Source organism: Deinococcus frigens DSM 12807, assembly GCF_000701425.1.
GTDB classification, from domain to species: Bacteria; Deinococcota; Deinococci; order Deinococcales; family Deinococcaceae; genus Deinococcus; species Deinococcus frigens.
In genome coordinates, this window is the sequence record NZ_KL370781.1 from 1 (window position 1) to 48096 (window position 48096).

A 48096-nucleotide genomic window follows, 5' to 3' on the forward strand; every position below is an offset into this window, starting at 1 on the left:
TGTTCGTCGGCGGTCAAGACAGGGGGCGCACCAGTATTGGTCTGTCGTCCGTCCGCGAGGCTCTCCAGACCCAGGGTGTGATACCGATTGACCAGTGAGTAGGCCGTGACCCGGCTATAGCGGGTCAGCGCCAGAATCTCGGCAAGGGGACGACGTTCTGCCAGGAGCGCAAAGAATTGCGCTCTGCGCCGCTGGACGGCACAGGTACTGGTCTCGAAGAGCTGCCAGAAGTCAGCCGCTTGATGTGCGAGGGGACGAGTGAAGAGTGCAGGTTTCATCCCTCTATTATAAACTGTTTAATCGGAATCCGTATGATACGGATTCCGATTGAATCGTTTGCAAAAACGATGGAAATCCGAGCAAAGCGAGTAGGAAGAAATACGGGTTTTGCGTATGGATCAACATCCCGGCGCTTTTCTGGGGTGTTAAAGAATTAATCGGAATCCGTATGAGGGGTTTGCCTTCCGGCTCAGCCCTCACCCCCGCGCCAGCTCCTCCTTCTCGTGATGCACTTCCTCCGACACCAGGGGCGAGGTGATTAAAGGCTTGAAGTCCCCGTCGGCCACCACTTCCCAGCGGCGTTTGCCGAGCAGGCCCGCGCCCACGCTCAGGACGGCAATGCCCAGCAGCACCAGCATGAAGGTGGGGTAGCTGCCCTGAAACGCGCCGCTGAGGGCGTGGCGAAAGGCGTTGACGCTCTGCGTGACCGGCATGAAGTTGTGGATGGCCCCGAAAAAGGACGGCGAGAGTTCCACCGGATAGCTGCCCCCCGACGCCGCGAGCTGAAGCACCAGCAGCACCAGCGCAATCAGCCGCCCCGCCGCGCCGAACAGGAAGATCAGCGCCAGCACCAGCGTCAGAAAGGTCAGGCTGGAGGCCAGCGCCGTGGCGATCACCTGCGCCGGGTGCAGGAACTCCATGCCCAGCGCATGCACACCCCACACCACCAGCAGCGCCTGAACGCAGACCAGCGCGGCGGGAACGGCGGCCTTGCGCAGCATCCGGGCAAATTGCGAGGTGCCGCGCCCGCGGCGGGGCAACTGGCTGTACGGGAAGATAAACGTGGTCAGCGTGACGCCCACCCACAGCGCCAGCGCCATGAAATACGGCGCGAACCCGGCCCCGTTGTTCTTGACGGGCGCAAAGGTCTGGGTGATGGGCAGCACGCTGGCGCTGAGGCCCGCCGGATCACCGCCGAGTTGCTCGGTATCGGCAGGAATCTCGCTGTAAAGGGTGTCCAGCCCGTCGCGCAACTTGACGGCCCCGGCATCCAGATCAGCCGCGCCGGTCTGGAGTTTGGTGGCCCCACCACTCAGGGTTTTCAAGCCGCCACTCAGTTCGCTGGACTTCTGGGCTAGAGTGGAGGCTCCAGTTTTAAGGCCCTCCAGATCGCCCTGCGCGGGCAGTTGGGTGGTGATCTGGCCCAAAGCATCCTTGATCTTGAGATTGCCGTCCACCAGCGTATTCACGCCACTTTGCAGGGAGGTTGCCCCCGCACTCAGATCAGCCGAGCCCCTCGCCGCCTCGCTGGATTTCTGGGCCAGCGTCGCGGCCCCGCTCTGAAGTTGCGCCGTGCCAGTCGTCAGTTGTGTGGCCCCGGCGCTGAGCTGCTGCGCGCCTTCCACAGCAGTAGCGGAGGCGGTGGAAGCGTCCTTCAAACCGGTGGCGAGGCTGGCCGCGCCCGTTTGCACTTTGGCCGCCGTTGCCGCCAGATCAGTTGCTCCGGTGGCGAGTTGTCCGGCGCTAGCCGCCGCTTTTGCCGCCCCATCCGCCAGTTTGGGCAGCGCATTGCTCAGGCTGTTGCTGCCCGGCTGAACCTGCGCGGCCCCGCTGTTGATCTGCGCCACGCCACCCTGGAGTTCGCCGGGCAAGAGTGCCTGATCCTTCACCGATTCATTCAGCGTTCTGGTTCCGGTGGCGAGTTCGGCAGCCCCCTGATTCAGTTGGTTGGCCCCGTCCGTGGCCTGCTGCAAGCCGCCCGACAGATCCCCCAGTCCGCCCGCGAGCTGCTTGTTCCCGGCGGCCAGTTTTCCGGCTCCAGCACTAGCTGATTTTGTACCCGCCGAAAGCTGATTCGCCCCGTCTGAAAGCTGGCTCAATCCGCTCTGAAGCTGGGGAAGTTTGGTGGCTAATTCCTTGCTGCCGCCCGCCAGTTGTGCCGCGCCTGCATTCGCCTTCTTTGCACCGTCTGAGAGCGTGGATGCCCCATCCGAAAGCTGATTCAGGCCGCCCGACAACTTGGACGCACCGCCCTGAAGCTGTGCCACGCCGCTTTTTAAGGGCGCGAGTTGGGCCTGACCAGGCGCTGCCGACTCCAACTGACGCAACCCAGTGGAGAGTTTGGCGCTGCCGTCCGTGAGCTTGCCGACACCGCTTGAAAGCGACTTCACGCCGCTCGTCAGTTGTGTGCCGCCATTCGCCGCCGTCTTCGCGCCGCTCGCCAGATCGCCCGCGCCTCCCTTCAATGCCTTCGTGCCGACTTCCAGCGTGACTGCGCCGTCCCGCAGTTTTCCGGTGGCCGTGCGAATGTCGTTGAAGCCCTTCTGCACGTCCTTGAGCGAATCGCCCACCACTTCCCACCGGTTCTCGCCCAGCGTGCGGTTCAGTTCCTCGCTGAGGGTGGTAGCAAAGGTGGACGCCACGCGGCTGGCGAAGTAGCTGCCACCCTCCGAGACATAGAACTTCAGCAGGCCGTGGCTGGAGCTGCTTCCCGCAACCGCTCTGGCACTGAAATTGGTGGGCAGCGTCAGCGAAAAATAGGCGTCACCGCGTCGCACGGCGTCCTGCGCCGCTGCCTCCGTGGGGTAGCTCAAATAGTTGAATTTGGGATTGTCGCGTAGGTCTTTGACGACTTGCGCGCCCAGCTCCACTACCTCGCCCCGGCTCTGCGTTCCCGTATCCAGATTGACCAGCGCCACCGGCAGGTTGCTCAGGTTACCGTAGGGGTCAATCACGCTACCCAGGTAAATGCCCACGTATATCATCGGCACCACGGTAATCGCAGCGGCAGACAGCCACATCATGGGATGCCGCCACAGGCTGCGCTCGGCGGGGGTCAGGATTTTGAAGTCTTGGGCCAGTCTGGTTGTGGGGGACATGGATACTCCTTGGAGAGGGAAGACACAGCTCTCCCCAAATGCCCCCAGTATCCGCTTTTACTGACACTTCGTCAAGTGACAGAACGTCAGAAAAGTGGTAGACTCGCCGCATGCCTGCCACCGTCCCGCCCACCCGCCGACTGAGTGCAGAGAACCGCCGCGAGCAGATTCTGGAAGCTGCGTCGGCGTTGTTTATTGATAAGGGTTTTGAGGCCGTGGGCATGAACGACATTGCCCGTGAACTCCAGACCTCGCGGCCCACGGTGTATGGCTATTTCACATCCACCGAGGCCATGCTGTGCGCCCTGCTGGCCGAGCGGCTGCCCGCCATGTGGGCGCGGTTGCGGCCACTGCTGCCCACGTCCGGCGAGTTCCGCGCCGACACCTTCAGCGCCCTGTTCCTGGCGCTCCTCCATGAGCGGGAATTATTGCTCCTGCTGCACAGCGGCGGCGGTCCCATCTTCCGCGAACAGCGCGGCCAACTTCTTCGGCAACTGGAAGAATGGTTAGAACCCTACCGCCGGACAGAGGCGCGGCAGCCGCAGATCCTGCAACTGATCACGCTGCTGCTAGAGGCGGCAGCCGTGGAGGCAGTGCAGGGGACGCAGAGCGGGGCAGACGCACAGGCCCAGGCGCAGGCCATTGGGCAATTTATTGCGGGCGGTGTTGCAGGTATCTCGCTGGAGATCAGGCAAACCTGACTGCAACACGACGCCTATTTCGCCCAGAACCTTCGCCTGCCGGCTCCAAAAGACCCCCCACCATTTTCGGCAGGGGGGCGTTTCGGCGAGCGGTCTTTGCTGTGTGCCTCCGGGTTCAGCCGTGAACGTCTCCGGCCTCCGGCGCGTGGCTCGCGGATGCGGCCAGCGAGGACGGGTGCGGCGTGTTGTTGCCGATGATGTTGAACAGGATGTTCAGCAGGATGGCGGCGACGGCGGCGGAGGTGATCCCGCTGTCCAGGAAGAGCCGGGCCTGTTCGGGCAGTTGCTGGTACACGGTGGGCACCGTGGAGGGAATAACGCCTAGGGCTACGCTGACCGCCACGATGATCAGGTTGCGGGTGTCGTTCATATTGACTTTCGACAGGGTCTGGACCCCGGCGGCAGCCACCGTACCAAACAGCACCAGACCCGCGCCGCCCAGTACGGGCAGGGGGATGGACGACACCAGCGCGCTCAGCTTGGGAATGAAGCCCAGCAGCATCAGGATGACGCCCGCCACCGCCACCACGAAGCGGCTCTTGATGCCGGTGAAGCGCACCAGACCGACGTTCTGAGCGAAGGCGGTGAAGGGGAAGGCGTTAAAGATGCCGCCCAGCGCGGTGGACAGGCCGTCGGCGCGCAGGCCCTTGGCGACGGTGTTGGCGTCCACGTCTTTTTCCGTGACTTCGCCGATTGCCAGGATGTCGGCGGTGGTTTCCACCATCACCACCAGCATCACCAGCAGCATGGACAGCACCGGGACCCAGTTAAAGGTGGGTGTACCGAAATAAAAGGGCGCGCTGAAGCCGAACCAGGCCGCCGTGGCCACGCCGGAGAAGTTGGCCAGACCGAAGATGGCGGCCACGATGGTCCCCAGGACCAGGCCCAGCAGCACCGCCACCCGGCTCAGAAAGCCCTTGCCGAAGCGGGTCAGCAGCAGCACGATCACCATGGTCAGCAGCGCCAGGCCCAGGTTGGCAGGAGCGCCGAAGGTGGGCAGGCTGGGAACGCCGCCGCCCGCCCAGCGAATGGCAACGGGCATCAGCGACACGCCGATCATTAAAATCACCGTTCCGGCCACCACTGGCGGGAAGAAGCGCAGCAACTTGGAGAAGTACGGTGCGAGCAGCACAGTCAGCACGCCGCCCGCGATCACCGCCCCATAAATGCCCGGCAGCCCGTAGGCCTTGCCGATGGCGATCATGGTGGCCACCGCCGCGAAGGTGGTGCCCTGCACGATGGGCAGCTTGGCCCCAAAACCTGCGAAGCCGATGGTCTGGATCAAGGTGGCCACACCGCACATGAAAAAGCTCGCGCCGATGATGCGGACCAGGGCGTCGCCTTCCAGGCCCAGCGCCGTCGACAGGATCAGCGGCACGGCCACGATGCCTGCGTACATGCTCAGGACGTGCTGCAATCCAAAGGCGATCATGTTCTGAACGGGCAAAACCTCATCGACGGGGTGAACTGTGTTGCGGGTTGGTGTGGTCGTCATGTGTCCTCCGGGCTGACCGTCTGGGCCAGTGCAGATTGCGTTTATGCGTCTAGAAGTGGCTTGCCGCGCATCGTTGCTGAAACCTGCCCCGTGCTTCCTACCGTTGCTCTACCGCTCCCCCCGGTCACCCTGCTTGGAGGCACTTCCTTAGCTGTCTAATTACCACCTAGTGTAAATCTTTTTTAAAATAGTGTCAAGGTTTGATCAGCACCACCTCATCTGCGTGCAAAGGCCCACTCAGACGGTGAAAAGAACGCAGTCTGCGGGACCTGACCCACCTTCAACCCGGTTCAAAAAGATGGTCACTGGACCAGTTACAGTAGTGAGGGACAAATGCGGGTTTCCGTGAAAGGAGGGGCGAGGGGGTCGCCAGCACGTTGAAGCGGCCAACCGTCGCGGCATATGCGTTGGCGCTTCCGTCCTTCCAGACTCGCGGGGTACGTCTGTCAAGGAGGATCGGCGCGTGGGCCTGAGTTGTCACTTGGGCGGTCCGTCCCCCTCCTTTACCGCCTCCTGCCCCTGCTACCCTCGGCGCATGCGTCTGCAAGAGTTGGCCGCCGCCCTGAACCTTCCCAGCACTGAGACATCCAGCGCCGATCTGCCTGACCCACAGGTGCGCGGCGTCACCCACAACGCTGACTGGGCCGGGCCAGGCGACATGTTCGTGGCCATTCGCGGGGCGCGGTTCGACGGCCACAGCTTTATTCAAAAGGTGCGGCTGGCCGGGGCAGTGGCTGTGCTGGGCGAGGGCTTGCCAGATGGAATGACCTCTCCCCTGCCCTACCTGCATGTGCCGGACGCGCGGGCGGCGCTGGCGGACGCGGCGGCGGCGCTGGAGCGCCACCCCAGCCGGGAACTGAGCGTGGTAGGCGTCACCGGCACCGACGGCAAGACCACCACCGCGTGGCTGACCCGCCATCTGCTGCGGGCGGCGGACTTGCAGACCGGCCTGCTCAGCACGGTGGGCTACGAATTGCCGGACGGCGAGCTGCGGCATTTTCCGGCCCACTTCACCACCCCCGAAGCGCCACAGGTCCAGCGCACCCTGCGCGAGATGGTCACGGCGGGCGCGGCGGCGGCGGTGCTGGAGGCCAGCAGCCACGCCCTGGCCCTGGAGCGGGTGCGCGGCGTGGAGTGGGCGGTGGCGGTCTGGACCCACCTGAGCCGCGAACACCTGGATTTTCACGGGACGGTGGAGAACTACTTCGCCGAGAAGCGCAAGCTGATCGAACGCGCCCGCCACGCCGTCCTGAACGCGGACGATCCGTGGACCGCGCGGCTGACCGGTCTGGCACCGCAACAAACCACGTACAGCGCCGAGGGCCATCAGGCCGACTGGACCGCGCATGACATCGAGGAGGGCGCGAACGGGCTGAGCTGGCGCGTGGCCTCGCCGCTGGGGGAATTCCAGGCGCTCCTCCCCATGATCGGGCGCTTCAACGTGGCCAATGCGCTGGCCGGGATGGCGGCGGCGGCGCAGTTGGGCGCAACGGCGGAACAACTGACGGCGGGCCTGGCCTCCTTCCGGGGCGTGCCGGGGCGCATGGAACTGCTGCCGGGCGACGGCCCTGCATCTAAAAGCCCTGCCCCGCGCGTGATCGTGGATTTCGCGCACACGCCGCCCAGTCTGGAAAAAGCCCTGAGGACCCTGCGGACCACCACGCCGGGCCGCCTGTGGGTGTTGATCGGCTCGGCGGGCGGGCCGCGCGATCCTGGTAAACGCGCGCCGCTGGGCGAGGTGGCCTCGCAGCTGGCCGATCACGCCGTCTTCACCGAGGAAGATTGCCGCGACACGCCGCTGGACGAGATCCTGCGCGAGATGGAACGCGGGGCGCGGGAGGCGGGGCGCAGAAACTTCACCACCGTTCCTGACCGTGCGGAGGCCATCGCGGACGTGATCCGGCGGGCGCAGCCGGGCGACACCGTGCTGCTGGCTGGCAAGGGGCCGGAAGACACCCTGGAACGCGCCGACGGCACCATTCCCTGGGACGAGGGAGCAGTGGCGAGGGCGGCACTGGCCGCCTGGCAGAGGGCGGCCCGCCGATGAGCGCTGGAACCGGCGGGCTGCTGGCCCACGCCAGCGAGAAGGTACGCGAACGGGCGCTGTCTCTCCAGGGCAGCGTTCAGGCCTGCACCCGCGACGGCCAGACGCTGCGCGCCCGCGTGCAGGGCAGCGAACGCGCGCCGTACCGGGTAACGGTGGACCTGGGCCGGGGCGCATGGGGGTGCAGTTGCCCCGATGACCACAACGCCATGTGCAAACACGTCTGCGCCGCCTTGCTGGTCTGGCAAGCCTCGCCCGAATCCTTTGTCGCCGCGCCGGCTGCCCGCCGCCTGCCCGGCGTCCAGGGCTGGGCCGACGCAGATGTGGAAGCCTTGCTGGAGCGGCTGCTACAACACCATCCTGCGGCGGTACGCGACTGGACGCGCGAAGTGGGCGAGAACCGCTGGGAAGAAGAGGACGACTGGTAAAGCGGCAGGCCGGTTGACGATCAGACTGGCCCTACAGCTTGTCCCCGACATGAATTGCCGCGATCCCAAAGGTGAGCAGCCGGTGGCGTGTGCGAAAGCCGGAGGCGCGCATCAGGTCCGCCAGGCGGTCAGGCGGGGGAAAGGCCAGCACACTTTCGGGCAGGTAGGTGTACGCACCCGCGTTGCCGCTGACAGCAGCGCCGATACGCGGCAGCACATGCTGGAAATAAAAGCGGAACACGCTGCCGAACAATCCGGCGCGCGGCGGCGGAAATTCCAGGATCACCGCCCGTCCGCCGGGGGCCAGCACCCGCCAGAACTCGGACAGGCCGCGCGCGTAGTCGGCGAAATTGCGGAAGCCAAAGGCGCAGGTCACGCTGTCGAAACTGCCGTCCGGGTAGGGCAGGTTCAGGGCGTCGCCCTCCTCCAGTGCGATGTCCAGATGCCGCGCTGCCGCCTTGCTCCGCCCGATCTCCAGCATCTGCGGCACGAAGTCGCTGCCCACCACCTCCGCACCCGGCGCGCGGCGTTTGAGTTCCAGCGCAAAATCTGCCGTCCCCGTCGCCACGTCCAGCACCCGCGCGGGGGCAAAGGCCAGCGCCTCGCGCGCCGCCTCGCGCCGCCAGCCCCGGTCCACGCCCAGACTCAGGACGCGGTTGAGCAGATCATAACGCGGGGCAATCGAGGCGAACATGGCCTGCACATCGCCGCCCTTGTCCTGTCTGTCGCCCACGGAGGGCTTTTTCGGTGCGGCGGTCATGGGCAAGATGATAGCCGGGCGGGGACGGGACAGGCGGGAAGGGCAACCAGAAGAATCGGTCCAGCCGCAGCAATCCCGCTGGCGTGGGCGTAAAGCCGCATAGCTCGTAAAAGCCGCTCAGATGCGGTTCGTAGTCCACATGCAGCCACTCCAGACCACCGTGTTCGCGCGCTGCCGCCGCCGCCCGCCGCACCAGCTCGGTGCCAATGCCGCGCCGCGCCCAGCCCGGGTGAACCGTGGTGTCCAGCAAAAAGGCATGAACACCGCCGTCCCACGCGACATTGACAAAGCCCACCAGCTCTGTGCCGTCAAAGGCGGTGATCCAGGTCAGCGAGTGTTCGAGGATGCGGCTCCAAGCGCTGCCGTCATCGTGGCCGCCCCACGCAGCCTGCCGGAGTTGACCTAGTGCGGACAGATCGGGCAGGTCGCGGACGCGGTAATCGATCAGACGCCCGCCACCTTCAGTTTGCGGCCCACCTTCTCATAGGCCGAGAGCGCTTGATCCAGATCGGCGCGCGTGTGCTCGGCAGTCACGATGTTGCGGATGCGGGCGCTGCCGCGCGGCACGGTGGGAAAGCCCAGGCCCACGGCGAAAACCCCTTCCTCAAACAGCAGGCGGCTGGCCTCGAAGGCGGCCTCCGGCTCCCCGAAGAGGACCGGGGTGATGGGCGTGACGCTGCCCATGGTGTCGAAGCCCAGCCTTTCAAGTTCAGCCTTGAAGTAATGCGTGTTGTCCCACAGCCGCCGCATCAGGGATGGGTCGCGCTGCACTTCCTCGATGGCGGCCACCAGACCGCCCACCACGGCCGGGGGCTGCGCGGTGGAGAACAGGTAGGGGCGGGCGCGGTTGATCAGCAGCTCGCGCAGGTCCGCGTGTCCAGCGGCGTAGCCTCCCACGCCTCCCCAGGCTTTGGACAGCGTGCCCACCTGGATCACGTCGTCAGCGTTCTCAAAGCCGAAGTGATGCACGGTGCCGCGCCCGGCCTCGCCCATCACGCCGCTGCCGTGAGCGTCGTCCACGTAGGTCACCGCGCCGTATTTGCGGGCCACCTCGATCAATTTATCCAGCGGGGCCAGATCGCCGTCCATGCTGAACACGCCGTCGGTGACCACCAGCTTCAGGCCGCCGGTCTCGTGCTCCTGCAAGAGCCGTTCCAGATCGCCCGCGTCAGCGTGCCTGTAGACCTTTTTGGTGGCCTTGGTCAGCCGCAGCCCGTCGATGATGCTGGCGTGGTTCAACTCGTCGCTGACCACCAGATCCCCCTCGCGCAGCAGCGCGCCCAGCACGCCCTGGTTGGTGGTAAAGCCGCTGTGCAGCACCAGCGCGCTGCCGGTGTGCTTGAAAGCGGCCAGTTGCGCCTCCAGCTCCTCGTGAATCCGCAGCGTTCCGGCGATGGTCCGCACGGCCCCGGCCCCCACACCCCATTCGCGCAGGTAGGCGGCGGCCCGTTCCTTGAGGCGGGCATGATCGGCGAACCCCAGATAATTGTTGCTCGCCAGGTTCACGACCTCTTTGCCGTCCACCCTCATGCGGGCGCGGTTGGCCCCGTCCAGCACACGCGGTCTGATCAGCAGTCCGCTGTCCCGCAGGCCCGAAAGTTCGGCGCTCAGACGATCTGAAAGGGAGGTGGTCATGCCCCAGAGTCTAGGCGCGTGCCCCGGTGTCTGTCCGTGAGCCAGAGACAGTCTTCAAGGGAGCGGAGCCTCAAAGCAACAGTCGTGGGGAAGCCGGTCACGTTGGGAAATCTTACGTCCCAGCACACGGCTTGCAGTAGAAGTCCTCGCTTTAATCTGGCTGGAAGGAGAAGCAGAGTAGACGCGTGGCGTGGTTTGGCACTTTCCCGCTTGTGCCGGATTTGAACGCCGTGCGCATCACGCCTGAAGTACCGACATCACCCGGCCTGGAAAGTGGAAAGAATGACCTGCGTAATCTGGAAGCGCGGGAGCGGTCCGGGTTGCCAAGGCATATCCACCCGTCTGGAAAGGGGCCGGTCTATATCAGCCTGTTCAAAGCGCCGATCCCTGACAAGACTCAATGTGAAAGTACCTTCATAAATGCAGTTTGCGAAACGGCAACATGAGAGAGCTTGCAGGCAGATGGCCCTGCCGGGACTTCGTCGTCTCGCGGGTGTGGTGATGGCGCTGCGTTGGTTGAGAAAGAGTGTATCGGCGCTTGATCCTCCATTCGTCATATCTGACCGACGTTTCAAGAAATTGCCAGATTTAAAGCCTCGGCACCAAATTATGAGCGCCATGAGAAGCGTTTCAAGAGAATGATTTGCAGACTCCTCTAATAAGATTTGGTTAAGGTAACTGTGCATGCACAACGGCGGTACTTCGGCAGCAGATTGATCCAAGGTACATTTTCCAGCGGCCAGACGCATCACTACGCCCGACATGGTTGCCCAGGAACACACGCTCAGGCCAACGACGCCTGTAACTGCAACCTGAATCGACCAAGTCATCACCCCCATCCGTCCAAGAGGAAACCCACCATGTCCCATTCCCCCCGTGCTGCTTTTTCCCTGACCGCTCTGGCCCTGACCCTGACCCTGGCCGCCTGTTCACAGCAGACCGCCGCGCCTCAACCACAGGCCGATCAGCAGGACGGCAGTCAATTCATCTACGACGGCACGGACCACTCCTGGGTTTCTGATGACAACGGACTGGCCGACTCCGGGGGCACCCTGAAACCCCAGGCAATTAATTCCGGCAACAACACGCTGAGCTATGAACCGTGGACGGCCGCCACCAACGGCTGGGGTCCCATCGAGCGCAACATGAGCAACGGCGAGAAAGGGTCCAATGACGGACGGGCACTGAGCATCGACGGCAAAAAGTACGACAGCGGCTTCGGCACCCACGCCAACTCCTCGATGACCTTTAACCTGGGCGGCCAGTGCAGCAGGTTCGTCAGCGACGTCGGCCTCGACGACGAGGTAGGCAACCAGGGCAGCGTGGTCTTCAAGGTGTACGCCGACGGAGTCAAGCTCTTCGACAGTGGCACGATGACCGGTGCGGAGGCAGCAAAGACCGTCAACGTGGACGTCTCGGGCCGCCAGGAATTGAAGCTGGTGGTGACCGACGGCGGCGACAACATCAATTACGATCACGCCGACTGGGGTGGGGCCACGCTGATGGACTGCAATGTGTCCGCCACGCCTGCGCCGCCTGTGCCGCCCAGCCCTGCGCCGCCCAGCGTCGCTCCGCCCACCGGCAATGTCCAGTACAGCGGGCCGCTGGTCATCACCAAGGGCGGCACCTACCGGGGTAACTGGCAGAGCCTGGACCCCTATGTGCCTACCGTGCGCATCTCCACCACTGAACCGGTCGTGATCGAAGGCTCGAACCTGCGCGGACGCGGCGAACTGATTCGCGGCTGGAAGGTGAACCTGACCGTCCGTAATTCCAACGGCTACGGTATGAACCCCAACATCAGTGGCCGGCCCGCCGGACGCTTCATTGCCGCCGAAGAGGTCTACAACCTCCGGGTAGAGAACAACTACATGGAAGGCACGACGGGCATTTACGTCAATCAATTCTACGGCAAGGCGTCCGGACAGACCATCAAGATCCTGCGCAACAAGGCCAAGAACATTGATGGGCGCAAGAGTGACGGCAAGGGCGGGTACAACGGTGACCGCTATTATGTCCAGTTCGCACAGATTGCCAAAGTTTATGGTGTGCCCGGCATGGAAATCGCCTGGAACGAAGTCATCAACGAGCCGGGCAAAAGCTCGCTGGAGGAGAACATCAACCTGTACTCTACCAGCGGCACGTCCAGCAGCCGGATGCAGATCCATGACAATTACATCCAGGGCGCATTCGCGGTCGACCCAAGTTCAGCCGCAAAGTACTCCGGTGGCGGCATCATGCTGGGCGACGGTCCGGTGGACGACCTGAGCAAGGCGGGCGGCTACGTCGACGTCTACAACAACCAGATCGTCAGCACCTCCAACCAGGGGATCGGCATCGCCGGGGGCCATGACCACAAGGTGTACAACAACCGCATTCTCTCGAGCGGACGCCTGCCCACCGGCGAGACCAACCAGTCCCAGAACGTCGGGATTTACGTCTGGGACGTCATGAGTGGCAAGCGCACTGGGGCATGGTTCAACAACACGGTTCACGACAACGTGATTGGCTGGACCCGCATCCGGTCTGACAACAGCACCTGGTTCAACAACACCTGGTTCGCCGACTGCTCCAGCACTTGCTACAACAACAAGTCCTGGTCCGGCGCGGTGACGCTGGATACCGAGAAGCAGGAGTACCAGCTCTGGCAGAGCAAGTTCCGCGCCGCTGGCCTGAGCGTGGGACCGAACTGAGCCTTAACTGTCGAAAAGTATCGGCTTCATCCAGGAAGTGAAGCCAAGAAGACCTGCCACGCACGGCAGGTCTTCTTTTCGTTCCCTTCCGGCTTCTCGCTGGCTTGACGGGAATCGTCTTTCATCACGAAGCGGCAAACTGGACCCTGATCTTTCACAAGGCGCGTCTCCGCATCCTAAATGAATCCGGGCCAGAGGTGAGAGACGCGAAAGATTCAATTGCGCGTCATGTCCAACGGCACCACCCATTCGTCAAATTCTGCGTCCGTGACGTCACCCAGGCTCAACGCCGCTTCCTTGAGACTGCTGCCCTCCTTGTGCGCCTTCTTGGCAATCGCGGCGGCCTTGTCGTAGCCGATGTGCTTGTTCAGGGCGGTGACCTGCATCAGGTTGATGTCCAAGTTGTGCTTGATCTTTTCCAGGTTCGGCTCAATGCCCACCGCACAGTTGTCGTTGAAGGCCAAGCAAGCGTCGCTGATCAGGCGGATGCTTTCGAGAACGGCGTGAACCATCACGGGCTTGAACACGTTGAGCTGGAAGTTGCCCTGCGATCCGGCGAAGGCCACCGTGGCGTCGTTGCCGAACACACGCGTCGCCACCATCGTCAGCGCCTCGGACTGGGTGGGGTTGACCTTACCGGGCATGATGGAGCTGCCCGGCTCGTTCTCGGGAATGGTGATCTCGCCGATGCCGTTACGCGGGCCGCTCGCCAGCCAGCGCACGTCGTTCGCCATCTTCATCAATGCCCCCGCCAGCGTCCGCAGGGCGGCAGAGGTCTGCACCAGCGCGTCGTGGGCGCTCAGGGCGGCGAACTTGTTCTCGGCGCTGCGGAAGGCGAAGCCCGTCTCGGCCCCGTACTTCTTGGCGGCCAGATCGCCAAATTTCGGGTGCGCGTTCAGGCCCGTCCCCACCGCCGTTCCCCCGATGGCGAGGTCCAGCAGCCCTTCCCCGGCGTGCCTGACCTCGGCCAGCGCGTAGTCCAGTTGTGCCACCCAGCCACCGATCTCCTGGCCCAGCGTGATCGGGGTGGCGTCTTGCAGGTGCGTGCGGCCCACCTTGACCAGACCCGCAAACTCCCCGGCCTTGGCGTGCAGGGTATCCCGCAGCTTGCCCACGTCGCCGTACAGGCGCTCGTTCAGCTCCAGCACCACGGCGATGTGCATGGCGGTGGGAAAGGTGTCGTTGCTGCTCTGGCCCCGGTTAACGTGATCGTTGGGATGCACGGGTGCCTTGCTGCCCATCTGGCCGCCCGCGATTTCGATGGCCCGGTTGCTGATGACCTCGTTGGAGTTCATGTTGCTCTGGGTGCCCGATCCGGTCTGAAAGACCACCAGCGGAAAGTGATCGTCCAGCTTCCCGGCAATCACCTCGTCGGCGGCCTGCACGATCAGGTCCGCAACATCCTGCGGCAGCTCGCCCAGCTCCGCGTTGGCCTGCGCCGCGCCCTTTTTCAGAATGCCCAGCGCGCGGATCACGGGGCGGCCCCACACGAAGGTGTCGCGGCCAATCGGGAAGTTGTGGATGCTGCGCTCGGTCTGCGCGCCCCAGTAGCGGTCGGCGGCCACATCCAGCGTGCCCATCGTGTCGGATTCCTTGCGGGTAGGAGTCATGTGGGGCAGTTTAGCGGGGTAGGGGCCGGAGGATCAGGCCCAGCCAGGCTTTACAGATCGCAGCGGCTGAGAGTGCGGGGCCAGTTCAGACTTAGGCCGCTGACGTTCCGGGGACCAACTTGCAAAGCCTCTCGCTGTCCCCAACCGATTTTGAGCTGTCCCAATGGCTTCTCCTGAAAACCCGTCGGCACCACCCAAGACCGTGCTGCAATCGCGCTAACCCCCTTGAGCTGGGCGGCGCTCACCCCAATCATGCAGCGGGCCAGCACACCACGCGCCACAGCGGTCACGGCCTGTTTCTGAAGTGTTGTGGCCTGCGGCGTATCGATCCACAACAGCACTGAATTGACACGTCCAGCCCCGTTGCCCGCCCCCAGAGATCCTAGAACTTCAGTGGTACTGGAGCCAACGCGGATTCGCAGCCAATGGGTGGCCCCCGCAGAAAATGGCGGCGTGAACTCGCGCACGTCGCTGACGCCTGGAATCCGTTTCAAAATCTCCATGCGTGTGGAAGGCTGAAGCGGCTCTGCGCCTCCAGCCAGCGCCCCCGCACACAGGGCCAGGCCAAGAAGACAGAAGGTTTTCATGCCTTCAGCCACTGCTCCAGCCAGCCCAGGTACTCCTCCAGCCGCTTAATCCGCCGGTCCGGGCGGCCCGCGCGCGACAGTTCGTGGTTTTCCTCCGGGAAGCGCACGAAACGCGTCGGGACGCCGTGCAGGGTCAGGGCGGCATACCACTGCTCGGCCTGCTCGATGGGGCAGCGGTGGTCCAGCACGCTATGCACGATCAGGGTGGGCGTCTTCACGTCCTCCACGTATTGCAGCGGGCTGAGGTCCCAGAGCCTGAGCGCGTCGGCGCGGCGGTGGAAGTTCAGGCCCAGCTCGTCGTCCCAGAAGCGCATTCCGATATCGGAGGTGCCGCCAAACGACAGCAGATTGCAGATGCTGCGGTCCGTGATGGCGGCCTGAAAACGCGTCGTGTGGCCGGTGATCCAGTTGGTCATGAAACCGCCGTAACTGCCGCCCATCACGGCGCTGCGTGTTCCGTCCAGACGCGGATACGCCTCCAGGCAGCGGTCAAAGAAGTTCAGCAGATCGTCCATGTCGGGGGCGCCCCAGCGCGCGTGGATGTCGTCTACCCACGCCTGACCGTAACCGGCGCTGCCGCGCGGATTGCTGTAGCACACGCCAGAGCCGCGCGCCGCAAACAGTTGGAACTCGTGCATAAAGGCGTGGCCGTAGTCGGTGTGCGGGCCGCCGTGGATGCTCAGCAGGGCGGGGACTTTTTCCTGGCCCCCGGGCAGCAGCGCCCAGCCCTCGCCCTCGCCGAGTTCATTCTGGAAGGTCACGCGCTCGGGGGTGCGGGCGGGAAAGGGCAGACGGTCATGCAGCTTCGTCACCTGAACGCCGTTCAATTCCACTTCGGGAAAGCGGTCTGCCCGTTCGCGGATCAGGGCCACGCCGCCGCCAGCCGCCGTGAAAGAGGGAATGACGGCCTGCGGATCGTGGTCCTGCGGGGTGACCTCGCCGCCTAGCGTGACGCGGAACAGGCCGCAACTGCCGCGCACGGTGCTGGAAAACAGCAGGGTCTGCTCGTCCAGCCAGACCGGCTGCTCGGGCAGCGCCCCGACATGGCAATCGCCGCCCACCAGGTTGCCCACGCCGTAATCGTGGCGCTCGTCCAGCCGCCGCCACGAGCCGTCGGCAGCCACCAGGAACAGGTGGCTGTTCTCCGGGCTGCCCTTGCCCTCGGGGCGGCCTACCAGGGCAAAGCGCTGTCCGTCCGGGTGGGGAATCAGCGTGCCGATGGCCGAGTTCCAGCGGCTGAGCTGTGCGGGCGGGCCGTCCAGTGGCAGGCGGTAGACCTCCTGCTGCCAGTGAACCGCCTTCAGCTCATCGGCGCTGGACACAAACAGCACGCCCTCTGAATCCGGCTGCCAGGCGTAGCCCGTGACCTCGATCTCGGGCGCGAGCCATTCGGTCAATTCGTCTTTCTGCACGTCGTAGCGCCACAGCCGAGCCGGGCGTTCGGGCAGCCAGTCGCGCCCGTTAAAGCGGTAGCGGGGGCGGGTGATCACGCGGGCCTCGCCGCGCTCGTCGCGTTGGTCCTCATCGTCGCCCGGGCTGAAAAAGGCCAGGTAGCGCCCGTCGGGGCTGTATTGCAGGTCCTGCACGGCTCCTTTAAAGGTAGTAACGCGCCGCGCCTCGCCCCCGCCCAGCGGCAGCAGATGGACCTGCCCCTTTCGTCCGTTGCCGTCGCGCACGAAGGCCAGGGTCTGCCCGTCCGGTGACCAGCGCGGCGCGGTGTCGCGGCCCTCGCCGGTGGTGAGCTGCCGCGCCCCCGTTCCGTCATGATCTGTGCCGTCACCCAGCCACAGGTGGGACTTGTAGCGCGGTCTGGCAAAGTCCCGGTCGGGCTTCTGGAGGTCTTCCTCCTCCACGCGGGCCAGCACGAAGGCGACGCGACGCCCATCCGGGCTGACCTGCGGATCGGAGGGAAAGGCCAGGGCCAGCAGGCTGCCAGGACCGGGGACTGGATGGCCAGGATTCGGGTTGGACATGCGCCCCACAATAGCCCGTCTTACAAGCGGCCCAGCAGACCATCATGATGAATTGGTAAAGACCAATTGCAGAATAATTCCTGATGGTCAGATCGGCGTCAGTTAGTCTAGACGAACCTGCTTCACCGGCTTCAATCTGGTCCGTCTGCTTTCGGCTCTGCCGCGCTCCCTACAAGACGTGGCGGGGCCACCGGCGCTCTCAAGTTCAGCCCTGCCGGTGCGGACGGTGTCCCTCTGGCCCCATCGCCTTCACCCCCTTTCCCATCCCCTGGAGGTCTGCCATGCAAGAACTCTCGTGTACCTGGGTCCCCGGCACCACCAACATCGTTCGACTGAAAATCAGCGGCGAGACCAGCGCCGGGCGCAACGCCGCGCGCACCATCGAAGTGACCAGCAGCAGCCTGAGCCGCATCTTCGGCAAGGAGGCGGTCAACGAGCTGTATCTGAAGGGCCGCGCCAGGGTCAAGGCCGATCCGCAGCAGATCGCCCTGCTGACCTGAAGCGATAGCCCTCTCACTGGACCTCTGACCCGACCGGGCCGGAGGTCTTTTTGCTGGACCGGATTTGCTGCAACCATTTGCCGGATCATCCTGCCGTGCCGCTTTGGTGGGAGGGGGATTTTTTGCGCCCGCCTGGGCCGGAGTAGCATGGAGTCATGTCATCCCCATCCGATCAACCCGACCTGAAGGCCATGCTCAGCGACCTGCGAACCCTAGTGGACATCGAGTCGCCGTCTACCGATCTGGCCGCAATCTGCCGCGTCATGGACGTGGTGGAACACTGGGCGCGCGAGCTGGGCGCGGAGACGCACGCGCTGCCCGGCGGCACCCGGCTGCTCAACTTCGGGACCGCCGGTCAAGTCAATGCTGCCGACGGGCAGCCGATCCTGGTGCTGGCCCACGCCGATACCGTGTGGCCGCACGGCACCCTGGAAAAGATGCCCTGGCGTCAGGACGGCGACCGCCTGTACGGCCCCGGCACCTACGACATGAAGGCCGGAATTGTGGGGCTGTTCCACGCGCTGCGTGCCCTGGATCACCAGTGGCCCAGGGGCGGCGTGCAGGTGCTGCTCTCGCCGGACGAGGAAACCGGCAGCGCCAGCAGCCGCGCGCACATTGAGGCCGCCGCTGGCGTCGCCCGCGCCGTGCTGGTGGTGGAACCCCCGGTGGCCGACAGCCACAACCTCAAGACCGGGCGCAAGGGCACCGGCCACTTCTCCCTGCACTTTCAGGGCGTCGCCAGCCACGCCGGAAACAAGCCGGAGGAGGGGGCCAGCGCCATTACCGCCGCCGCCAGGGCCGTGCTGGAGGTGCAGACCCTGGCCCGCCCGGAGTTGGGCACCACCCTGAGTGTCGGATTGATCCGGGGCGGCAGCGCCGTCAACGTGATTCCCGCCGAGTGCCTGCTGGACATCGATCTGCGCGTGTCCACGCTGGCCGAGGCCGAACGCGTCACGGCAGCCGTGCAGGCCATGACCCCGGACGATCCGCGCGTGAAACTGACCATCCTGGGCGGGCTGAACCGGCCTCCCTTCGAGCAGGGCGGCGGCAGTCTGGGGCTGTTCGAGCGGGCGCAGGCTGCCGCGCAGGAGCTGGGCTTCACGCTGGGCCACGAGTTCGTGGGCGGCGGCAGCGACGGCAACTTCACCGCGCCGCTCTCGCCCACCCTGGACGGCCTGGGCGCACCCGGCGACGGCGCGCACGCCACCCACGAGCACATCCGGCTGGACCGCTGGCCCGATCATGTGCGGCTGCTGGAGCGGCTGCTCAGGGAAATCTGAGACGGCCCGAACCTGCCCGACGTTCCCGCCCCACCCCCACCCGGAGGCCCCATGTTCAACCTGTTCCGCAAACCGCCCGCCAATCCCAACGTCAAGCAGGACGACGCCCAGACCTTCCGCGTGCGCGTTCGCACCGCCCGCAACAGCGAGATCGTCGAGTTCCGCTTTACCAAGGGCGCGCACATCGGCATCGATGACGACGGCAATTACGTGTTCCGCAAGCCGGTGATCTCATCGCAGCACCTGGACCGGGGCGAGCTGGTAGTGCAGTTCAACAGGCGTTATCAGGTGCTGTCTACCACTGGCGACGGCGTGGAATTCGTGCCGGTCAGCGAGTGGGAGGACTGACGCCTTGACCCCGCCGCCTGATGCCGACACCCACCCACTGGACGTTCTGCGCGCCGAGGCCCGGACCACCAGCATTGCAACAGCCCGCCGGGAACTCAGTGGGCTGAGCGCCGAATATTTTGCCGTGCTGTTCTCGCCTGGCTGGGGCGCGGGGGCTGAGCACACCCTGCGCGGCAACATCGGCATGGAGCGCAAGTTTGGGATGGAGATGCGGATCGGGCTGGGCGACGACTGGGACAGGCTCCCGTTCCGGCAGACCGTCCCGCTGGCCGGGATGGCCCTGCCCGAGCTGCTGGCCGAAGCCCGTGCGGGCCGCGAACACCTGCTGCTCGTGCTCGATGAGCTGCTGCGGGCCGCACAGACGCGTGAAGTCCGGGCGTGGTGCTACGGCCAGGAGGTGCCGCCCGAACTCTACATTCTGGCCCTGCGCCGTCGCCTGCGCGCTCTGGGCGGGCGTGTGGCTGAGGAACGGCCCTGCGGCTGATGGGCCTCCTCCACCGATGCGGTCCGTTTCCTGTGCCGGAACGCCACGAACCTGCAAAACGCCCGTTTGCCAACCGCAGCATGTCCGCTCACAGGCAGTTCAGGTGCAAGGGAAGGGATGTCACCCGACCTGATCGCATGAACCTGATGGCCCAGTGGCATCTGCTCACGCATCATGCGAGGGGCTGGGGTTGTCTGTGGCCCCGCTGGTTGTCGGGGCGCGGCGTGACGGCCCACAGCACGCCGTAAGCCACCACAACCGCCGGAGCCAGCGGCGGAATCAGCAGGCTGCCTGCCGCCACCAGCGCCCGCAGCAGCGAGAGGTCCGTCTGCGGCGCGTAACTCTGTTGCAGACCCGCCATCACACTGCCGAGAATTTTTCTGTCCAGGTCGCGCACCAGTTCTTTTTTCGTGCGCGCAGTCTGCGCCCCGCGCAAACCGTGCGAAACAGCCTTTTGGTGGACAGTTTTTCTCCATCCAAAGTTGGCCAGGTCTATTGCTCCAGCGCCAGCACGCACTGGCCCAGCCGCAGCTCGGCACTGGCCTCGGCGCGGTCCCGTGGCGTTGTGGCGACGCGGAAGACGGCCAGGGCAGCCTCGAGCAAGGGCGGCAGGTTGTCCAGCGTGGCAGCGGCCAGCACGCCCTCAAACTTCTTGCCGCTCAGCGGGCCGCTGTAGACGCAGGCCAGCGCCAGCCCGCCGTCCTGTGCGTCTGCCAGATCCAGGGCAATCAGCGAGGCGTTTTTCTGGTCCAGCAGCAGCATGCCCCGGTCTGCGCGGTAGGTGGCGGGCGTGCCTGTGGGCGGCTGGGATTTGAGGCGCAACCTCGTCTGGAAGACCTCGCCCTCCACCGTCGTGCCGCTCAGGGTCCAGACCTGGCCGGGTTTGAGGGGACTGGCGGGCGGCAGATTCCGCGACTGGACCAGACCTCCCGCCCAGGTGGCGCAGCAGACGAGCAACAGGGGCAGCAGCGGACGCATGGCCCAGGCTAACGCGCCCGGCACCTTCAGGGCCGATGCCCTAGTCTGGGGCCATGAATGCCAAGGGTGAACTGATCGCGCGGCTGGTGGGCCAGGGGCAGGGCGCGCCCCTGTTCGAGGCGGTGTCACGCGGCCCGGCCCACGAGCGCCTCTTCCGCGTGCAGGTGATCGCGGGCGGGCGCGTGCTGGGCGCAGGCGGCGAGGGCCGCAGCAAAAGGGACGCCGAGCGACTGGCAGCAGAGTCGGCCATGCGGGCGCTGGACGGCGTCACGGACGACGGGCCGCAGAACGCCGGGACAAAGGACGCTGGGCCGCAGGAAGCCGGAACGCAGACTCCCGCCCGCTGGCCGATCTATTCCGGCGTGCTGGAGGCGGCGCTGGAAACGGCCCTGGACCTCGCGCCCGAGGACGCCACGCTGGACGAGGTGCGCGCCGACGCCGCCCGCCTGTACCGCGATCTGCTGGCCGAACTGGGCCACGGTCCCGAGGAGGAAGGGTGAGCTGGCCGTGGCGTCCGGCGGGCGTGCTGTTCGACATGGACGGCGTGCTGACCGCCAATAACGCCTTTCATCGTCAGGCCTGGCAGGAGGTGGCCGCTACGGTGCTGGGCCTGAACCTGACCGAGCATGATCTGGACACCAAGGTGGACGGCGGACGCAACCCCGAGATCATCGAGCGCCTGACCGGCCAGTACCCCGACGCCGAATTGCTCTCCCGCTTCCACGAGGCCAAGGAGGGCCGTTACCGCGAGCTTGCCTCCGGCAAAATGCGCGAGGTGGCGGGCCTCAGCGCTTACCTGGAGGTGCTGGAGGCGCGCGGCATTCCCTACAGCCTGGTGACCAGTGCGGACCGCGTGAACGTGGACTTTGGCATGACGGCGCTGGGCCTGGGCACACGCTTCGGAACGCGCGTGCTGGGCGAGGATGTCACGCGCGGCAAACCCCACCCGGAGCCGTTTGTGCTGGGCGCACAGCGGCTGGGCCTGAATGCCGCCACCTGCCTGGCCCACGAGGACGCCGTGAATGGGGTCAAAAGTGCTGCTGGGGCAGGCTGCCGCGTCGTGGCCCTGACCACCACTGCCCCTGGAGCGGCTTTGCTGGAGGCAGGCGCGGGGCTGGCGGTGCCGGACTTCACGGGGTGGGCCATGTGGCTGGGCGAGTGACGGACCGGGCCGCGTCCCCCCGCTCTTGAAAGGCGCGGACGCCGAGGACCGCGCCGCCGCCCACCTGCTGGGTCTGGGGCGCGAGGTCCTGGCCCGCAACTACCGCATTCCCGGCGGCGAGATCGATCTGGTCACGCGGGAGCCGGGCGGCACGCTGGTCTTCACCGAGGTCCGCCAGCGCCGCCACAGTCGTTACGGCAGCGCCGCCGAGAGCGTCACGCCGCGCAAGCTGGCGCTGATGCACCGCGCGGCGCTGGAATACCTGACCCGTGAACTGGGCCGCGACGATCTACCGTGCCGTCTGGAAGTGCTGACCATTGACGGTCCGGCGCAAACGGGGGAGATTCATTTGCTGGACGTGGAGGGCTAGGGATTTACCCCATCGACTGCATGAAAATTCGCGCCAGATCCTCCGCCGTGGGCGTGCGCGGGGCGACGTTGAGCAGGCGCTGCTGCTTGAACGCTCCGTCCACCAATGCGGGAATGTCCGAGTCATCGTAACCGAAGGTGCGCACGCTCATCGGGGCCTGCACATCACGCATCAGCGAGCGCAGGGCGTCGGGCAGGGCGTCCCGGTCATCTACGTCATACTCCAGCCCAGTCAGCATGGAAGCCACCTGTATGTGCCGTGCCGGATCGCTGTCGAAGGTGAAGCGGAAGGCGGCGGGTGCGGTGACGATCACGCTGAAGCCGTGTGGCACGAAGTTCTTGTCGCCGGCATAGCCGGGGTGGCGGTACTCGTGTTTCAGGCCCGCAACCGGGTAGGCGCAGGCGTGCGGAATATGTACGCCCGCCGAGCCGAAGCCCACGCCCGCCATCGTGGCGCTGAGCATCATGGCTCCCCTGGCCTCGCCATCTTCGGCGTCCTGCACGGCGCGGCGCAGATACTGACCGCCGTTGCGAATGGCCTGCGCGGACCACAGGTCGGCCACCGGGTTGCTGCCCTGGTACGGTGGGCGCTCGCCGGGTGTGGCGGGACGCGGGCGGGACGTGTACGGGCGGCTCAGAAAACTCTCGGCAGCGTGGCACACCACATCTAGCCCCGCCGAGGCGATCACGGCGGCGGGCGCGCTGCGGGTCAATTCGGGGTCCACGATGGCCTGTATGGGCCGCAGACGGCGGTGGCTGATGCCGGTCTTGATCCGCAGTTCTGGGATGTCCAGAATGGCGACGGTGGTCGCCTCCGAACCGCTGCCGGGGGTGGTGGGAATGGCGAGGAGGGGGCGCAGGGGTGCGCTGGGTTGACGGCCCCCACCTACCGGGGGATTGACGTATTCCATGATCCCGCCGCCGTCCGAGACCACCAGATTCGCCACTTTCGCCGTGTCGATGGCGCTGCCGCCCCCCAGCGCGGCGAAGGCGTCGGCATCCGCCTCACGCGCCGCGTGCGCCGCCCGCTCAAACGAGGCCAGCGTCGGCTCCGTCTCCACCTCCGAATAGAGGATGACCTCGATGCCCTCGGCCTTAATGCACTCCAGCACGGCCTCGGCCAGCCCCAGGCGCAGCACTTCGGGGTCCACCACAAAAAACACCCGCCGCGCCCCCAGCCGCCGCAATTCCCAGCCCGCCTCCAGCGCCGCACCCGGCCCGAATTTGACCGGCGTGGCCTCCACGGTAAAAATCGTTTCCCGCTCGTCCTTCATGGTTTATCCTCCGATGGGGCTGACTGTAGCAACCGGGCCGTACTCTGGGCGGCATGTGGCACCAACGTGACCTGACCCTGAGGCCGCATCCGCGCGGCTTTCACCTGATCACGCGGGAGGTGGTGTCGGCCCTGCCCGAACTCGCCGGGGTGCGGGCGGGCCTGCTGCACGTCTTCATCCAGCACACGTCGGCCAGCCTGACCGTCAGCGAGAACGCCAGTCCCGACGTGCGCCGTGACTTCGAGCGCTATTTCAACCACGCCGTTCCCGACGGCTGGGAGCGTTTCGAGCATACGCTGGAGGGTGACGACGACATGGCCGCGCACATCAAGACCAGCGTGCTGGGCGCGGGCCTGAGCCTGCCCGTACGGGATGGACGGCTGGCGCTGGGAACGTGGCAGGGCATCTACCTGTGTGAACACCGCGATCACGGCGGCGCACGGCGGCTGGTGCTGACGCTGCTGGGGGAAGAAAGGTGACTGAGCAGGTCTGGGTTTTTACTGGTCACAACAGTTCGTTCCCCGCAGGCGTGTTTTCCAGCCAGCAACTCGGAGAGGCTTGGATTCGGCAGCATCGGCTCAGCGGAACATTAACCGCCTCTCCGCTGGATATTGGAGCTTACGACTGGGCGGTGAAAAGCGGGGCGTTCAAGCCGAAAGGAGACCGACACAAGATGCCTGGATTTATTGCGACTTTTAGCAGCGCCAGCCAGCCGCACGAGCGTTATCAAAATGGTGAACCCGGTCACGCTGCCGGGTAAACAACCTCACCCCCCTCCAGCCGCCATCGGCTAAGCTGAATTACGGTGCCGTGCGCCGTGTTTTTTTTTGCCGCCTGAATCCAAATGTGGGTCCAGATGCAGGCAAAGAGAAGCAAGTCTGCGCGCATGGCCGGAGGGCTGAGATGCCTGGAATTGCAATTTTAGGGGCGCAGTGGGGCGACGAGGGCAAGGGCAAGATCACCGATTTCCTGGCCCCGCAGGCGGAATTTGTGGTGCGTTTTCAGGGCGGCGCGAACGCCGGGCATACCGTGACCGCCAAGGGGCAGACCTTCAAGCTCAATCTGCTGCCCAGCGGCGTGCTGCATCCCGGCGCGGTCAGCATCCTGGGTGACGGCATGGTGATCGACGCCGACAAATTCATGGAAGAACGCCAGAACCTGCTCAGCGCGGGCATTGACCCGGAACTGCGGATCAGTGACCGCGCCCATCTGGTGTTGCCGCACCACAAATACGTGGATGGGCGCAAGGATTTCGTGGGCACCACCGGGCGCGGCATCGGCCCGGCCTACGCGGACCGCGCCCGCCGCGTGGGCCTGCGCTTCGGCGATCTGGCCGACGACGCCGTGTTGCGAGAACGCCTGGAACGCCTGCTGGAGGCCAAGCCCAACAGCACCCACGACGCGGGCTGGACTAGTGTAGAAGTGGCCCTGGACGCCCTGGCCCCCACCCGCGAGGCGCTGCTGCCCTTCGTGCAGGACACCGGGGCGCAGCTCCGTCAGGCCATCGTGGACGGGCGCAACGTGCTGTTCGAGGGCGCGCAGGCCACGCTGCTGGACCTGAATTACGGCACCTACCCCTTTGTCACCAGCTCCCACCCCACCGTGGGCGGCATCCTGGTGGGCGCGGGCGTCAACCACAAGGCGCTGAACAAGGTCTACGGCGTCGCCAAGGCGTTTAACACCCGCGTCGGCCACGGCCCCTTTGTGACCGAGGTGCTGGACGATGCAGGGATCCTGCGCCTGCGCGGTGACGGCAGCAAGCCCTGGGACGAGTACGGCACCACCACTGGCCGCCCCCGCCGCGTGGGCTGGCTGGATCTGGCGCTGCTCAGGTACGCCGTGGAGGTGAACGGCCTGGACGGGCTGGTCATCAACAAGATGGACATTCTGGCAGGTTTGGACCGCATTCCCGTCTGCGTGGCCTATGACGCAGATGGGCAGCCCATCTACAAGAACATGCCCGGCTGGACCACCACCGACGGCGCAGACAGCCGCGAAAGTCTGCCCAGCGAGGCCCAGGCGTATCTGAACTTGATCGAGGAAACTGTGAATTGCCCCGTGGTGATCTTTTCCTGCGGCCCCGCCCGCGAGCAGACGTACGGGGCAGTGAGCTGGGGCTGATTGCGCTCAGTCAAGAGAGGGATTGAGAGGTTATACGGATTCCGTTTGTTTCGTGCAGAAATCGGGACAGCGCCGATTCCTACACTCCACGCCCGGAACCCGTTTTTCTCCTGCTCACTCCGTTCGGATTTCCAGGTGTTTCCAAAACCTTTCAATCGGAGTCCGTATTACTTCTCGGCCCCTTTTTCCTCCTCCAGCACCCGCTGGAGGAGGACCGGATCATCGGTTAGAATCCCGTCCACGCCCATCCTGACAAGACGGCGCATGGTGGCCTCGTCGTTGATGGTCCAGACCTGCACCGACACGCCCCGGCGGTGCATGGCCTTCACAAAGGACGGCGTGACCACCGTGAGGCCGCCGCCCGTCAGCGGCACCTGCGCCGATCTGCCGGGCACTGGAGCCAGCCCAGCCAATCCCACCTTGCTCAGCAGCACCAGCGGGCGCAGTTCCTTCTCGGTCATGCTGCTCAGCACCTCGGGGCAGGCGGCGCGGAAATCGCCCATCGCCACGTCGCTGAAGCTGGACACCACCACGCGCGCGGTGGCCCCGGCGTCCCGCAGCGCCTTACAGAAGGGGACGCCCAGACTTGGCGTGACCTGCTTGATCTCGATGGACAGCGGCATATTCGGAAACTCGGTCAGCAGCTCCGAGAGCGTGGCGACGCGCACGCCCTGACCCCGGAAAGGAAAGGTCTTGTCCCCAGCGGGCGAGAGGGTGTAGCCCGCGTCCGCCGCCTGCACCTGCGCCAGCGTCATGTCCTCGATCTTGCCCCGCGTGTCGGTCAGGCGATCCAATGTGGTGTCGTGGGACAGCACCAGTACGCCGTCCTTCGTGGCGTGCATGTCGGTGTCCAGCATGTCCACGCCCAATTTGGCGGCGTGGCGAAAGGCCAGCATGGTGTTGCTGGGCCACAGCAGTTCGCCGCCCTGGTGGGCCACGTTCCACACGCGCCCCGTGATCAGGGGATTGGACTGCGCCGCGCCGCCGCCACACGCGCCCAGCACGCCCAGCAGTCCCAGCGTCAATAAGCCCGCTCCTGCCCAACCACGTTTTTTCATGGGTCCACTTTAGCGGGCTGCGCCCCGGTTTACAGCGTTGCGGGGCCGTGCTAGTATTCTTTGCGCTGGAGAGAACGGCCCTGCCAGACGGCGGCTTGCAGTTCGGCGTGTTCGGGTTTTGGCGCTGTAGCCAAGTGGTAAGGCAGAGGTTTGCAAAACCTCCACCACCGGTTCGAGTCCGGTCAGCGCCTCCAAACCACGCCCCATTTTTCAGATCCGTAGCTCAGGGGTAGAGCACTACATTGACACTGTAGGGGTCAGCAGTTCAAATCTGCTCGGGTCTACCATACAGAAACCTTCGCTCAGGCGAGGGTTTTTTCTATAGAACTGTCTTTTTCAGTGGGTGCGGCCTCAGCGCTGTCCGGTGCCGGGAGAGGACGGTGGCCACACGATCCCACAGGTGTTCGGAAGCGCCGAGGACCGCGCAGGGACCGTCAAGCCTTCCCCATCAAATCCTTTGAACCGGGTTGAATACTGCCGTCCGCCCTGAATGTACGATTAGCCGCTTATGGGGCAGTTTGTAATAGGTCGGTCAGGGTGGTGCCAGCATACTGCCCGGCATGGTAAGTCTCCTGCTGATCGTGTTTTTCGGTGCCCTGGCCATCGCGCTTCTGCTGGTCCCGCGCCCCTCGGGGCGGCTCAAACCGGTGGCCCGCGTAAAGTCCCCCGCACCGGTGCGGCCCCGTCTGCCGTCTGCCGTCTGCCGAGCGTCCCAGTCCACAGGCGGGTTAGCACTGTTCGCCCACGCCGCCGGGCAAGGTCCCGAGAAGGACCGCAGGCCAGCATCAAGGACGCTGGATCATTCAGGGCGGGCCGCTGCCCCTCTCTTATCTCGTGGTCGATGACAGTCCATAAGACCATCTGCTGGCCCGGAATGCGTGCGGACTCGCGCCGGAGGTGGATACCAAGCCCTGGCGCTGTTGCAGGACCAGAACTTCAAGGTCGACGTGGTGTTGCTGGACCCCGATATGCCCGGGATGAGCGGCTGGGAAATGAAGAGGGGCCAGCACTTGGTCCGTATCCCGGTGGTGATCCTGTTCACCTCCAGCACCCAGCAGGCATGTCAGCGAGGCGAACACCCTGCGTGCCAGTCCGTATCTGGTCAAATCGTTGAGGCTCGCCGAACTTCCTGAGCCAGATCGAGAAGTTCCTGCACTGCTGGCAGTCGGGCCGCACCATCAACCCCGTCGGCCAGGACGCCCCGAACCTGTCAGCAATCTCCGCTCAGGTGGGGTTTTTTATCGGCTGCGCCCCAAGCTGAAGTGCTTTACATTTTCAGGCAAAAGAGCAGCGCCCACCCCCGCAGGAGTGAGCGCCGCCCGAACAACCCTGAAAGATCAGGCGGTGACGAGTTCGCGTTCCAGGCCGAACATGCGGTCATCCACGGCCAGCGGCCCGTTCCCGGCCTTGATGGTGGCGGCCAGCGCCTTGATTTCGGGAAACAGTTTGGTGAAGTAGAAGCGCGCGGTCTGCACTTTGCCCAGATAAAAGCCGTCCCTGTCCTGCCCGGCGTCGATCCTGGCCTGGGCCACCTTCGCCATGCGCGCCCACAGGTAGCCGTACACCACATGGCCGAAGAAGCGCAGGTAATCCACGGCGGCGGCGTTGACCTCGTCCGCACCCCCCTCTCCACTCATGGCTTTCTGGCCCACCACCATGGTGATGCTGCCCAGTTGTTGCGCGGCCTTACCGAGTGCGGTGACATGCTCCCCGATGTGCTCGTCGGACTCGTTCTCGTCCACGAATTCCTGAAGCATCCCGGCCAGCTTCTGGAGCTTCTTGCCGCCGTCCATCAGCACCTTGCGGCCCAGCAGGTCCAGCGCCTGGATGCCGTTGGTGCCCTCGTAGATCTGGCTGATGCGGGCGTCGCGCACGAACTGCTCCATGCCCCACTCACGGATGTAGCCGTGACCGCCGAAGACCTGCTGACTCTGCACAGCGATATTGAAACCGTTGTCGGTCATAAAGGCCTTGGCAATCGGGGTCAGCAGCGCCACCAGATCGCCCGCTTCCTGGCGCGCGGTTTCACTGGGATGGTGGTGTTCGGTGTCGATGCTCAGGGCCAGCCACATCGCCATGGCGCGGCCCGCCTCGGTGTAGGCCTTGCCGGTCAGCAGCATGCGGCGCACGTCGGGGTGGACGATGATCGAGTCGGCACTCTCGGCGGGATTCATGCGCGGGGTGTGGCGCATCTGGAGGCGGTCCTTGGCGTAGGCCAGCGCGTTCTGATAGGCGACTTCACCGAGGCCCAGACCCTGCAATCCCGTGCCCAGGCGGGCCGCATTCATCATGATGAACATGTGGTTCATGCCCTTGTTGATCTCGCCGACCAGGAAGCCGGTCGCACCGTCGAAGTTGAGCAGGGCGGTGGCGTTGCCGTTGATGCCCATCTTGTGTTCCAGGCTGCCGCAGACCACGCCGTTGCGCTCGCCGGGCTTGCCGTCAGCGGTGGGCAGGTACTTAGGAACCAGGAACAGACTGATGCCTTTGGTGCCTTCCGGGCTGCCTTCCAGACGGGCCAGCACCAGATGCACGATGTTCTCGGCCAGGTCATGCTCACCGGCGCTGATAAAGATCTTGGTGCCGCTGACGGCGTAGGTGCCGTTGCCATTGTCTTTGGCCTTGGTGCGGATGATCCCCAGGTCCGTCCCGGCGTGCGGCTCAGTGAGGCACATGGTCCCGGTCCACTCGCCGGAGACGATCTTGGGCAGGTACAGGTCTTTCAGCTCATCGCTGCCCACCGCGTGCAGGGCGCTGTACGCGCCGTGGCTCAGGCCGGGGTACATGCTCCAGGCCACGTTGGCGCTGTTGAGCAGTTCCACCAGCACGTTGGACACCAGATGTGGCATGCCCTGGCCGCCGTAATTGGGATCGGCGTCCAGCGCGGTCCAGCCTGCCTTGCGGTACTTGTCGTAGGCGGCCTTGAAGCCGTCGGGCGTGGTCACCTCGCCGTCATCGTGGCGCACGCAGCCCTGCTGATCGCCCACCACATTCAGCGGCACCAGTTCGCTTTCCACAAAACGGGCGGCCTCGTCCAGCACCTGTTCCATCAGGGCACCATCGGCGGTCTCGTTCTCGGCATAGTACGGCATCTTGGCCAGCTCTGCGGGGGCGTCCAGCAGCTCGTTGATCAGAAACTTGATGTCGCGCAGCGGTGCTTTATAGGTAGGCATGCAGACTCCTTGTGTCACAGACACGGTGGTGCAGGACCCATGCCCCTGCGGCACGATACCCGGCACTGTTGTTTAGACCGAGTATAAAACTTCCGGGGGCGAATGTCACGCGAAATTCTCTCGCTTCCTCCTTTCTCCCTTTATAGACGGATAGGCCGGGGTCACTACCGGCCCCGGAGACGCCCGCGCCAGTATGGGGCGATGCTATTGTAAATGACCCGGTGTTCATTACCGGCAGTCTTGACTGCGGAGGCACATCTGCCCCTCAGGCCGCCCAATTCGAGTATCCTGCTGGGGATCATGAATTATCCGAGCCTGGTCTGGCACCTCAAACGCACCGAGCTGTTTGCCGACCTTGAACTGGCCGAGCTGGAAAAGGTGGCGGCCACGACCCCCTACCGCCAGTACGGGCCGGGCGAGGTCGTCTACCGTATGGATGACCCCGCCGACGCGCTGTACTTCGTGAAAAGCGGCCTGATCAAGATCAGCAAACTGTTTCCCAACGGCAAGGAGGCGATCCTGGGCGTGATCGGGCAGCACGATACCTTCGGCGAATTGCTCTTGCAGCCCGAAGAACGCCGCCCCACCCAGGCCGAGGCGCTGGAGCGCACCACTTTAATCGTGTTGCCGCGCAGCGAGTTGCAGTCCCTGCTGAGCAGCAAGCCCGATTTGGCCATGAAACTGATCCGCCTGATGGCCGCCCGGCTATTCGAGGCGCAGTCGTGGAGCGCTACCGTCAGCGCCTACAGCGCCCCGGAGCGCGTCGCCAGCCTGCTGTACCGCCTGGCCCGCGAATTTGGCAGACCGCACAACCAGGGCGTCGAGCTGAACCTGAAGCTGAATCAGGAAGACATTGCTCGGATGGTGGGGGCCACCCGCGAAACGGTCAGCCATTCGCTGGGCAAGCTGAAGCTGGACGGCGCAATCGTGCGCGCCCGCACCCCAATCATCGTCCGCATGGAAGCGCTGAAAAGATACATTGAGGAAGGCAACTAGACGCCCTCTTCTCTGGCCCTCTCCCCTTTCGGAGAGGGCTTTTTTATGCCCTGGCTTTCAGGTGGGGGATGCGGAGCGGGCCGGTGCCCATCGTCTGGAGGCTCCCACGGTTTAACCCCTCTGCTCCGCAGCCTTGCAAGTCTGTCCCTGCCCGCAGGAAGGCAGGGAGATTGCCGCGCTGCACAATCTTCCGCCCTCGTTGGCTCTGCTCAAGGGCAAGCAGGCTGAGGGGATGACCTTGCAGCCCACTGTACTTTTGAGCTTTTGATGCTGCGTTGTTTTGGGTATAGACGCCCTGCCCCCTCACGCCTGCCCGGTTTGTGCCAAGATGCCCCCTGGAATGTTCCAAGCCCTGAGCAACGTGCTGCTGCCCGTGATGATCGTCGCCGGTCTGGGGGCGCTGCTGGCCTCGCGGATGAAGATCGACCAGATCACCATCTCGCGCATCACCATGTACCTGCTGATTCCGGCGCTGGTGCTGGACGTGATTCTACGCACGCCGGTCAAGGCCGCCGAGGCCGGACAACTGGGGCTGGCCTTTTTGCTGGTGATGGGCCTGTCACTGGGGCTGGGCTGGCTGGCTGGCCTGGGCCGCCCCGACGCCGAACGCCGCAGCCTGAGCGCCGCTTCCGGCATCTGGAACAGCGGCAACATGGGGCTGCCGATTGCGCTGTTCGTTTTTGGGGACAGCGGTTTTGACCGGGCCACCGTTGTTTTTCTGGTCTCGATCGTCGCCATGTATATAGTCGGCCCGGCCATCTACGGCTCGGCGTCCAGGGCGGGGCAGAAGTACGGCGTGGCCGACATCTTGCGGTCAGTGTTCCGGCTGCCTACCGTCTGGGTGGCGCTGATCGCGGTCGCGCTGCGGGTGCTGAACGTGCCGGTGCCGCAGGGCGTCACGCGTGGGGTCTCGTTGCTGGCGCAGGCCACCCTGCCGCTGGTGCTGCTGTCGCTGGGGCTGCAACTGGGCGCGGGAGGCTGGCCGCCGCTGAACCGCCGGGTGTGGCTGGCAAGTGCGGCGCGGCTGATCGGCGGGCCGCTGATCGCCCTGGGCGTGGGCTTTGTGGTGGGCCTGCGCGCCGAATCGCTGGCGGTGCTGGTTCTGTCGGCCAGCATGCCCACCGCCGTCAATGCCCTGCTGATCGCGCAGGAGTACGGCGGCGACTCGGACACGGTGGCGGGCGTGGTGCTGGTCACGACGCTGGGATCGGTGCTGAGTATTGCGGCGGTGGTGGCGCTGTTGCCGGGGCTGGGCTAATCGGGGTCGAGTCGGATCGAACGGTTCGCCCGCTAGACTCCGGGGGTGATGGCACACCCGGCGGATTCGGAAGCAGAGCACCAGAACACGGTCTTGGTGATCGTGGGCGGCAGCATGGCGGCGGTCAAAGCGCCCTCCGTGCTGCGGCGGCTGCGCGGGGGCGGCGTGAAGGTGAACGTGATCGCCACCCGCGCGGCCCTGGCCTTTATCACCGAGCTGAGTCTGTCCACCGCCGCCGACGGCCCGGTGGGGACCGATGAAGCGTGGTTCTCGCCCCGCCCCGACGCCCTGCACCTGACGCTGGCAAAGGCCGACGCGGCGGTGATCGTGGGTGCGTCTGCCGAGTTGCTGGCGGGCGCGGCACACGGCCACGCGAGCGATCTGGCGCAGGCGACGCTGCTCAGCGTGCCGGGGCCGGTGCTGTGGGTTCCGGCCATGAACGCGGCCATGTGGCGAAATCCAGCGGTGCAGGCTAATGTGCAGAGATTGCGGGAGTGGGGCCACCACTTCCTGGGGCCAGAGGTGGGCGCGTTCGGCACACGCGGCGAGGGCGCGGGCATCGGGCGCATGGCCGGACCGGAAGACATTGCCGCCGCCGCGCTGAAGTTGCTGGAGCCTGCCCTCCCCCCTGAATCAGAAGGGCGTGATCTGGAGGGCCTGAAGGTGGTGGTGTCCGCCGGGCCGACGCGCGAGTATCTGGACCCGGTGCGTTTTATCAGCAACCCCAGCAGCGGCAAGATGGGCTTCGCGGTGGCGCAGGACGCGCGGGACCGGGGAGCCGAGGTGGTACTGGTGACGGGTCCGGTGAATCTGCCTGGTCCGCCCGGCATGGCTGTGGTCCGCATCGGGTCGGCACTGGAGTTGCGCGACGCCGTGATTCAGGCCGCGCACGACGCCGATATCGTGGTTATGACCGCCGCAGTGGCCGACTACCGCGCCGCAGAGCCTGCGGGCGAAAAGCAGGCCAAGGTGGCGGGCGACGTGAGCATTCACCTGACCCCCAATCCCGATATCCTGGCCGAGCTGGGGCGCGACAGGGGTGGGCGCGTGCTGGTGGGCTTCGCGATGGAGACGCACGCGGGGGTGGAGCGGGCCGCCGCCAAAGCCGCGCGCAAGAACGCCGATTTCATCCTGCTCAATTACCCCACGCAAGCAGGAACGGCGTTCGGCGGCGACGACAATCAGGTCACGCTGGTCCGTGCCGACGGCTCGCACGAGGACTGGCCGCGCACCAGCAAGCGCGTGGTGGCGCGGCGACTGCTGGACGAGGCGTTGCGGGTTCACGTGCAGCGAACAGCAGGTTAAGCCCCTTCCCAATTGCTTTATTCATCCCGACTGCATAAAGTAGCGGGCGTGCCAGGCAAGCTCAGCAAGGAACAGCGGCAGAAACGCATTCAGGACATCATCGCCCGCGAGAGTGTATCCACGCAGGGCGAACTGGTGGAATTCCTGCGCCGGGAAGGCGTGCTGGTCACGCAGGCCACCGTCAGCCGCGACATCAACGAGCTGCGGCTGGTGCGGGTGCCGGTGGGCAAGGGCCGTCACCGCTACGCCCTGTCGCAGTCCGGGGGCCACGGCGACGTGGAGGGCGAACTGGCCCGGCTGTTCCAGAACTTCGTGCAGGACGTGGACCGGGGCGAGAACATGCTGGTGGTCCGCACTGCCGAGGGCCACGCGTCCGGGGTGGCGCTGCTGCTGGACCGCCTGCGCCGCGACGACATCGTGGGCACCATTGCTGGGGAGGACACCATTTTCGTGGTGGCCCGCACCACCGACGAGGGTGAGGCGCTGATGGAAGAGTTGCACGCGCTGATGCTGGGTTAGAGCATTTGTCAAAAGAGTGATTACTTTTGACCGAACGAAGTGAATGAATTTTGCCGAGTATTTGGGACTGGTACAACTCCGAAGGAGAGCATGGAAGCATCGGGAGTTTCCTTTCCCGATGCTGTAATTCGGACACATGCTCTGGGTCACCGCTCCAGAACCGACCCCGCCTCAGTGGAATGTGCTGGAACAGCGCGGGCAGCAAACCAAGCTCCGGAACGTGACATCAAGAGGGGGACCGTTCAGGGCATCTTTTCAGTCGTGCGCTGAAGGGTGCGCCGCCAGCAGGATCAGCGTGAAGGTGCTGCCCGCCGGACCTGAACTCACCGTCAGGCTGCCGCCCATGCGGGTAGCGAGGCCACGGGCGATGGTCAGCCCCACCCCGCTGCCGTCGCCGCGCGTGCGGGCTGCGTCCACGCGGTAAAAGCGCTCGAAGATACGGGCCTGGTGTTCGGCGGAGATGCCGCCGCCCGTGTCCGCCACCGTGAACGCCACGTCGCCGCCCCGGTGTTCGGCTCCCAGCGTCACCTGCCCGCCGCGCGGCGTGTGCCGCAGGGCGTTGCCCAGCAGGTTGGCCAGAATCTGCGAGGCGCGCTCGAAATCTGCCGTGACCGGAGGCAGCCCCCCGGCTCCGAGATGGACCAGCGCCACGCCCCGCTCCTCGTAAGCTCCCGCAAAGCGTTCGTGGGCATCGGCGATCAGCGCCTGTGGGGCAAAGTCGCTGGGATGCAGCTCCACCGCGCCCGCCTCCACCCGCGACACCACACTGAGGTCCTGGGCCAGCCGCTCCATCGCCCCGGTCTCGCGCAGGATCGCTCCGGACACGGCCCCTGGCGTCATCACGCCGTCCTTGATGGCCTCGGCGTAACCGCGCAGCGCGGAGAGGGGCGTCCGCAGTTCATGGGCCACGTTGCTGATCAGCTCGACCCGGCCCTGTTCCACGGTTTGCAGGGCGGCGGCCATGCGGTTGAAGTGCCGCGCCACGTCAGTCAATTCGTCGCGGCCCTCCTCAGGCAGCCGCCGCCCGTAATCCCCGGTGGCGATGGCGTGGCTGCCGTCGCGCAGCCATTCTACCGAGCGCACCACCCGCCGCGCCGAGAACAGCGCGGTCAGGGCGGCTGGCACCAGCGCCAGCGGCAACGAGGCCAGCAGCGCCGCGTTCAGGGTGCGCCGCACGCCGCGTTCCAGGTCCAGGCGCAGGCTGGCCCCGTCCGGGCCGATCAGCGTGACCATCTGTTCGACGTGGTGGCGGATAAACGCCGACGACAGCGCCTCGCTGAGCAGCAGCACGGTCAGCAGCGCCACGCAGATCACCAGCAGGTGCGACAGGAACAGCCGGGCATAGAGTTTCAGCCGACCTCACCCGCCTGCGGCTCCTCCCTGAACCGGTAGCCCACCCCGCGCACCGTCTCGATGTAGCGGGGGCAGTCGGCGTCGTCGCCCAGCTTGCGGCGCAGCGCCGTGACATGCACGTCCACCACCCGCGCGGTGCTGGGAAAGTCGTGGCCCCAGACCCGTTCCAGCAGCCGCTCACGGGTCCAGACCAGCCCCGGATGCTGGGCGAAGGTGCTGAGCAGGTCGTATTCCAGCTTGGACAGCTCCAGGGGTTGACCGGCCAGCGTGGCGCGGCGGGTCCGCACGTCCAGAAACAGCTCGCCGCTGCCAATCTCGTGGCGCACGCCCGCGCGGCGCAGCAGGGCGCGCACACGCGCCACCACCTCGCGCGGGCTGAAGGGCTTGACCACGTAGTCGTCCACGCCCAGGTCCAGGCCGCGCAGCTTGTCCTCCTCCTCGCCGCGCGCGGTGAGCATCAGCAGGGGCAGGTCCAGCCCAGCTTGGCGTGCCTCGCGGACCAGGTCCAGGCCACTGACCTCCGGCAGCATCCAGTCCAGCACGGCCAAGTCGGCGCGTGGCAGCAGTTCTCGGGCATGGTGGCCGCCGGACGCCTGCAACACCTCGTGGCCCTCGCCGCTCAGGTAGGCGTGCAGGATTTCCAGGATGGCCGGATCGTCATCCACGATCAGGACGCGGGCCACAGCACGCCCCCGCTCACCCTGAACCTTACAATCCGCGTTTGATCAGCCACTGGCGGTAAGCGTACATCTCATCGGCCTGTGAGCGGATGATGTCGCGGGCCAGGCCCAGCACGCGGGCGTCGCTGCTCTTTTGCAGGGCCAGACTCGCCATCTCGATGGCGCTGGCGTGATGCGGCAGCATGCCTTCCACCAGGCCCCGGTCACTGTCCTTGCTGGCCTTCAGGGCCGTGATCATGCCTTTCATCTCTGTGTTCATCCCGGCCTGGACGCTTCTGTCCACGCCGCCGAGGGTTTTCAGCCAGGTGTTCATCTCGCTGATCTCCTTTTGCTGGACACCGATGATGTCCGCCGTCCAACGTTTCACCTGAGCGTCCTTGACGTTGTTCAGCACGGTCTTGCTCATGTCCACCGCGCCCTGGTGGTGAACGATCATCATGGACAGGAAGGCGCGGTCAAACGCCCTGCCCTTCAGGGTCTCCAGGCCGCTGTTCAGGGTGGTCCCGTGATTCATTCCGGGCATGTTCATCTGGGCATGGGCCAGGGGCGTGAGGCCGAGGGTCACGAGCAGCGCAAAGCGTTTCATGGCCCCAGCATGAGGGAGCGGTGTTAAGAGGCTGTAAAGCGGGTCCGGGATGCAGGCGGACAGACGATCTGGCGTCCGGTTCAGATGTGCCGGGGACGGGAGGGCGCAAAGAGGTGGCGCAGGAAATACGGCGAGAAGACCGGTCTGGTCCCACCTCCTCTGTCGCTGTCCTCCACGGCGGCCTTCCCTCGGCCCACCCTGCGGGACTCCAATCTCTGCCTGACCGCCTGGCAACGCATCCATACCTTGCCCGCGTACTCTGGGGGCATTCTCTAAACAATCGGGAGGGCCGTCCAGGCCAGGTTTTTCCTGGCGGGGCTACGTTCAGAGTAGTGGTCAGAAGAGCTGTGCGCTGTTGACCGGACGGGCATGCGGCCCGATGGACGGCTGTTCATGACGACAAGTCTGTGCTGCCCAGGACAGCGAGTGGATTTGACGGAGCATTCGGGAGAACGGAAGTTCTCAGTTGTCCTTTTTCTCTGATGCTGTGGTCTGGACCAATGCCCTGATCCTCGACGGAATCCGGCCCGTCGTGGGGCGGGCAGAGGTCACGCCGGAGGACCTGACTCGTCCTGCCAACCCTGCCGTAGCCCACGATCTGCACGGCCAGGACAAGACTCGGCCAGGCGGCCTGATCAACCGGGACACCGGCCCCGAACCGACGCCATACCGCCAGGCTGCCGGGCCATCGTGCCCTCTGCATGCAGCCGCCCGACTGCGGCCAGGCATGAATTTTGCCAATGAATGGGAACCGGCCTCACCCAGTTGGCCTGCTCGGGTCAAACGGGATGATCAAATACGATCATAAAAGCGCTTGCTTTTGATCGAATCTGGTGCTAACGTGTCTGCAACCAATCAACCCGCTGTTTTAATTCAACCCGTTTCGGATGGCCCCATTCTGGCCAGAGGTGCCCAGTGCAGTCAGACCGCATCAACAAGATTCAGCACCACCTCTACAGCGCGGGCTTTGCCAACGTGCAGGAGCTGGCCGAGGCCACGGGCGCGTCCATCGTGACCATCCGCCGGGATTTGCAGCGATTGGAGGAAAACGGCATCGTGACCCGCACCCACGGCGGCGCGCGGCTGGCCGAGGCGGCGGGGCCGGAACTGGCCTTCCAGTCGCGCGTGCAGGAGCATCTGGACGCCAAGCGGGCCATCGGCGAGGTGGCCTACGGCCTGTTGCAGCCCCACACCACTGTCTTTTTCGACGCCGGCACCACCGTCTTGCAACTGGCACGGCGGCTGCGCGTCGAACCGCTGCCGCTGACCATCTTCACCAACGGTCTGGCCGTCGCACAGGACCTGGTGAATGTGGAGGGCCTGAGCGTCAACCTGCTGGGCGGCCAACTGCGCAACGAGAACCTGAGCATGGTTGGCCCCTACGCCGAGCGGCTGCTGGGCGAGTTCTGGTTCGATCAACTGTACCTGGGGACCAGCGCCGTGCGCGGCGACGCCCAGATGTACACCCTGAATCCCGCCGAGGCCAGCCTGAACCGGGCCATGATCGCCCGCACCTCGCAGGCGGTCCTGCTGGCCGATGCCAGCAAGTTCGGCAGCAGCGCGCCCTACGCGGTGGCCCCCATCTCTGACATTCACACAGTGATCACCGACAGCGCGCTGGACGGGGCCTGGAAGACCCGCCTGGCCGACCTCAATATAGACACCACGTTCGTTCCCCTCGGGAGGAAGTTATGAAAAATACAGTGAACCGCACAGTGAACAGCCGCACAGTGAACCGCGCCGCCAAACGTTCCGCCGTCACGCTGGCCCTGACCCTGCTGACCGTCGGCCTGGCCCAGAGCGCCAGCAAGGGCGTTGCCGAAACCAGCGTGGCCCAGGCGGTCAAACGCACCATCAACGTGGGCGGCGACCTGAAACAGTGGGACGGCCTGCCGCAGTACAAGGTGATCCTCAGCAACGGCGTCCCCAGCGTGCCGGTGAGCAACAGCGGCTATTACAGCATGGCCTACGACGACCAGAACCTGTACGTGCTGGGCGTGTTCGATCAGCCGGGGGACACCGTGAAAGCCGTGCTGAAGACCGACGCGGGCGAGTGGTGGAACGACGACGTGATGGAGCTGTTCATCCGCACCCAGCCCTTTGTGAACGCGCCCGAGGAAGCCCACTTCGCGGTCAACCCGGCAGGCACGCGTTTTAAGGCGTACACCGCTGGCACCGATTACAAGAGCGTGGGGCGCATCGAGGACAAGCGCTGGGTGCTGGAGCTGTCGATTCCGCTGAACAGCCCCACCTTTCCCGCCGCCAAGGCCGGGGACATCTGGGCGCTCAAGGTGGGCCGCGAACACCAGAAGGCCGCCGAATACCCGATCTGGCCGGTGGGCGGCGACTTCAACTCGCCCAACAACTACGGCTACCTGGCCTTTACCGAAAAAGTGGCCGACGCCAGCGCCCTGGCCGCCCTGGTCACCGAGAAGCTGGGCAAGTCCCCGGCGGGTTCACCGCTGGCAAGCCGCCTGTCGGACATCGGCTCGTACGGGGTGTACTACGGCAAAAAGGCGGCGGACGTGCAGAAGCTGCTCAACTATGACCTCGCCATCGTGCAGCCCGGCACGGTGAACGCCGCGCAACTGAAGATGCTGCACGACAACGGCACGCGCGTCGTGGCCTATATGACAGTCGGCGAGCTGGACCGCAACAGCGCCGCCGCGCCCACAGTAAACCCAAGCTGGATTCTGGGCGAGAACAAGAACTGGGGGTCCAAGTTCATCGACGCCTCGCAGCCTGGCTGGCAGAAGATGGTGGCCGACGAGGCAGCCAGGCTGAAAAAGCAGGGCTTCGACGGCTTTTTCCTGGACACGCTGGACACCGCCGACCTATACCCCAAGATCGCGCCGGGGCTGGTCAAGATCGTGCAGGACCTGCGCGCCGCCTACCCCGACGCCGTGATCGTGCAGAACCGGGGCTTCGCGCTGCTCAACCAGACCGCGCCCAGCATCGACGCGGTGATGTTCGAGAACTTTTCGAGCATGTACAGCTTCGACAAGAAGACCTACGGCAGCGTCAACGGTGACCCCAGCTTCGTGGAGTCGCTGTCCAAGCCCGGCTTGAAAGTGCTGACGATGGATTACGCGCTGCCGGGCCAGCAGGAGCTGATCACCCGTGATTACCAGCGGGCCAAGTCCTTCGGCTTCGTGCCGTACGTGTCCACCATCGGCCTGGATCAGATCTACGAGGCCAACCCTTGAGCCGGGCCGGAGAGAGGATGAACACAGGACGTCAGATTCTGCTCCTGACCGCGCTGGTCAGCCTGGCCTCGTGCGCTTCCGGGCCGTCCTCGCCTATCGCCCAGAACAGAGGCGAAACCGCGATTCTGAGCAGCCAGAGCGTGACCCGAGCGCCCTCGCGCCTGCGCTACAGTGACGGCAGCTCTAAAGTCGCCAGCTTCGCCACCTATTACCGCGTACCCGACAGCGCCACGCTGACCGCGCTGGGTCAGAAGGATTTCAACATCGTCCAGCCGGACCTGACCCCGGACCAGCTCAGCGCCATTCAGACCATCAGCTACGGCGCGGTGTATCTGGCCATCGGTGAGCTGGGCAACAACAACACCTATTACGAGAACGGCGTGACAAAGACCGGCCAGACCATCTATGAGGCGCACAAGAATGACAGCGTCAAATGGTTCCTGGGCGTCAACGGCAACTTTGGCGCGTACATCCTGGATCTGACCAACCCGGCGGTGCGCGCCTTCGTGGCGCAGCAGGCTGACGCGCTGCTGGACCGGGGCTTCGACGGCCTGTTCCTGGATACTGCCGACGACGCGGAGTTTTTTAAAAATGCCGACGCCGCCGGAAGCACCTCACAGGCATATGTGGAGGGCGCGGTGTCGCTGGACGCGGGCCGCCCGACTTACTCCGAGATGCGCCGGGCCTACATCAAGACCATTCAGGAGCTGCGCGGTGTGGCTGGAAACGCCCTGCTGGTGCAGAACGGCGGCTTTGACCTGCTGCTGGACCGCCAGAACGCGGGCGACGGCACGCAGGGCTACGTGGACGCCGTGATGCACGAGGTGGCGATTACCAAGTCCAACAAGCCCAAACCAGTCAATGGCGTTGCAGCCGACGACGCGGTCTGGCCCTTCCAGTCTCAAAACTACGAGACCTGGGAGCAGTATTACGAACGGAATCAAGGTACAAATCCCAAACAAACTGATGATGATCGGGCTTTCCGCGCCAACCGGGATGGTCTGGCCCTGGAATACTTCCGGGCGGGCGGCGTGGTGTTTCAGCAGGATTTCGGCCACCCGGACAATTACGAGGTGCAGTGCGCGTCGTATAACTTTGCCCGCGATCTGCGCGCCCGCGAACACAGGGACGGCTGGATCGCCGCCTACTCGGACGCTGCCTTTAATCGGGTGTACGACTACGCCGACAGCACGCCGCAGATCAGGGCCATTCCTGGCTGCGAAACCTACGACAAGGTGACGGCCCCGGATTTTACCACCACCTTCTCGCCCCCTGCCCTGAATACCGGCGTGGGCCGCAGCGCCAGCGCCACGCTGAACATTGCCGCCGTGAACGGCTACACCGGCAAGGTCAACCTGAGTCTGGGCAACCTGCCTGCCGGGGTCACCGCCACCCTGAGCCAGACGCGCGTGACACCCGGCCCGCAGACCCAGGTCACACTGACGCTAAATGTGGCGGCCTCGGCGGCGGCCAGCACGTTCATCATTCCTGTCCGGGCGCAGAGCCAGGGCGAGAGCATGCGCTATGACCTGCGTCTGAAGACCTGGAAAACGAACGGCGACAGCGTGTTCGTCGCTCAGGCGGGGCTGGGCAAGGTGCTGGCCTTTGACAGCAGCGCCAGCCTGACCAGCAACACCGCCCCGGCCCGCAGCCTGCCCAACGCCAGCGTGCAGCAGGCGTGGAACGTGGCACTGGACTCGGCGGGCAACCAGTACGTCGTGGACAACGTGGCAAGTGACAACGTGACCCGTCATTCAGCCTCAACAGCGGCGCGGGCATCACCCAGATCAGCACCCTGAGCTACCCCACCGGCCTGGCCGTGGACGCGCAGAATCGCCTGTGGGTGGTCCAGAGCGGCAGCACGCCGGGCGGCGCAGCGGTCACGACGCCCCATGTCGGACGCTATGACAGCGGCTCGGCCACCGAGGGCCTTGGCTTCAACGTGGACCGTAGCCTGGGTCTGGGCTTCCCGCAGATGGTGGCCCTGGACGGTGACACCCTGTGGCTAAACACCAATTTCGGCCTGATCCTGAAATACGACGTGTCGGCCACGCCCGTTCTGAGCGGCGTGTATACCTTCCCCGGCAAGCTCAATGATCTGGGTGGCGGCACCCTGACCGTGCGAAACGGAACGTTGTGGATCAGCGGCAAGAACGCGGGCGTCAGCAGTGTGCTGGGCGTGAACATCACCGCGCTGCCCGCCGCCAACGGCCCGTATTCGGTCAACGGTGACGCCGCCGTGACCAAGACCATCACCTCCGGCCTGTATGACCCGGCAGGGCTGGCCTTCGACAGCGCGGGCAACCTGTGGGTGGTCAACAAGACCGGCGCGGCGGGCGTGGCCGGAACGAACGCCACAGATCCCGGCTCGTTGATCCGCTATCCCGCCGCCTCGCTGAGTACCGTCAACCCCGTCCCTGACCTGAACATCGGCCTGGGCAGCCGCTATCCCGTTGGCCTGGCCGTCGGCAAGCCCTGAGTGTCCAAAGCTAAGGTTCTAAAAGGAGGCATTGATGCAAAACGCCGCTCCACTCGTCACCGTTCCAGCCCGAAAGCGGCGAGCCTCCCCTATGCGGCGGCAGGAAACCCTGATGGCCCTGCTGCTGATCCTGCCCAGCACGCTGGGCATCCTGGCCTTTGCGGTGCTGCCCATCGCCGCCTCGCTGGGCATCTCGGTCACCAACTGGGGCGGCCTGAGCAAGCCCAATTTCGTGGGCCTCCAGAACTACGCCACCGCCCTGCAAGATCCACGTGCCACCTCCGCTCTGTCGCACACGCTGATCTACGTGCTGCTGGCGGTGCCCACCGGGGTGCTGATCTCGCTGACGCTGGCCGTGTGGATCAATAACCTGAAGGCGGGCTGGCTATGCACGGTGTTCCGCACGGTGTATTACCTGCCGATGGTCACCATTGGCGTGGCCGTGGCGCTGCTGTGGCAGGTGCTGCTGGCCCCGCAGGGGCTGGTCAACCTGGTGCTGGGCTGGCTGGGCGTCAACGGCCCCAATTGGCTGGGTTCGCCCGCCTGGGTGCTGCCCGCCGTGGCCATCTTCAGCGTGTGGCAGGGTTCGGGGCAGGGCATCATCCTGTTCCTGGCCTCGCTGGCGAGCGTGCCCAAAGACCTCTATGAGGCGGCCCAGCTCGACGGGGCCAAACCGTTCGAGGCGTTCCGCTTTATCACGCTGCCGATGATCAGCCCCACCGTCTTTCTGGTGCTGGTGCTGAGCCTAATCGGTGCCCTACAGGTGTTCGAGGCCGTGCTGGTGCTGTCTGCCGGTGGCCCCGGCGACAGCAGCACCACCGTCGCGCTGTACATCTACAAGACCGCCTTTACCTTCTTCAAGATGGGCTATGCCTCGGCGCTGGCCTGGCTGCTGGCGGTCATTTTGATCGGCCTGATGGTGATCCAGTGGCGCAACCAGAGCAAGTGGGTGAACTATGACCAGGTCTGAACCGCTGCGCCCCGAACCCCTGACCCGCCGCGACGCCTCCTTGAAGGCGCGGGCGCGCGGATCGCAGGCCGGGCTGCTGGGCCTGCTGACGCTGGGGGCCGTCGCCATTTTGCTGCCCTTCGTCTGGATGATCCTGACCGCCTTTAAGACCCCAGCCGAGGCGTACACCTGGCCCCCGATCTGGCTGCCCGCCAAGTGGAGCCTGGCCAATTTCACGCAACTGTTCGACACCATTCCCTTTGCCAGGATGTTCTTCAACTCGGTCTGGACCAGCGTGCTGATCGCCAGCCTGAACATCCTGTCCGCCGCCCCTGCCGCCTACGCCTTTGCCCGGCTGCGCTTTCCGGGGCAGGGGCTGTTTTTCGGCTCGCATCTGCTCTCGCTGATGATTCCCTGGCAGGTCACCATTATTCCGGTGTTCCTGCTGATCCGGCAGCTCGGCTGGTACGACAGCTTCACGGCATTGATCGTTCCCAGCATCGCCAGCGGCTTTACCGTGTTTTTGCTGTTCCAGTTCTTCCGCTCGTTGCCGCGCTCGCTGGAAGAAAGCGTATTGATCGACGGCGGTTCGTGGTTCACGGCGCTGCGGCATGTGGCGCTGCCTGCCGCCAAAGGGGCAATCGCGGCGGCGTGGCTGTTCTCCTTCCTGGGCAACTGGCAGTCGTTTATCTGGCCGCTGATCGTGTTGCAGAGCAGCGAGAAGATGCTGCTGCCGGTGGGCCTGCTGAGCTTCCAGAACCAGTATTCGGTCAACATCCCGGTGCTGATGGCGGGGGCCACCCTGTCCACGCTGCCCACCGTCATCGCCTACATGTTCGTCCAGCGCTACCTGACCGACGCCGCGATCACCAGCGGCCTGAAGGGGTAATCCAACCATGCCAGACCATGTTTCCAACGTCCGAACCGCCAGTGTCCCAATCAATCGCCGCCCTCTCACATTTTCTGGAGGAACCACCATGAAAAAGACCCTGCTCCTGCTCGCTGCCCTGAGTCTGTCCACCGCTGCCACTGCCGTCAATATCGACTACGCCACCTGGGACGGCACCCGTCAGCAGGCCGACGAGGCATTGATCGCCGCCTTCAACAAGTCGCACCCCGACATCACGGTCAAGTACAACCTGGTTCCCTGGGGCGTGTACTGGCAAAAGGCCGCCGCGATGGTGGCCGGGGGCAGTACGTTTGACGTGATGTGGATGAACCTGGACAACTTTCCCTTCTACCAGTCGCAGGGCGCGCTCTCGCCGATCAAGCTGGACGCCAAGACGGCGGCGGCACTGCCGAGTGTGCGAACCGCCCCGTACAGGGTGGCAGGGCAGTTGTACGCCGTGCCGCTGGGACCGCAGCCGGTCACGGTGTACATCAACCGCGCGCTGTTCAAGGAACGCGGCGTACCGGTCCCCACCTCAAGCTGGACCTTTGACCAGATGCTGGCCGCCGCCAAGAAACTGACCTTTACCAAGGACGGCAAGCAGATCTACGGCATCAACGGCGCAGACCTTCAGGCCGATCTGGAATACGGCATGAGCTTTTACTTCGGCGCGGGCGGCACCGGCCTGATCAAGAAGACCGGCGACAGCTACACGGCCAACCTGGACGCCACCTTCGCCAAGACCTCGCAGAAGTTGCTGGACCTGATCTACAAGGACAAGGTCTCCCCCGGCCCGCAGGCGTCCACCCAGCAGGGCTACCAGATGTTCCTGGCCGGACAGATGGGCATTCTGGTGCAGGGAAGCTGGATGGTCAGCACCTGGGACCAGAACAAGGAACTGGACTGGGCCTTTGCACCTTTCCCCAGCGTGGACGGCAAGCAGCCGCGCCCGGTGGTCAGCGCCCACGCGCTGGTGGTGCCATCGGGCAGCAAGAACAAGGACGCCGCGCAGACGCTGGTCACCTGGATGAACACCAGCCCGCAGGCGCAGCGCATCCTGGCCCAGAAGGGGCTGTTGCCCACGCTGGCCGAGAACTACAAGAGCCAGTACCTCCAGGCGCTGCCCGGCAGAAACGCCCAGACGGTGTTCGCGCAACTGCCGAATTCGGTGGTGATCAATTTCAGCCTGCGCAGCCTGAAAGTGCTGCCGGAAGTGCTGACCGTGCTGAGCCAGAAGCTGAACCTGGCCTGGACCGGCAACGCCAAGCTGCCCGACGCCATCAAGCAGGCTTCCAGCGAGATGGACACCCTGCTGAAAACGGCCAAGTAATGACCGGGCAGGCCGCAGAGGGGTGGGTGCTGGGCCTGGACGGCGGCGGCAGCAAGACCGCGCTGGCCTACGTGAGCGGCGCGGGAGAGGTGGTGGGGCCGTTTTACGCCCCGGGCATCAATCCCTTTGACCGTCCCGAGTGGGAAGCGGTGCTGCGGGCCTTCCTGACGGGCCACCCCGCTCCCGGCCCACTGGCCCGCGCGGCGCTGGGGCTGCCCGGCTACGGCGAGTCCCCGGCCTTCAGCGCCCGGCAGACCGCCGTCTGCACCGAACTGCTCCCCACCTGCCCGCACAGCGTCATGAACGACGTGGAGGCCGCCTTTACCGGGGCCTTCACCGGCGGGCCGGGCGTGTTGCTGCTGGCCGGAACGGGTTCGATGGCCTGGGCGGACGATGGTGCAAATCAGCTCCGTGTCGGCGGCTGGGGCGAGGGCTTTGGCGACGAGGGCAGCGCGTACTGGACCGGGCGGCGGGCGCTGGGGCTGGCCAGTCAGGCGCTGGACGGACGGCACGCCGACGCCGATTTTGCGCAGGCGCTGCTGACCCCCGTGCTGGGCGGCCCCCCCACCCAGCCGGACCTGCTGATGTGGTACTACGGGCAGGCACATGTCCGCTCTGCCGTCGCCACGCTGGCCCGCTCGGTGGATGATCTGGCCGGGGACGGGCAGCCCACCGGACGGCCAGCTTCACCATGACTGCCTTCACCCGCGCACGCGGACGCGAGACCCGCATCTTCGGCACGCGCGGCGAGCTATACGGCGACAGCCAGAGCATCGAGGTCTACGACTTCCTGACCGGCGAGACCTCCGTGATGGACACCGACATCGCCTCGGACGGCAGCATCCTGTCGGGTCACGGCGGCGGGGACGACGGGCTGATGGCGGCGTTTCTGGCCGCAGTGGGGCAAAACGATCCTGGCCTGATCCTCAGCGGTCCGCAGGAAACGCTGGAAAGTCACCTGATGGTCTTCGCAGCGGAGCGGGCGCGGCAGACGGGCCAGGTGGTGGACGTGAATGCGGCGGAACCACGTGACGGACCACGCTCTGCGGCCTCTCCCCTCTCAGATTGACCCAGGCCCAGAGAGATTGACCCAGGCTCAGAGGGGGAACGTCACGCCGGTCAGCTCCTCCGAGACCGTCCACAACTGCCGGGCGGTCTCGGCGTCGTGTGAGCGGGCATTGGATTCCACGCGCTGCGGGTGGCCCGCAATCTCTGCGAAGCCGGAGGGGCCGAAGAACTCGCCGCCCGCCACCACCGGCGCAGTCGCCGCGTACAGGCTGGGCAGCGCGCCCATCTGCTGCGTCTGGGCCAGCCGTCCCATCAGACCGTCGTTGACGCCTTCGCCCTGCAAGCTGGTGGCCGCGTAACCGGGGTGGGCCGCCACGGCCAGGGTGCCGCTGCCCGCCGCCCCCAACCGGCGCTGCAACTCGTGGGTAAACAGCAGGTTGGCAAGCTTGCTCTGGCCGTAGGCAGGCATGGCCTTGTACTTGCGGGCTTTCCAGTTCAGGTCACCAAACTCGATCTGCCCGAAGCGGTGCGCGATGCTGCTGACCGTGACCACCCGCGCGCCGGGCGTACCATTCAGCGTGCCGATAAGCTGCGCCGTCAGCGCGAAGTGGCCCAGGTGGTTGACGCCGAACTGCGTCTCGAAGCCCTGCCCGGTCTCGCCCTGCGGCGGCACCATGATGCCCGCGTTGTTGACCAGCAGATCCAGACGTTCAAATTTGCTCTTGAAGTCATCGGCGAAAGCCCGCACCGAATCGAGATCTTCCAGGTCCAGGGCCATGATGACCACTTTGCCCGCAGGATTCGCGGCGAGGATGCGCGCGGCGGCTGCTTCCGCCTTCTGGGCGCTCCGGTAGGCCAGCACGACGGTTGCGCCGTGCTGGGCCAGGGCGCGGGCCGTCTCATAGCCCAGGCCACTGTTCGCGCCGGTGACGACAGCCACCCTGCCGCTTTGATCGGGCATGTCAGCCTCACTCCAGTCGCCCTTCTGGCGGCCCGTGGCGAAATACGCCAGCGGACCAATAAAGTTGAGAAAGAGGGCCGCGCGCCAGCCCGCCTTGCTGCCGTTGAGCTGATCTGGCTGGCGGCGGTTCAGGTCCAGCCAGGCAGCGGCGAACAGTCCCACCTGCACGGTTCCAGCGGTGATGATGGCGGTCTTCTGGGCGGCGCTGAGGTGACTCCAGCGTCGAACGGCATTGGTCTGGGTCTGCATGCTGATCTCCTGTCTGGGGCGAGCGTAGCGTGTGTGGGGTTGGGCGAAGGTAAAGGGCAAGCGCGTGACGCTGCCGACGATCTGGCTCTGACCAGGTTTCTAGAGGGGCCAGGCGCTTGCAGTGACCAGAGGCTCCCACACCACTGGCTTCAACCTGAGTAAGCGCGCAGGCCATCACCCTCATGGAGGTGGTGCCCGCCCGCCCCACTGTGCATGACAACAGTCGCACTCATAGTCGGACACCCCAGGAGACCTGTTCAGCCCTAGGGTCTCTATTTTGTGCTGTCGCCGCTCTGGGCGGCTTTTTTCTTATGGTGCACCCTAATGGACTCGAACCATTGACCGACCGCTTAGAAGTCGTACGATAGTTCGTCCCACCTCACCACTTCTCAAATCAGCACGAGTTAAACTGTCCTTGTGGAACGTAGTTTTTCAATGAACACTTCGGTGCCAAGTTCTGTTCCATCCCAATCTATCCCAGCACATCCCATGTCGGTTGGGCACGCGTTGGGCATGGCCGTAGCCGGAGACAGGCTGAAATCCAGGAAGATAAAGCC

46 protein-coding genes and 2 tRNA genes are annotated in these 48096 nt (G+C 65.2%); 30 read left to right on the forward strand and 18 right to left on the reverse strand.

The window, feature by feature from the left end:
* On the reverse strand, positions 1–278 hold a 278-nt coding region (locus Q322_RS23760), incomplete at its 3' end, for a helix-turn-helix domain-containing protein (RefSeq protein ID WP_162176651.1).
* Between the two features lie 198 nt (positions 279–476).
* On the reverse strand, positions 477–3098 hold the full coding sequence (locus tag Q322_RS0120095; RefSeq protein ID WP_029479606.1) for a YhgE/Pip domain-containing protein: 2622 nt from the start codon (positions 3096–3098) through the stop codon (positions 477–479).
* Positions 3099–3208: 110 nt separating this feature from the next.
* Between Q322_RS0120095 and Q322_RS0120100 the strand changes: the two genes are divergently transcribed.
* Complete coding sequence (locus tag Q322_RS0120100) at positions 3209–3799, forward strand: TetR/AcrR family transcriptional regulator (RefSeq protein ID WP_029479607.1); 591 nt, start codon at positions 3209–3211, stop codon at positions 3797–3799.
* Positions 3800–3914: 115 nt separating this feature from the next.
* Here Q322_RS0120100 and Q322_RS0120105 read toward each other — a convergent pair whose 3' ends face one another.
* Positions 3915–5294, reverse strand: a complete 1380-nt coding sequence (locus tag Q322_RS0120105) for a nucleobase:cation symporter-2 family protein (RefSeq protein WP_029479608.1) — start codon at positions 5292–5294, stop codon at positions 3915–3917.
* A gap of 535 nt (positions 5295–5829) precedes the next feature.
* Here Q322_RS0120105 and Q322_RS0120110 point away from each other — a divergent pair.
* Positions 5830–7341: a UDP-N-acetylmuramoyl-L-alanyl-D-glutamate--2,6-diaminopimelate ligase gene (locus tag Q322_RS0120110; RefSeq protein ID WP_029479609.1), complete on the forward strand. Its 1512-nt coding sequence runs from the start codon at positions 5830–5832 to the stop codon at positions 7339–7341.
* Positions 7338–7766, forward strand: coding sequence for an SWIM zinc finger family protein (locus Q322_RS22060; RefSeq protein WP_051668821.1), 429 nt, complete (start codon positions 7338–7340; stop codon positions 7764–7766). Before Q322_RS0120110 ends, Q322_RS22060 begins: the two co-directional genes overlap by 4 nt.
* A gap of 31 nt (positions 7767–7797) precedes the next feature.
* Here the strand turns inward: Q322_RS22060 and ubiE are convergent, their stop codons facing one another.
* The 3 genes from ubiE to Q322_RS0120130 are packed head-to-tail and all read right to left on the reverse strand — an operon-like array spanning position 7798 to position 10161.
* A complete protein-coding gene (gene ubiE, locus Q322_RS0120120; RefSeq protein WP_029479611.1) occupies positions 7798–8526 on the reverse strand; it encodes a bifunctional demethylmenaquinone methyltransferase/2-methoxy-6-polyprenyl-1,4-benzoquinol methylase UbiE in 729 nt (242 codons plus the stop codon).
* On the reverse strand, positions 8432–8974 hold the full coding sequence (locus Q322_RS22910; protein WP_211248952.1) for a GNAT family N-acetyltransferase: 543 nt from the start codon (positions 8972–8974) through the stop codon (positions 8432–8434). Before Q322_RS22910 ends, ubiE begins: the two co-directional genes overlap by 95 nt.
* Positions 8971–10161, reverse strand: a complete 1191-nt coding sequence (locus Q322_RS0120130; protein WP_029479613.1) for a BioF/Kbl family PLP-dependent acyltransferase — start codon at positions 10159–10161, stop codon at positions 8971–8973. The genes Q322_RS22910 and Q322_RS0120130 overlap by 4 nt, the downstream gene beginning before the upstream one ends.
* Before the next feature lie 185 nt (positions 10162–10346).
* Here Q322_RS0120130 and Q322_RS23765 point away from each other — a divergent pair, with 185 nt between their 5' ends.
* Positions 10347–10607, forward strand: a complete 261-nt coding sequence (locus Q322_RS23765; RefSeq protein WP_156953206.1) for a hypothetical protein — start codon at positions 10347–10349, stop codon at positions 10605–10607.
* A gap of 414 nt (positions 10608–11021) precedes the next feature.
* Positions 11022–12854, forward strand: a complete 1833-nt coding sequence (locus tag Q322_RS0120135) for an NPCBM/NEW2 domain-containing protein (RefSeq protein ID WP_029479614.1) — start codon at positions 11022–11024, stop codon at positions 12852–12854.
* 215 nt (positions 12855–13069) lie between these two features.
* Here Q322_RS0120135 and fumC read toward each other — a convergent pair whose 3' ends face one another.
* The 3 genes from fumC to Q322_RS0120150 form a co-directional block, all read right to left on the reverse strand.
* Positions 13070–14464 carry a class II fumarate hydratase gene (gene fumC, locus Q322_RS0120140; protein WP_029479615.1) on the reverse strand — a complete coding sequence of 465 codons (1395 nt, stop codon included), beginning with the start codon at positions 14462–14464 and terminating at the stop codon, positions 13070–13072.
* A 50-nt stretch (positions 14465–14514) separates the two neighbouring features.
* The gene (locus Q322_RS0120145; RefSeq protein WP_156953207.1) at positions 14515–14958 is read right to left on the reverse strand and encodes a hypothetical protein; all 444 of its coding nucleotides are present in this window, start codon (positions 14956–14958) and stop codon (positions 14515–14517) included.
* An 89-nt stretch (positions 14959–15047) separates the two neighbouring features.
* Positions 15048–17024, reverse strand: coding sequence for a S9 family peptidase (locus Q322_RS0120150; protein ID WP_029479617.1), 1977 nt, complete (start codon positions 17022–17024; stop codon positions 15048–15050).
* A 281-nt stretch (positions 17025–17305) separates the two neighbouring features.
* On the opposite strand from Q322_RS0120150, the gene Q322_RS0120155 reads away from it, so the two are divergent.
* The 4 genes from Q322_RS0120155 to Q322_RS0120170 all read left to right on the forward strand — a co-directional run bounded on the left by Q322_RS0120155 (position 17306) and on the right by Q322_RS0120170 (position 19636).
* Complete coding sequence (locus Q322_RS0120155) at positions 17306–17524, forward strand: hypothetical protein (RefSeq protein ID WP_029479618.1); 219 nt, start codon at positions 17306–17308, stop codon at positions 17522–17524.
* Positions 17525–17679: 155 nt separating this feature from the next.
* Positions 17680–18804: a M20 family metallopeptidase gene (locus tag Q322_RS0120160; protein ID WP_029479619.1), complete on the forward strand. Its 1125-nt coding sequence runs from the start codon at positions 17680–17682 to the stop codon at positions 18802–18804.
* A gap of 51 nt (positions 18805–18855) precedes the next feature.
* Entirely contained in the window at positions 18856–19152 is a 297-nt protein-coding gene (locus Q322_RS0120165) for a hypothetical protein (protein ID WP_029479620.1), read from the forward strand.
* A 4-nt stretch (positions 19153–19156) separates the two neighbouring features.
* Complete coding sequence (locus Q322_RS0120170) at positions 19157–19636, forward strand: hypothetical protein (protein WP_029479621.1); 480 nt, start codon at positions 19157–19159, stop codon at positions 19634–19636.
* A gap of 172 nt (positions 19637–19808) precedes the next feature.
* Here Q322_RS0120170 and Q322_RS0120175 read toward each other — a convergent pair whose 3' ends face one another.
* Positions 19809–20033 carry a PspC domain-containing protein gene (locus tag Q322_RS0120175; protein WP_156953208.1) on the reverse strand — a complete coding sequence of 75 codons (225 nt, stop codon included), beginning with the start codon at positions 20031–20033 and terminating at the stop codon, positions 19809–19811.
* A gap of 95 nt (positions 20034–20128) precedes the next feature.
* The gene (locus Q322_RS0120180; RefSeq protein ID WP_029479623.1) at positions 20129–20614 is read right to left on the reverse strand and encodes a hypothetical protein; all 486 of its coding nucleotides are present in this window, start codon (positions 20612–20614) and stop codon (positions 20129–20131) included.
* Between the two features lie 53 nt (positions 20615–20667).
* Here Q322_RS0120180 and Q322_RS0120185 point away from each other — a divergent pair, with 53 nt between their 5' ends.
* From Q322_RS0120185 to Q322_RS0120195, 3 genes are read left to right on the forward strand one after another with little or no spacing between them, the layout of a single operon-like run.
* A complete protein-coding gene (locus Q322_RS0120185) occupies positions 20668–21114 on the forward strand; it encodes a putative dsRNA-binding protein (RefSeq protein ID WP_029479624.1) in 447 nt (148 codons plus the stop codon).
* Entirely contained in the window at positions 21111–21776 is a 666-nt protein-coding gene (locus Q322_RS0120190; protein WP_029479625.1) for an HAD-IA family hydrolase, read from the forward strand. The genes Q322_RS0120185 and Q322_RS0120190 overlap by 4 nt, the downstream gene beginning before the upstream one ends.
* Before the next feature lie 25 nt (positions 21777–21801).
* Complete coding sequence (locus tag Q322_RS0120195; protein WP_029479626.1) at positions 21802–22146, forward strand: YraN family protein; 345 nt, start codon at positions 21802–21804, stop codon at positions 22144–22146.
* Positions 22147–22150: 4 nt separating this feature from the next.
* Here the strand turns inward: Q322_RS0120195 and Q322_RS0120200 are convergent, their stop codons facing one another.
* Positions 22151–23419, reverse strand: a complete 1269-nt coding sequence (locus Q322_RS0120200) for a hydroxyacid-oxoacid transhydrogenase (protein ID WP_029479627.1) — start codon at positions 23417–23419, stop codon at positions 22151–22153.
* 53 nt (positions 23420–23472) lie between these two features.
* On the opposite strand from Q322_RS0120200, the gene Q322_RS0120205 reads away from it, so the two are divergent.
* The 3 genes from Q322_RS0120205 to Q322_RS0120210 all read left to right on the forward strand — a co-directional run bounded on the left by Q322_RS0120205 (position 23473) and on the right by Q322_RS0120210 (position 25540).
* Positions 23473–23898 carry a secondary thiamine-phosphate synthase enzyme YjbQ gene (locus Q322_RS0120205; RefSeq protein WP_029479628.1) on the forward strand — a complete coding sequence of 142 codons (426 nt, stop codon included), beginning with the start codon at positions 23473–23475 and terminating at the stop codon, positions 23896–23898.
* Positions 23895–24179: a DUF7710 domain-containing protein gene (locus tag Q322_RS23770; protein ID WP_156953209.1), complete on the forward strand. Its 285-nt coding sequence runs from the start codon at positions 23895–23897 to the stop codon at positions 24177–24179. Before Q322_RS0120205 ends, Q322_RS23770 begins: the two co-directional genes overlap by 4 nt.
* Positions 24180–24322: 143 nt before the next feature.
* Positions 24323–25540, forward strand: coding sequence for an adenylosuccinate synthase (locus tag Q322_RS0120210; protein ID WP_029479629.1), 1218 nt, complete (start codon positions 24323–24325; stop codon positions 25538–25540).
* 167 nt (positions 25541–25707) lie between these two features.
* Here the strand turns inward: Q322_RS0120210 and Q322_RS0120215 are convergent, their stop codons facing one another.
* Entirely contained in the window at positions 25708–26598 is an 891-nt protein-coding gene (locus Q322_RS0120215) for a glycerophosphodiester phosphodiesterase family protein (protein WP_029479630.1), read from the reverse strand.
* A gap of 120 nt (positions 26599–26718) precedes the next feature.
* On the opposite strand from Q322_RS0120215, the gene Q322_RS0120220 reads away from it, so the two are divergent.
* Both Q322_RS0120220 and Q322_RS0120225 read left to right on the forward strand, forming a co-directional pair.
* Positions 26719–26792: transfer RNA gene (locus Q322_RS0120220), tRNA-Cys, on the forward strand.
* An 18-nt stretch (positions 26793–26810) separates the two neighbouring features.
* Positions 26811–26885, forward strand: a tRNA-Val gene (locus tag Q322_RS0120225).
* Positions 26886–27935: 1050 nt separating this feature from the next.
* Here Q322_RS0120225 and Q322_RS0120235 read toward each other — a convergent pair.
* Positions 27936–29771, reverse strand: coding sequence for an acyl-CoA dehydrogenase C-terminal domain-containing protein (locus tag Q322_RS0120235; RefSeq protein WP_029479632.1), 1836 nt, complete (start codon positions 29769–29771; stop codon positions 27936–27938).
* 300 nt (positions 29772–30071) lie between these two features.
* On the opposite strand from Q322_RS0120235, the gene Q322_RS0120240 reads away from it, so the two are divergent.
* From Q322_RS0120240 to argR, 4 genes are all read left to right on the forward strand, one after another.
* Positions 30072–30767, forward strand: a complete 696-nt coding sequence (locus Q322_RS0120240) for a Crp/Fnr family transcriptional regulator (RefSeq protein WP_029479633.1) — start codon at positions 30072–30074, stop codon at positions 30765–30767.
* 340 nt (positions 30768–31107) lie between these two features.
* On the forward strand, positions 31108–32025 hold the full coding sequence (locus Q322_RS0120245) for an AEC family transporter (protein ID WP_245593338.1): 918 nt from the start codon (positions 31108–31110) through the stop codon (positions 32023–32025).
* A gap of 48 nt (positions 32026–32073) precedes the next feature.
* A complete protein-coding gene (gene coaBC / locus Q322_RS0120250) occupies positions 32074–33330 on the forward strand; it encodes a bifunctional phosphopantothenoylcysteine decarboxylase/phosphopantothenate--cysteine ligase CoaBC (protein WP_029479635.1) in 1257 nt (418 codons plus the stop codon).
* A 48-nt stretch (positions 33331–33378) separates the two neighbouring features.
* Positions 33379–33849, forward strand: coding sequence for an arginine repressor (argR, locus tag Q322_RS0120255; protein WP_029479636.1), 471 nt, complete (start codon positions 33379–33381; stop codon positions 33847–33849).
* A 255-nt stretch (positions 33850–34104) separates the two neighbouring features.
* On the opposite strand, the gene Q322_RS0120260 is transcribed toward argR, so the two are convergent.
* From Q322_RS0120260 to Q322_RS0120270, 3 genes are read right to left on the reverse strand one after another with little or no spacing between them, the layout of a single operon-like run.
* On the reverse strand, positions 34105–35202 hold the full coding sequence (locus Q322_RS0120260; RefSeq protein ID WP_029479637.1) for a sensor histidine kinase: 1098 nt from the start codon (positions 35200–35202) through the stop codon (positions 34105–34107).
* The gene (locus tag Q322_RS0120265) at positions 35199–35885 is read right to left on the reverse strand and encodes a winged helix-turn-helix domain-containing protein (RefSeq protein ID WP_029479638.1); all 687 of its coding nucleotides are present in this window, start codon (positions 35883–35885) and stop codon (positions 35199–35201) included. The genes Q322_RS0120260 and Q322_RS0120265 overlap by 4 nt, the downstream gene beginning before the upstream one ends.
* A 25-nt stretch (positions 35886–35910) precedes the next feature.
* Complete coding sequence (locus tag Q322_RS0120270) at positions 35911–36468, reverse strand: DUF305 domain-containing protein (protein WP_029479639.1); 558 nt, start codon at positions 36466–36468, stop codon at positions 35911–35913.
* 915 nt (positions 36469–37383) lie between these two features.
* On the opposite strand from Q322_RS0120270, the gene Q322_RS0120275 reads away from it, so the two are divergent.
* The 9 genes from Q322_RS0120275 (at position 37384) to Q322_RS0120315 (ending at position 46390) form a co-directional block, all read left to right on the forward strand.
* Positions 37384–38163 carry a DeoR/GlpR family DNA-binding transcription regulator gene (locus Q322_RS0120275; protein WP_029479640.1) on the forward strand — a complete coding sequence of 260 codons (780 nt, stop codon included), beginning with the start codon at positions 37384–37386 and terminating at the stop codon, positions 38161–38163.
* Positions 38160–39674, forward strand: a complete 1515-nt coding sequence (locus Q322_RS0120280) for an endo alpha-1,4 polygalactosaminidase (RefSeq protein ID WP_029479641.1) — start codon at positions 38160–38162, stop codon at positions 39672–39674. Before Q322_RS0120275 ends, Q322_RS0120280 begins: the two co-directional genes overlap by 4 nt.
* A 17-nt stretch (positions 39675–39691) precedes the next feature.
* Entirely contained in the window at positions 39692–41473 is a 1782-nt protein-coding gene (locus Q322_RS0120285; protein ID WP_029479642.1) for a hypothetical protein, read from the forward strand.
* Between the two features lie 20 nt (positions 41474–41493).
* Positions 41494–42153 carry a hypothetical protein gene (locus Q322_RS0120290; RefSeq protein ID WP_029479643.1) on the forward strand — a complete coding sequence of 220 codons (660 nt, stop codon included), beginning with the start codon at positions 41494–41496 and terminating at the stop codon, positions 42151–42153.
* Positions 42154–42187: 34 nt separating this feature from the next.
* On the forward strand, positions 42188–43123 hold the full coding sequence (locus Q322_RS0120295; protein ID WP_029479644.1) for a carbohydrate ABC transporter permease: 936 nt from the start codon (positions 42188–42190) through the stop codon (positions 43121–43123).
* Positions 43110–43991, forward strand: a complete 882-nt coding sequence (locus Q322_RS0120300) for a carbohydrate ABC transporter permease (protein WP_051668823.1) — start codon at positions 43110–43112, stop codon at positions 43989–43991. The genes Q322_RS0120295 and Q322_RS0120300 overlap by 14 nt, the downstream gene beginning before the upstream one ends.
* A gap of 88 nt (positions 43992–44079) precedes the next feature.
* Positions 44080–45321 (forward strand): ABC transporter substrate-binding protein, encoded by a 1242-nt coding sequence (locus tag Q322_RS0120305; RefSeq protein WP_029479646.1) that lies wholly within the window; start codon positions 44080–44082, stop codon positions 45319–45321.
* Positions 45321–46016, forward strand: a complete 696-nt coding sequence (locus tag Q322_RS0120310) for an N-acetylglucosamine kinase (RefSeq protein WP_051668824.1) — start codon at positions 45321–45323, stop codon at positions 46014–46016. The genes Q322_RS0120305 and Q322_RS0120310 overlap by 1 nt, the downstream gene beginning before the upstream one ends.
* Positions 46013–46390, forward strand: coding sequence for a hypothetical protein (locus tag Q322_RS0120315; RefSeq protein WP_029479648.1), 378 nt, complete (start codon positions 46013–46015; stop codon positions 46388–46390). Before Q322_RS0120310 ends, Q322_RS0120315 begins: the two co-directional genes overlap by 4 nt.
* A gap of 27 nt (positions 46391–46417) precedes the next feature.
* Here Q322_RS0120315 and Q322_RS0120320 read toward each other — a convergent pair whose 3' ends face one another.
* On the reverse strand, positions 46418–47539 hold the full coding sequence (locus Q322_RS0120320) for an oxidoreductase (protein WP_084148131.1): 1122 nt from the start codon (positions 47537–47539) through the stop codon (positions 46418–46420).
* Positions 47540–48096 lie beyond the last annotated feature (557 nt).

Coding starts and splice junctions, on each gene's coding strand:
- Q322_RS0120215 (WP_029479630.1), bottom strand. CDS start 26,598: ATGAAAAAACGTGGTTGGGCAGGAGCGGGCTTATTGACGCTGGGACTG.
- Q322_RS0120150 (WP_029479617.1), bottom strand. CDS start 17,024: ATGTCCAACCCGAATCCTGGCCATCCAGTCCCCGGTCCTGGCAGCCTG.
- Q322_RS0120280 (WP_029479641.1), top strand. CDS start 38,160: ATGAAAAATACAGTGAACCGCACAGTGAACAGCCGCACAGTGAACCGC.
- Q322_RS0120310 (WP_051668824.1), top strand. CDS start 45,321: ATGACCGGGCAGGCCGCAGAGGGGTGGGTGCTGGGCCTGGACGGCGGC.
- Q322_RS0120210 (WP_029479629.1), top strand. CDS start 24,323: ATGCCTGGAATTGCAATTTTAGGGGCGCAGTGGGGCGACGAGGGCAAG.
- Q322_RS0120295 (WP_029479644.1), top strand. CDS start 42,188: ATGCAAAACGCCGCTCCACTCGTCACCGTTCCAGCCCGAAAGCGGCGA.
- Q322_RS0120135 (WP_029479614.1), top strand. CDS start 11,022: ATGTCCCATTCCCCCCGTGCTGCTTTTTCCCTGACCGCTCTGGCCCTG.
- Q322_RS0120180 (WP_029479623.1), bottom strand. CDS start 20,614: ATGCGTCCGCTGCTGCCCCTGTTGCTCGTCTGCTGCGCCACCTGGGCG.
- Q322_RS0120160 (WP_029479619.1), top strand. CDS start 17,680: ATGTCATCCCCATCCGATCAACCCGACCTGAAGGCCATGCTCAGCGAC.
- coaBC (WP_029479635.1), top strand. CDS start 32,074: ATGGCACACCCGGCGGATTCGGAAGCAGAGCACCAGAACACGGTCTTG.
- Q322_RS0120130 (WP_029479613.1), bottom strand. CDS start 10,161: ATGACCACCTCCCTTTCAGATCGTCTGAGCGCCGAACTTTCGGGCCTG.
- Q322_RS0120105 (WP_029479608.1), bottom strand. CDS start 5,294: ATGACGACCACACCAACCCGCAACACAGTTCACCCCGTCGATGAGGTT.
- Q322_RS0120240 (WP_029479633.1), top strand. CDS start 30,072: ATGAATTATCCGAGCCTGGTCTGGCACCTCAAACGCACCGAGCTGTTT.
- Q322_RS0120100 (WP_029479607.1), top strand. CDS start 3,209: ATGCCTGCCACCGTCCCGCCCACCCGCCGACTGAGTGCAGAGAACCGC.
- Q322_RS0120315 (WP_029479648.1), top strand. CDS start 46,013: ATGACTGCCTTCACCCGCGCACGCGGACGCGAGACCCGCATCTTCGGC.
- Q322_RS0120300 (WP_051668823.1), top strand. CDS start 43,110: ATGACCAGGTCTGAACCGCTGCGCCCCGAACCCCTGACCCGCCGCGAC.
- Q322_RS0120285 (WP_029479642.1), top strand. CDS start 39,692: ATGAACACAGGACGTCAGATTCTGCTCCTGACCGCGCTGGTCAGCCTG.
- Q322_RS0120245 (WP_245593338.1), top strand. CDS start 31,108: ATGTTCCAAGCCCTGAGCAACGTGCTGCTGCCCGTGATGATCGTCGCC.
- Q322_RS0120155 (WP_029479618.1), top strand. CDS start 17,306: ATGCAAGAACTCTCGTGTACCTGGGTCCCCGGCACCACCAACATCGTT.
- Q322_RS0120205 (WP_029479628.1), top strand. CDS start 23,473: ATGTGGCACCAACGTGACCTGACCCTGAGGCCGCATCCGCGCGGCTTT.
- Q322_RS0120320 (WP_084148131.1), bottom strand. CDS start 47,539: ATGCAGACCCAGACCAATGCCGTTCGACGCTGGAGTCACCTCAGCGCC.
- ubiE (WP_029479611.1), bottom strand. CDS start 8,526: ATGACCGCCGCACCGAAAAAGCCCTCCGTGGGCGACAGACAGGACAAG.
- fumC (WP_029479615.1), bottom strand. CDS start 14,464: ATGACTCCTACCCGCAAGGAATCCGACACGATGGGCACGCTGGATGTG.
- Q322_RS0120165 (WP_029479620.1), top strand. CDS start 18,856: ATGTTCAACCTGTTCCGCAAACCGCCCGCCAATCCCAACGTCAAGCAG.
- Q322_RS0120235 (WP_029479632.1), bottom strand. CDS start 29,771: ATGCCTACCTATAAAGCACCGCTGCGCGACATCAAGTTTCTGATCAAC.
- Q322_RS0120200 (WP_029479627.1), bottom strand. CDS start 23,419: ATGAAGGACGAGCGGGAAACGATTTTTACCGTGGAGGCCACGCCGGTC.
- Q322_RS0120270 (WP_029479639.1), bottom strand. CDS start 36,468: ATGAAACGCTTTGCGCTGCTCGTGACCCTCGGCCTCACGCCCCTGGCC.
- Q322_RS0120185 (WP_029479624.1), top strand. CDS start 20,668: ATGAATGCCAAGGGTGAACTGATCGCGCGGCTGGTGGGCCAGGGGCAG.
- Q322_RS22060 (WP_051668821.1), top strand. CDS start 7,338: ATGAGCGCTGGAACCGGCGGGCTGCTGGCCCACGCCAGCGAGAAGGTA.
- Q322_RS0120095 (WP_029479606.1), bottom strand. CDS start 3,098: ATGTCCCCCACAACCAGACTGGCCCAAGACTTCAAAATCCTGACCCCC.
- Q322_RS0120110 (WP_029479609.1), top strand. CDS start 5,830: ATGCGTCTGCAAGAGTTGGCCGCCGCCCTGAACCTTCCCAGCACTGAG.
- Q322_RS0120305 (WP_029479646.1), top strand. CDS start 44,080: ATGAAAAAGACCCTGCTCCTGCTCGCTGCCCTGAGTCTGTCCACCGCT.